Origin of the sequence: Lentimicrobium sp. S6 (assembly GCF_013166635.1) — a bacterium.
In the GTDB taxonomy this organism is placed as follows: Bacteria; Bacteroidota; Bacteroidia; order Bacteroidales; family UBA12170; genus UBA12170.
Genome location: NZ_JABKBZ010000046.1, coordinates 1 through 43,597, shown reverse-complemented (window position 1 = coordinate 43,597; position 43,597 = coordinate 1). Strand labels below are relative to the sequence as shown.

Below are 43,597 nucleotides of genomic sequence, written 5' to 3'. Positions count from 1 at the left end.
CTTCTTTTGTTGTAAATCTTTCTTTAAACGTCTGTCTATCAATGTTTTTTAGTATCCTCATCGTTCCTGAATTTGAATACAATTTACAAAATAATATACTCATATACAACTATTTGTGAACTAAATGGGTAACCCTATAAAATAATATAGAATTGTGTTAAGATAAAATACATAACCCTTACCAAATGGCAAGCCTGATTTTGCGATTGCCAAAATTATCTTTAGTAAATATTCTTGGTAGATTCAGAACGGAGTTAACAAAAAAAAGGCACTTTTGAAAAGTTGTTTAAACTAATAAATTCACAATTAGAGAAACACCATATAATTATTAAAAAAGGAGCCATTGTAGATACGAGTGTAACCGATACTCCTTTATGACTAAAAGGAAAAACAAGCCAAGAAGTAACAGAAGACCATTCAGATGAAGAAATCAAGACCAAGAAGAAATATGCATCAAGTGTAGATAGGGATGGTACGTGGTAAAAAAAACGAGGCAAGTTTCATTTTGGATATAAGAAACATGATGTTACAGATGAAGAAGGGCTTGTTCTGGGAGTTGTAACAACAACAGTAAGTACAAATGAAATAGCAAATTTAGAAGATGTTCTAGATTCAGCAGTTTTACCAAGTGACATCCCTTTAAAAGCAGACAAAGGCTACCAATCTAAGAAAAATGAAGCTCTGTAAAAAAAAGCGAGGTTTGAAAAATCACATATTGAAAAAGGCAAAAAAGATAAGCCACTTACAAAATGGGAGAAGAGATTTAATAAACTAATAGGTAAAACAAGATTTAAAGTTGAACGCACTTTCTGAGGAATAAAAAGATGGTTCTTAGGAGGCACTACTAAATATAGGGGGATGGAGAAAATGCATACTCATAACCTAATGGAGGCTCTTTGCTACAATTTATATCGGAGTCCTGGGATAGTTGCGTCCAATAGTAAAAATTAAAGAGGAAATGTTTGGAAAACGTGGGTAATAAACACTTTGAAATGCAAATGATAGAAAAAAAATAAAAATTTCCCTCATTTAAAGTATCCATGTGTTATGCAATGGTCTTGAATCTATTATCTTTTGTAATTCCCAAAGAGTCACTCCGTCAATTAGTGATGGTTGATTTCATTATGAATAGCAACAAATATTTCTTTTATTAATTCGTTTTTGTCTTTTGTAAGGGAAGTGTTTATTAAATCGGCATATTCAGAGGCTGCTATTATTTTAGATCTAAGCAATAAATAAATGATTCTTTTGTCAGCATATCTAATTCCTAGCTAAGAAGGTGATAAGATAAATAGTATTTTAATTCTTATTTCATATTTGTTTTTTAGATTTGTTAATGCTTTCTATTCCATCATTTTATTAACTCTAGGTTGAATAACCCATATGCCAATAGGGAAGAACCACATAAGGAAAAATTCTTCTGAAAAATCACTAAAAGTAACAGGTCTCTGAAGTTCTATTGATTTTATAGTTTTGGCATTATTCCAAAAGGTATAAAATAGGCAAAACATGGAGAGCATATGCAGTGGAAATACTTCTCTGATGATATCATTCATTATAAATAAGGATGGACTGTCGCTAGGAACTGAACCCATTATAACCATACTCAGGTATATTGAAATCCCAAGTATGTATATTATTGGAACTAGAAGAATGACTTTAAATAGCATTAAATTAGGTCTTCTTTTTGCAGGTAATTTATGATGAAGTTTTGTTCCAACTGCCCAAAGCCAACCAAAGAAAATTACAATATATAGAATTACAAAAGCAGGTGATATGACTAATAAAAGATCTAAATCATCAATTGCTAATAAAAATATTTGCAAACTCACAGGAATTATAATAAGAAGAGTAAATATCTGCCAATGCTTGGCTCTTAAGAAGAAATCCATATTTATAGATGTTTAATAAATTTTTCTTTATCAGCAGTAAATATACATATATTACTCTTAAATAGGAGTTTGTATAATACTTGAAAATTAAAAAGAGTAAAAATATAAAATGTGGCTTTACTAATCTACTTGTCGAACCTAATGGAAAGATGATTGAATAAGAAGGAAGAAAACAAAATTTTAATATTGAATATTTATGCAAGTTTAACCTTCTTATATTTCCTGATTGAGGATTCTTTTTTCAATCCAATATGAAATGTATTTGGCATTCAAAAATACTATTAAGACTGAGAAATATCTCAGAATCGCTATCAATAGACCTTAATTAGTTTCTTTGAACATACCAAAATCCTTAAAAAAGTTTATTATTAAAATAAGAATATTGCAATTATAAGGAATAGGCCAGAAATTAGAAAATACATAATTATTATCATTGCAATAGTGAGAGCGCCTTTAGGTGTTAAAGAAGGATGTTTCGTATTTACATCCTCATTAATTATCATTTTTTGCGAAAAATACTTCGACTTCCAAATGATAAACAAACAAATAGACACATGACTATACTCATTGATGAGCCTGTATATTTCACGAATGCTAAGTCTTATCCCGACAATTAAGCTATTGGTCCTTTAATTCCTTTCGGACTTAAAGTCATATTGAATATCTATCGGCATTGACCTTAGAAAGGTTAAGTCAGAGAATTTTGATTTGTTTTTGGTCTTACAAGAAACCCAAATCTAATTTGGCTTCATCACTCATTAGGTCTTTATCCCATGGTGGTTCAAAGGTGAGTTCTATGGAAGCGTCTTTAACGCCTTCGGTGGCTGCTACCTTCTCTTTAATCTCGTTTGGTAGCGATTCAGCTACTGGGCAATTGGGTGCCGTTAGCGTCATTACAATGTTTACGTGCATGTCTTCTTGTACATCTACCTCGTAGATTAATCCCAAGTCAAATACATTAACAGGGATTTCCGGATCGAAAATCTCTTTTAAGGCGGAAATGACATTCTTTTCCACTTTCATTTTATCTGTGATTTCTGGTGTTGCCATTTCTTGCTTTTCTTGTTTCTTGTCGTTTTTATCTTTTTTCTTGCCAAATCCAAACATAGTAGAAGGTTTAAAGTTTAATGTTCGAAGTTTAAAGTTTAATGTTCAAAATTCGATTTCAAAGTTTCAAAGTCTTATGATTCGTGTTTAGCTTTAAAGGCGAAAGCATAAAGCTTCATCTGTTTCACCATACTGGTTAATCCATTTGCTCTAGTAGGAGAGAGGTGTTCTTTTAATCCTATCTCTGCTAGGAAGTCTAGAGGATCGTTAATGATTTCTCCTGGACTTTGACCCGACATGGCTCTAATTAATAAATTTACAATACCTTTGGTAATCACAGCGTCACTATCGGCTTTAAAATAGATCAAACCATCTTTATAATCGGCAGAAAGCCATACTCTGCTTTGGCAACCAGAAATCAAATGCTGTGGATCGCGATGCGAATCCTCAATGATTTCCAAATCACGACCCAGTTCTATTAGATAATTATATTTATCCATCCAGTCGTCGAACATGGCAAACTCCTCAATAATCTCTATTCCTCTTTCTTTAATAGTCATTGTTCCGTATTTTTATGCAAACATTTCTTGTGTTTTTTCAATAGCCTCCACCAGGCGATTGATGTCTTCTTTAGTATTATAAATAGAGATAGATGCTCGAATGGTTCCTGGAATTCCAATTTTGTCCATAATAGGTTGGGCACAATGGTTTCCAGTTCTAACAGCTACACCCATATGGTCGATAATGGTTCCAGCATCAAAAGGATGAATATCATCTAAAAGAAATGAAATTACAGATGCTTTTTTATCTGCAGTTCCAATTATCTTTAAACCCTTAATAGCGGATAATTTCTCAGTACCATAAGCCAATAATTCATCCTCTGCCTTTTTAATATTCTCAATGCCCAAAGATTGCAAAAAATGAATGGAGGATTCTAAGCCTATCATTCCATCTACATTGGGAGTTCCGGGTTCAAATTTATATGGCAATTCGTTGAAGGTAGTTTTTTCAAAAGTGACCTTGTCAATCATCTCTCCACCACTTTGCCAGGGTGGCATTTGATCGAGAAGCTCCTCCTTCCCAAAAAAGATGCCGATTCCCATGGGGCCGTACATCTTATGAGCTGAGAAACTATAAAAGTCCACATCCAATTCTTTAAGATTAAGAGGAGTGTGGGCCACTGCTTGCGCCCCATCAATATGAACTTTAGCACCTGCTTGATGGGCTTTCTCAATAATAGTTGCTATTGGATTAATCGTACCTAATGCATTTGAAACATGAGCCACCGAAACCAATTTGGTTTTCTCAGAGAGGAGGCTTTCAAAAACATCCATCTCCAAGTCCCCTTTCTCGTTAACAGGTATTACTTTTAATACGGCCTTTTTTCTTTGGCACAAAAGCTGCCAAGGGACAATATTTGCATGATGCTCTAACTCACTAACAATAATTTCGTCGCCTTCATGAATAAAAGCATCCCCAAAAGAATAAGCCAAAAGATTAATGCTTTCGGTAGTTCCTTTGGTAATAATGACTTCTTTTATGCTATTGGCTCCAATAAATTCCTGTACGGTAATCCTTGATTTTTCAAAAGCATCCGTTGCCAATTGCGATAAATGATGAACTCCACGATGCACATTACTATTGATGGTTTCATAATAATTTGAAATGGCATCAATAACCATCTGCGGCTTTTGTGTGGTGGCTCCATTATCTAAATAAACCAAAGGCTTTTTATGAACCTCACGGCTTAGAATCGGAAATTGTGAACGAATACTATTTATATCCATGATTAGTTGATTTTATCCAAGTCTATTTCGAAACTATATTCTGGACTACTACATTGTAGTACACATTGATCGCAAATGGATAATTCGCCTCTGAGGCGTTTTTTTACCATATCGTCAATACGATTGAGTAAGGTTTCAATTTTAATTGCATTGATGACTTCAGCAGCAAAAGCATACATCAATAAAAGTCTGGCATTATCAATTCCAATACCTCTTTGTCTGATATAGAATAATGAAGTTTCGTCAAGCTGTCCCATAGTGGAACCATGACTGCATTTCACATCATCAGCATAAATTTCGAGGAAGGGTTTCGAGTTGATCTTAGCCTTATCAGAAAGGATAATGTTGTTATTATTCTGGTATGCATTGGTTTGCTGTGCATCGGGTCTAACGAGTATGTGACCGTTAAATACCGCATGTGCATAATCATCTACTATTCCTTTGAATAATTCTGTACTTACACAATTTGGAAAGGCATGGTCTACAAATACTTGATTGTCCACATGCTGACTTTTATCAGATAAATATAAACCTAATATATTTGATTCGCATCCTTCACCATTCAACTTATTATAAACTTCATTTCTGATGATTCCACCATTCAGCATCATCTTATTGGTAGAAACAAAAGCGTATCTTTCTTGATGAAAATAATCGGAGTTCACGATATAAGAATTATCGTTCAGGTTTTGAATTTTATAATGGTCTAAACGAGCATTCTCACCTACATAATACTCACTTACTGTATTCGTAAAGCTTCTTTTATAGTCATAAGAATCGTCACAGTGGATTAGTGTTAATTCAGCACCATCCTCCAAAATGATTAAATTTCTATTTTGAACAAAAGCATTTTCCTCTCTACCTACTGCATTAATCAATTGTATGGCTTGTTCTATTTTTACATTCTTAGGAACATAAACAAACAATCCATCCAAGAAAAGGGCAGTGTTTAATAGGTCGAAAGCTTTCACTTCGCCTTCTTTATGATATTTCCCGAAATGCTTAGCTACCAATTCTGGATATTTCTCAAAAGCTGCAGCAATGGAACCAACAATGGCACCATTGGACATCTCAAAAATGGGCTCGTCCTTATAAACATATCTTCCTCTATACAAATTTACAGTGAAAGCATCGAGTTCGTGAACATCACATTTAAATATTTCTTCTTCTTTAATAGAAGTATTGAATTCTTTGGTCCATAGAGCATAATCAAAGCTTAAGGCTTCGGTTAAATTAGTATCTCTCCATTTCTCCATTTTATGGTGTGGAAATCCAATCTCCTTAAAGCTCTCTAGAGCTTCTTGTCTGACTTTCTGCATCTCAGGACTAAAAGTCTGGTTCGCTTCTGCCAACCAAGTATCTAGTTTATCTAAAATCACAGGCTTTTTTTGCTGTCTCATAAAATTAGATTATCCGTTAACTTTTTGCTTAATCCACTCGTAGCCTTTTTCTTCCAATTCCATGGCTAGTTCTTTTCCACCACTCATCACGATTTTACCATCGAAAAGAATGTGAACCACATCAGGAACAATATAGTCTAAAAGCCTCTGGTAGTGAGTAATAACTACTGTTGCATTGTCAGGAGTTTTTAGTTTATTCACGCCATTAGCCACAATTCTTAAAGCATCAATATCCAATCCAGAATCTGTTTCATCTAGAATTGCCAATTGAGGCTCTAGCATAGCCATTTGGAAGATTTCGTTTTTCTTTTTTTCTCCACCAGAGAATCCTTCGTTTACCGAACGATTTTTAAGTTTTGAATGAATCTCCACAAGTTTTTGCTTCTCAGCCATCTTCTTTAAAAACTCACCTGCTGCCATGGGTTCTTGACCGTGGTATTTGCGAATTTCATTTAAAGAAGTACGCATAAAGTTGGTGATACTTACTCCAGGGATTTCCACAGGATATTGAAAACCCAAGAAAATACCTTCTTGTGCTCTCACCTCTGGTGCCATATCTGAAATGTCTTTGCCATTAAAAAGAATTTCGCCTTGAGTAACTTCATATCCGTCTTTCCCAGCTACTACAGCTGCTAAAGTACTTTTACCAGTTCCGTTCGGACCCATAATGGCATGAACTTCGCCTTTGTTTATTTCGAGGTTAACTCCCTTTAAAATCTCTTTTCCATTTATCTCGACATGGAGGTCTTTTATATTTAGTAACATGATGTTTATGTTTTTAAATTCTATATTTTTTTGAGGAGGGTTTAACCTACACTACCTTCTAAACTAATACTTAATAATTTCTGTGCTTCCACTGCAAATTCCATAGGAAGCTGATTCAATACTTCTTTAGCATAACCATTAACGATAAGTCCAACAGCGCTATCCTGACTAATACCTCTTTGTTGGCAGTAGAACAGCTGGTCTTCCGAAATTTTAGAAGTCGTGGCTTCATGTTCCACCACACTGCTCGAATTCTGTCCTTCGATATATGGAAAGGTATGAGCTCCACATTTATCGCCAAGTAGGAGAGAGTCACATTGAGAGAAGTTTCTGCTGTTTGTAGCGTTTTTAGCCACTTTTACCAATCCTCTATAACTATTATGACTTCTTCCAGCAGAAATACCTTTGGATATAATGGTGCTCTTGGTATTTTTACCCAAGTGAATCATCTTACTCCCAGTATCGGCTTGTTGGTAATTATTAGTCACTGCCACAGAATAAAACTCACCAATAGAGTTGTCACCCTGAAGTACACAACTTGGATATTTCCATGTGATGGCTGAACCAGTTTCTACTTGAGTCCATGAAATCTTAGAATGGTCGCCTTTACAAATTCCTCTTTTGGTAACGAAATTATAAATACCACCTTTACCTTCTTTATTGCCTGGATACCAGTTTTGTACGGTAGAGTACTTTACTTCTGCATCTTTCATGGCGATAATCTCTACCACAGCAGCATGCAATTGGTTTTCGTCTCTTTGTGGAGCAGTACAACCTTCCAAATAACTCACATAAGAACCTTCGTCAGCCACAATAAGGGTACGTTCAAACTGCCCAGTATTCTGAGCATTGATACGGAAATAGGTAGACAATTCCACGGGGCATCTTACACCTTTCGGAATATAGCAGAAGCTACCATCACTAAAAACAGCATCGTTTAAGGTAGAGAAATAATTATCTCCTTGCGGAACTGCTTTTCCAACGTATTTTCTGACCAATTCAGGATGTTTGTGAACCGCCTCACTAAAGGACATAAATACAATTCCCAATTCCCCTAAGGTTTCGGAGAAAGTAGTTTTTACGGAAACACTATCAATAACTGCATCTACAGCTACACCAGAAAGACGTTTTTGTTCTTCTAATGAAATTCCCAATTTATTGAAGGTATCCACCAATTCAGGATCCACTTCATCCATGCTTGCTAATTCCTTTTTCTCCTTAGGAGCAGCATAGAAATAAATTTTTTGCAAATCGATTTCTGGAATTTTGAGGTGAGCCCAGTCTGGGTTTTCCATCGTTAACCATTTCTTATAAGCCTTCAAACGGTATGCTAAAAGCCATTCTGGTTCATCTTTTTTTGCTGAAATATAACGGACAGTATCTTCGCTCAATCCTATGGGAGCAAACTCTGTTTCTATCTCTGTTACAAATCCATATTTATAGTCACTCGACGTTACATCATCAAGTATTTTTTGTTCATCTTTTGCCATAATTATTCTTATTTAGAATAAATTAAAATAGAGCCGCAAAGATACGAAAAATAAGGGATATAAATAGGTGGGGGAAATACTTAAATTCATGTTAAGTTAAATTTTTCTGATGTCAATTTGTTAGAATGATAATCTCTTAATACGAGACTGAATTGCTTTTGAAATTTGAGGCTAAAAGTAAGGGGTATCAATTGTTTCAAAATAAGCAAAATATTGTTGTTAAAAAGAAGAAAGACCATCAATTATTTGATGGTCTTTCTGTAATATCTTAATTGAATTTTCTTATAATTTACGAGCTAAAATCTCTTCCATTTCACGTTGTAATTTCTTGGCTTCTGTTCTAGCTTTATTAGCAAAATCTTTTCCATGGCCAGCATAAATAATTCCTCGAGAGGAGTTAACCAATAAGCCTACATGACTATTAAATCCATGCTCAGCAACTTCATGCAAACTTCCGCCTTGTGCGCCAACCCCAGGCACTAATAGAAAGTGATGCGGAACAATATCCCTAATTTGCTTCAGCATTTCAGCTTTAGTAGCGCCAACCACAAACATCAAATTATCTTCTGTTCCCCATTTTCTCACTGCTTTTAATACACCTTCGAAAAGTCTGTTCTTTTCATAAACGGATTCTGTGAATTGAAAGTCAAAAGCACCCTGATTAGAAGTTAAGGCCAAGACAATGGCCCACTTGTCAGGATAGTTCAAGAAGGGGGAGATGCTGTCTTCGCCCATATAGGGAGCTACAGTTATAGAATCGAAACCCAATTCTACAAAAAAGGCCTCTGCATATTTTTTGCTGGTATTTCCAATGTCGCCTCTTTTTGCATCAGCAATAGTGAATAATTGATCACCAAAAGTATTTAAGTATTTAATGGTCTTTTCTAAGCTGATCCAACCTTTAGATCCCATGGCTTCGTAGAAAGCAATATTGGGCTTGTAGGCCACTGCTAAATCATGAGTAGCATCAATGATTTGTTTATTGAATTCGAAAATAGGATCTGCTGTTTTGAGCAGATGCTCTGGAATTCGGCTCATATCGGTATCCAAACCAATACATAAAAATGATTTCTTCTTGAGTATGAGTTGATATAATTCTTTTCGATTCATGATTAGGGCTTATAAAGAGTTTTCTTGTTCTTTTAGTCTTTCAGCATTTTCAGCCATTTGTAATTTGTCAATGATTTCTTGAATGTCACCATCAACAATATTACTCAAGTTATATAAAGTAAGGCCAATTCTATGGTCCGTTACTCTACCTTGCGGATAATTATATGTTCTAATTTTAGCAGAACGGTCACCAGTACTTACCATGGTTTTTCGTTGAGCAGAAATCTCATCCATATATTTTTGGTGTTCACGCTCATAAATTCTAGAACGAAGCACGGCCATGGCTTTGTCAAGGTTTTTCAGTTTTGATTTCTGATCCTGACAAGTCACCACGATTCCGGTAGGGATGTGAGTTAATCGGATAGCAGAGTATGTGGTATTTACCGATTGGCCACCAGGACCAGAAGAACAATACTCGTCTCTCTTAATATCTTCTTTTTTCAAATCAATATCAAACTCTTCAGCCTCTGGTAAAATAGCAACAGTAGCAGCAGAAGTATGAACGCGACCTTGAGTTTCGGTTTGAGGTATTCGTTGAACTCGATGTACTCCTGATTCATATTTTAAGGTACCATAAACATCTTTCCCACTCACATTGATGATGATTTCCTTGAATCCTCCAACAGTACCTTCCGTAACATCTACAGTCTCGAATTTCCATCCTTTGGTATCACAGTATTTCTGATACATACGGAATAAATCGCCTGCAAATATACTAGCTTCATCTCCACCAGCTCCAGCACGAATTTCAAGAATGGCATTCTTTTCATCGGTTGGATCTTTAGGGATGAGAAGAACTCTAATTTCTTCTTCTAATTCTTCTTTTCTGCTATTGAGTTCAGATAATTCTTCTTTGGCCATGGCCAAAAAATCCTCATCAGACTCCGTTTTTATTATCTCTTTTGAAGACTCTATATTCTCGACTATATTTTTATATTCTTCGTAAGCCACAACAATGGGCTGTAATTCTTTATAATCTTTATTGAGCTGAACAAAACGCTTCATGTCTGATATCACATCAGGGTCGGTCATTTGTTCACCTATTTCATCGTATCTGGTCCTTAAGGCACCTAATTTATCTAACATCTTGGAAAATTTGTGCAAAAGTACAAAAATATCTGCTATCTAATTATATCAGTAGCTTTTGTGTAATTTATTGTGCTGTAGTTTGTTAGTGCGTGTAAGGTCTTGGTGTTGAATATTTAACAGCCATATTCTTGGTCTTTTTGATTTTTGAATAGAATGTTAGATGATAGAAATGCCACAGAACTTTTTGTTTTTAAGTCTCAAGTTTAATGAGATCTCTTAATATATGGATGCTGAACAAGAGTAGTATAGAATCTCCCGAACTGTGAACAAAGAACCGCTAGCCATCTTCCAATAATAATTCTTCATGGTCAATACCCAATTTTTTCATTAAACCTATAATGCCTTCCTTTACTCGTTCGGCAGTTTTGAAATTTCCAGTTTTTAAAAGATGTTGATATCGGTCTAGAGCACTTTTGATCAGTTTTTGAAGTTCATTTTCGACTTGTAAATCATTGATGATTTCTATGGGATATTGTTTTTGAATGTCGCTGGCTTTATTGAGGTAACCTATGGCCATATCAATTCTTTGATGTTCTATGGCCTGCTTAGAGACTTGTATATACGAAAGGTAGATGTCATAAACAGCCTTGGCTTTAAAATGATTAAAAGTGCTGGAAGAACCAAGGTAGTCCGCATTTTTATAAAAATAATTAAAGCGGTCAATTTGAAACAAAGCTTCATTGGCTCTTTTATCGGCCATTAATTCTTTGATGAGTGCTAAGCTGTTTTTTTGAATGCCATATTCAAAATTTTCCCATTCATTTTGAATATTTAATTGAAAAAGCAATTCCTTCATCTCCTTTTTACAAAAATGACTTGTGTTTTTGATTTCAAACTCAAAATATAAATCGCCATATAAATTGGTAGATTCAGATGAAAATCTCAATAAATCTCTTTCCACTTGAATATATGCCTGACTAAGTGATTCCAAATCGGAGTCCGAAAATTCTTGAGGAAGTTTTAATTTCAAATCTTCAAGTTCCCTTTCGAGAATAAACTGTCGGATACTTATTTTCTCTTGTAAATTTTGTGGATCGCTATGGTGAGTGATAATGAGCTCTTGATAGAACTCTAATTGCTTCATCTCTTTTAATACTTGTAGCCAACGGGTTTTTTCAATATACTGCTGTGTTTCATCATTAGCCTCCTCTAGATTTTCTATTTTTGAAACCCACTCACAAGCCATTTGATAATCGTTGACTAAACTCCACCGATGTACAAACTCTTTTTCATTATAAAGGAACTTCCAATGAACTTGTTCTAAGCTCAGTTCCCAATCGTCAGAATACCGCTGATGTTTGAAATGAAAATAGAGGGAAGAACTAATGGTGTCGATATCTGAAATTGGTTTTACATAAATTAATTCGGAACCATTGGAGTAGAAAATTTTAAGACTTGAAAGCAGTGGTAATATTTCCTTTCTAAAATCAAAGTCATATAGTTTAGTATGACCTTGAATAATGGGAGGCCTAAAGCTAATAATGGTCTCAAAGCCTTTGCCTTGGTTTTTTAATACTTTATAGTTGACCTGATAGGTTATACTCGATTTAATATCGGAAATATCTTTAGAATAAGCATAAGAGAGGGCATGGGTAAGTCTGGTCTTTTCTTTATTATGCTCAGGTGCATTAAATTGATAGCTTATTTCTGCTAGTCTTCCATTCTTTAATAACTCTTGGTTATACGAATTCTCACTTATCATCAGAAATATGATGAGAAGGCAAGTGTGGCAGTTTTTATTTAAAGAAAAATTCAAGGTTTTGTATCAGTCAGTTGGCTGCAAAGATATCATTGTGTAGGGTTTGTATTTGATTGTATTTTCTTTTTTATCCACAGGTGATTCTTGATAGACTAAAAGCACAGGTGCCCAAAAAAAAATGGTTGTTATGGTAATTCCTCGCCATAAGCAGCAATATAAATACGATACCATTGTTCCATATTCATTTCTATGCTTTGAGCTTCAACAGCGGTTTTTATTCTTCTCAGCTTTCCTGAACCTACTATAGGAATCACCTGAGCAGGATGCTTCATTAACCACGCATAGGCTATCACATCAATGGAGGCAATTTGCAATTCCATGGCCACTTGTATTAAAGCCTGTCTTACATTAACGCTTTTGGGATTACTAGGGTTGAATAGCATTCCTCCAGCTAGGGGTGACCATGCCATAGGCTGAATTTTTTCTTTCACAAAGAAGTCCATATTCCCATTCTCAAAATGCTCTAAACAATAGGGAGAGATTTCAACTTGATTGCTTACTAAATCCATATCACAATACTTTTGCAACATTTCGAATTGGAGGATGCTAAAATTACTTACTCCAAATTGTCTCACTTTTCCTTGTGCTTTAAGTTCAGAAAAGGCTTTCGCAGCTTCTTCAGGTTGGAAAAAGGGAGCCGGACGATGTAAAAGGAGTAAATCGAGATGTTTAGTATTTAAGTTCTTTAGTGATTGATGAACTGAATCCATGATATAGTCATAGGAATAATCATAGACTTTCAGTTTTCTTTCGGGGAATTTATCAGAATTCAGTTTAATACCGCATTTACTGATGATTTGTATATTCTCTCTTAATTCTGGTTTTAATTTAAGCGCATCACCAAAAAGGGCTTCACAACTATAATTACCATAGATATCAGCATGGTCAAAGCTGGTGATGCCTAATTCTATGCATTGCTCGGTGAGTGTTAAGAGTTCTTGCGGACTGAGTTTCCAGTCGGCTAATCTCCAATGTCCATGAACAATAGGAGAGAGTTTGAGTTGTTCTTTAGTCATACTAATATTTTAGATGGTCAAAATTAAATATTTTGAACGATTTATAAGCAGCAATTTTTGATATTAAATTATCTTTACCACATGAAAGTGAAAATTGAGAAATATCCATTGATATTTAAAAATCCTGCGGGGACATCCAGAGGAGTTTTAAGAACTAAAAATACCTGGTTTGTGAAAGTTTTTGAGGAGGCTAATCCAAATCATTATGGTTTGGGTGAAATCAATATGTTCGAAGGCTTGAGCTCCGATGACTATTCTGGGTTTCATGATATAATCACTGATAATCAGGGTAATACTTCATGTTATTTAAATGATATTCATGGCTCTTTATTGGATTTTCCTTCTATTAGATTTGGATTAGAGATGGCTTTGAAGGATTTTTCTCAATCTCAAGACCGAATTCTTTTTCCTTCAGATTTCACACAAGGAAAAATGGGAATCCCTATTAATGGATTAATATGGATGGGGACTGAGGAGGCCATGAAAAGCCAAATCAGAACCAAATTAGATAGTGGATTCCGGTGTTTGAAGTTGAAAATTGGAGCCATCGATTTTCAGCAGGAGTTGGAGATTTTAAAGTCTATTAGAAAAGAGTTTAACGAGAAAGATTTAGAATTACGAGTTGATGCCAATGGAGCTTTCTCAGCAGACAATGCGCTCAAAAAACTCCATTTGCTATCTCAACTCAAGCTTCACAGTATAGAGCAGCCTATAAAGCAAGGTCAGTTAAAAGAAATGAAGAGTTTATGTGAAAAGACTCCTCTAGCCATTGCCCTCGATGAAGAACTGATTGGTGTAAATCATCTGGCTCAGAAAAAAGAATTAATTGAGTTTATTCAACCTCAATATATTATTCTAAAGCCAGCCTTAATTGGAGGTTTTAAATCCTCGAAAGAATGGATTAATGAAGCAGAACACCATAATATTGGTTGGTGGATTACCTCTGCCTTGGAAAGCAATGTGGGCTTAAATGCCATTGCACAATGGACTTATTCTTTGAAAACTAATAACTATCAAGGTTTAGGAACAGGCCAGTTGTTTACCAATAATATATCTTCTCCTCTTGAGATAGATGGTGAAAGGTTGTTTTATCGTGATAATGAAAATTGGGAAGAGCCTAATTTTTCTTCATTCCGACAGAAAGGTCTTAAGAAATAGTTTTTGGTTCAGCGGCATTGTGAAGTCTAAGGCGTAAATAGTTCAGCATTATCTATGAAGATTTCATAAGTGGTTTTGTTAGGTCAAACTAAAATACATTATAGTAATCTCATTTTGTTTCCTTTAAGATGTCAATATATAAATTTCAATGAATACCCTTTTTCAAAAAAGGGTAACAAAAATAGCCGCTGCATCAAAAAGTTTACTCCATAAATTGCTTTCCGGAAAAACAATAAACTCCTCCTTATAGTGAGATTCTACGAATACTCACTAACGAGCTCAAACAGTATTGTTTTTTTATCCTTCAATCCATTTACTCCGCTAAACAGCTTTTTGATAAGGCAGATGGAAACTTCCTTTGGAAGTTTTTATAAACTTTGCTTGGGTCTATACTTGATTCCTAAATTGATTTGAATCTCTCATCTATATTAATAGTATAATGATATTTGAGAGCTAAAGCTGCGGCGCTGTACAATATTTATAGCCGATGCAAGCGTCCGGTTAAATAATAACACCTTATCTTCTTGCTGCCAGCTAGGTGTAGAGCGGTAGTTTCTGGTTCAGCAGCATTGTGAATTCTAGGGAATGTATGGTTCTGCTATTTCATAAAAGAATTAATATGTGGCTTCCTTATTATACAATATTTTGATTTGCTACATCTTATTTTAATACTTGTTTCACTCCATTAACTCTATCGTTCAAGAGAAAAACCTTGTAATATCACAAATATATAAATATCGAAAATCAAATATAATACATCGAATAACAATAAATAATACTTGATTATTGATAATAAATGTGTTTTCTTTGCATAGAAATTAAAACTAAGAAATATGAAAGCAAAACCAACAAGTGTGAAAATTATATATTGGATGACCAATATTTTATTTTGGATATATGCCGCAGCTTCTCTATTTGCCATCTTTTTTGCTGGCGGTATTATTTTAGGATTATTAAACAAAACCCAACTTCACGTGGGAATGCCCATAGCAATGGATTTAAATGAGATGGGTCTGATGCATTATAATGGAGAAAGTGTAAATGTGGAATTGGTGGAAATGTATGGAAAGCTACACTTTGTGGATGCCACAAGTAAAGTAACCAGAGTATTTGGGTATTTTATGTTGGTAGCATTAAGTCTTGGCCTATATATTTTCATGACTTTTAAAACCTTCATTACCAATGTTTATCATGGAGATTATTTCGACCGTGGAAATATATTATTGTTAAAACGAATTTCTTATGCATTAATAGCCATGTGGTTATTTGCCATCTTTTATGCAGCCTTTCAGAAATTCTATATGTTAAAGCATATCACTTTTGAAACAGTGAGTGTTTCTGGAGATTATCAAACCTTCAATGGAGTATTGGTGGTGGCACTAATCCTTTGGGTTTTGTCGCATATCTTTCAAAAAGGAGTAGAGTTAGAAAGAGAAAATGAACTAACCATATAAAAATCATGGCCATAATAGTAAATTTAGATGTGATGTTGGCAAAACGAAAGATGAGCCTCACCGAACTTTCACAAAGAGTAGGAATAACCATGGCCAATTTGTCCATATTGAAAACCGCAAAAGCTAAGGCCATTAGATTTTCAACCTTAGATACCATATGTGAAGTATTAGATTGTCAACCCGGTGATATATTAGAATATCAACCAGAAAACCAATAATGATGAGTTTGAGGTGTTTAATTATTTCGTAGTTTAATAGTCTCTATTTCAGGATTATAAAAGCTTATTTCTAATACGCTGAGAACTAATTATTTTAGAGCGTACTTTTTTCGCTCCCCTTGGGGTTGGGGAAAACGAAAAAAAGTTTCATATCATATTGTTTGGTATATATCTTTTAATAAGTACTAACCAGAAAAATAAAAAACCATGAGTAAAGAGAAAGTAGTAAAAGAGTATTTTATAAAAACAGGATTAAAACTAGAATGTGTGATTTGTAAAGAAACATTGTTCTGGACTAGAGAAACACTAATGAACACAAAAGGCATGACCTTTTTTAACTTAGAATGGGCCAATAAAAGTGCAACTAACTTTGTTTGTAATAATTGTGGCTATGTTCATTGGTTTTTAGCAGATTAGTTTTGTATTTTTACCGCAAATAAAACCTAAACCTATGAAAAAGTTATTTATTGCTTTTTGCCTATTTTTAAGTATTGGTATTTTTGCTCAAAGTGTTGAGAAGGAACAAGAAGCTATTAAAGATATTATTCAAACCGCTTATGTAGAAGGCTTACAGAACGAGGGAAACATCAGAAAAATAGACGCCGGCATTCATCCAGAATTTAACCTGCTCGGTATTGATAAAGGCGATGAAATGTGGAAGCTCTCCATTAGTGAGTGGAAAGATAAAACGGTGAAACGATTAGATGCAGGTGAATTACCTCGAAAAGAAAACTTAATTTCAATTAAGTTCCTTGATATTGATGTTACAGGTACTGCTGCTGTTGTGAAAATTGAATTCTATGTAGGTGAAAAACTAACTTATGTCGATTATATTTCACTCTATAAGTTTGAAAGTGGATGGAAGATGGTAAATAAGATTTACTACAAATTTAAATAGTCCAATTACTCAAAACCTATTTTGTATTCACACGTATTAATTAGGAATCTAAAAATCAACAATTTTTAGACTTTCTTTTGTAGAATCAAAACAAAATACTTATTAAATATGACAGGTAAAACTTTAAATCCTTCAGTAGCAGAAATATTATTAAGAAATTGTTTTTGAATGGGAAATAAGAAATACTCTTGCATCCTTGTATTTTTTGTTCTCCTTCAATCTGTTATAAGTCCTCGAGTATTTTCACAAGATGAAAATATGAAAATCGTCAAACAATCGGATGGCATTTCTGTGTATAAAGTTAAAAATGCACATGAAACTCTAAACCGTATTATTGCCAGAACTCAAGTTTCCTCAAATTATATGGATGTCCTTTGTTTAATTAAGGACTTTGGTCATCAGAAAGATTGGATTTATTCTAATCATGATGCATTTGTACTAGACAGCATTGGCCCATATAGGTGGATTTATTATGGCGTATCAGAAACTCCTTGGCCTATATTGGATAGAGATGTGGTAGCTGAAGTGGAATTGATGATAGATGAAACCCAAAAAAGAATTACTGTTCATTCCGTAGCCAAACCAGACCTTATTCCTCCTTCTGACGAATTGGTGCGGATACAAATGATGGATTCAAAGTGGAAAATCACTAAGATAGGTGAAAATAGTACTGTGGTTGTGATGGATATATTAATAGATGTAGGAGGTGCCGTTCCACATTGGTTGGTGAATCTTTTTAGTTCTAATGGTCCCATGGGCACTTTTAAAAATTTAAAGAAAGAGCTTAAGAAGCCAAATAGGCAAGATTGTGATTGTGGATATAAAGAATTATTGAACTAGTATGAATCAAAAAAGCACATATGAAATTAAGTGGTTCGGGGATATTTATTCTAAATCCGAGTTTTTATCATATTTTAAAAAAGAAAAATTGAGGAAGTTAGAGGAGTGGGAACTGGATATCTTAAAATTCGTGGAAGAATGGTTGGATGAGAGAAACGAGTTTTTTTTAGTTTCTAGTTCAGGTTCCACAGGTAAACCCAAAATTATTTCCATCTCTAGAAGTCAAATGATAGAGAGTGCTTTAGCCACAGCGGACTACCTTAACCTTAAAGAAGGACAATCTTCTTTATTAATATTACCAGCTCAGTTTATTGCAGGAAAAATGATGATAGTCAGAGCTTTGGTTTTAGGATTAGATTTCTATTATTTGGAACCAAAGGTTGATATTCTAATGCACATAGATAGAGGATATGATTTCTGTGCAGCTATTCCACTTCAAGTCCAAAAAGTATTAAACTCAAATGTTCCGGAAAAACTTGACTTATTATCTGAAGTGATTATTGGAGGAGCTGCATTAGCAAATAAGGATATAGCTAAATTAAAAGACTTTAAAACTCATTTTCACGCTACTTATGGAATGACTGAAACCATCACTCATATCGCCATGAAACCTCTTAATGATTCTCGTACTTCTCAATCATACCATTGCCTACCCGGAATATCGATAGACCAAGATAGCAGAGGTTGCTTGAGAATATATTCACAGCGACTTCCTCAAGATTTTACTGTTACCAACGATAGAGTAGAGCTCATTAATGAAAAGGAATTTATACTATTAGGAAGGGCCGATGCTGTAATAAATTCCGGTGGATTAAAGATTCAAACAGAAGAATTAGAGGAGCTTATCAAAGAAAATCTAGGGCTAGAAATCATGATTGGTTATAAAGAGGATGACGTTCTAGGGCAAAAAGTGGTTTTATTAATTGAAGGACAAGCAGAAAAGTTTGACAAGCAAAAAATACTCGCTCAGCTCCAACTTTTTTTAAGCAAAAATAAGTTACCTAAAGAAATACTATTCATTACTCTGCTTTTTAAAACACCTAACCAAAAAATTAATAGGGCGCAAAATCAAGAGTGGATTTCCAAGAATTGCTAATTGGAGGATGTTCGCAAGAATAAGAGAATAGGATTATTGTATTTAAATCCAGACTCTTTGTGCCATTTTTTAGTGCTCTGATATCTCTTTGTAAATGAGTGTTTTGAAAAAAATAAAAAAAGATATGGAGCAAAAAAATAATTCCATAATAATGCTATATTGGAATTCTATAACTCAATTTAACTAAGAACACATCATGCGGGAAAACCCTAAACATATGATTCATATCTTCATCAAACTCAAAGGGGAGTTGGTCTCGGTCAAAATTGCTATCATCTCTGGATTGGCTCCAAACTAAGTATACCGTACTTCCGGGCATGTATTCCCAGCGCAATACCATATTCGATTGAAAGTATATAAATTTGAAATCACTGTCTTCCAAATATACATCTGCTTCTTGGTTTCCATTCAAATCAATTCCACCATCCTCATCTCTCAATATAGGTTCAAATCTATTGTAAAAATTTGAAGCTTTAGAATCTGTCACTCTTTTATAATTATCGTAAGTCCCATTTGAAACAAAGGGTTGACCATAATATTGAAGGCTTAGATCAGGAGTAAAACTAAAATCTATTCTGAATTCAATCATTAAAGTCTTCTGGTTGATTTCTGCTAAGAAGTACTCGTCTTTCCCTTCAAATTCTTCAGTACTTACATATTGCAACCTGTTCTGGTTGACTCCGTACCAAGGTTCTAAAGATAGTTTTAGCCTATCTGTAGGTCGGTAAGTCATGTCCACAGAAAAGTTATTTCTAGTTCTATGATTATATGCTCCGCTATATTGAGAATAGCGGAAACTAAAACTCAATTTTTTTCTGTTATCTGTACCCAATCTAGTCCAAAAGTTTACACCATTTGGAAGTATGAAAATTGGCCCTCCTCTAAGGTGAGTAGGAGAGTTGGATTGACCACTAAAATTACCTCCTAAGGAATAGGACCAATAATTGGTAAAGCTAAAGCTAGTATTGGTATTAATACCATAATATTTATGCACTCCATCAAAGTTCCATCCATTCCAAAAAGCCATATTTACATTAACTCTTCTGAATATTCCTTTTGGTTGTGGGCTACTATATCCTACCCAAAAACCTTGGTTGATATTATCTGTATTTCTCAAATATCCCATATCGTTAAAATCTAAACCAGGAGAACTCCAGCTTAACCACATATAATAATTCCATCCACTATTGATGTTTGTTCCAAATCCTAAGTTACCAGCGTGTCCACTTAATGATTTTGCTGTGGAATCAAGTCTTTTTTTCTTGGTATCTGGTCTTTGATAATATCTTCTCGAAGAGGTCTGCATGTTCATCATGGCTGTTGAATCCCCACTTACTCTACTGCCGAGTAATCTAGCGGAGAAAGAGTACTTTTTGTCTTTCCAGCTGTGTTTAAAGTTTAATCCACCAGTTTGAGCACTATTGGGAAGCTCTTTTAAATGATTATCTTTTATAAATCTATTGGTTGAAGTAAACATTCCGCCAATGATTGTATTTCCTTTATTGAGTTCTTGTTCCAAGCGTCCAGCGAAATAATTGGTCATGGGTTCCACATTTATCTTTTCGATGCTTCCGCCTTCGTTCATTACTTCAGCAGTTTCGGTGTTGGTTATGCTTTCCAGTATTCCAATGCTCAGACCTTTACTTGTTTTTCCAGTGATCTTTGCTGCACCAAGAATGGTGGTATTGTCTGGTATTTTAACATGGTCATAATCTGGAAAATATTGAGGAGTTCGCCCTATTCTACGACTATAAAATAAACCATTATAGGAATCATCACCATCACCTTCTTCAATGGGATATTGATATATATTTCTTCCTTCAATAAAAAAAGGACGCTTTTCTTCGAAATAGGATTCAAATGCAGAAAGATTTACTTCAGATGGATCTGCTTCTACCTGACCAAAATCAGGGTTGATGGTAAGGTCCATGGTTAGGTTATTGGTCAAACCAATTTTAGCATCTATACCAGCTCTGGCTTTCCAATCGTCACCATCATAAAAAGGAGAACCTTCTTCTTCTTTATAATGCTCATAACTACCCACCAAATATGGTGTAACGTCAATTTGTCTCTTGGGCTGTAAATTGGTTAACCCATGTAATTCCCCAAATCTACTTACATATCCACTTTGCTCATTGGGTATGGCTTGCCAAACACTTCTTTCATCTTTTCTGTAAAGCCTTCTTTTTACTTCTAAGCCCCATACTTGCACACTATCAGAAGAAAAGCGCAATTGAGTTAAAGGAATTTTGAATTCAGCTATCCAGCCCTCATCATTAGTGGAAGTTTTTAAATACCAAATAGGATCCCAAGTATCATCCCAATTCTCACCATCCTGTGTGATTTTTTCATCTCCTTTAACTCCAGCAGCAGTGGCGCTAAAAGAATAGGCTGTTAAATAATCATGATAGGAATCTATATTGATTTCCACAAAATCACCTTGAAATCCATCTCTGCGAGACATTCTTTTAACGATTTCCTCAGGTACACTATCCAAAGCTTTTATCGCCACATATAGATAATTATCATCGTAAATAATCTTGAATTCGGTAGCTTGGCTTGGTGAAGCTCCATTGGAAGGCATCCACTGAGTAAAGTCGCCAGCCCAATTAGCAGATTGCCAAGCTTCTTCCGTTAAGTATCCGTCAATTTTGGGAGCTTCCCCCGCGAATCTATTAGTTTGATAGGTTCTTTTCTGCCCAAAAACAAAAATGGTTGATAGTAGTAATAGCAGTAATATTGGTTTTCTCATATGAATTGCAATTTTCGCCTATTTTGCAGCATCCTATTATCAATTAATATGCCAATAAATAGGAAGCTTTGTAAATGAAAATGTTACATTTAAAGCTCTATTTTCTATTAAAAATAAGTGTTCACATGGTGACTGTCTTGTACGAAATCGGACATTTTTATTTTATCATGTACCATCTAATTAACGCAGAAATGTTTTTAATGATAGTCTTCTTTGCCTAGTTGGTTTAACAACTTTTAACCTGTCATAAGCTATAAATGCATTATTTTTGTAAGAGTCTGATTTAAATTTAATACATAAGATTATGCAAAAAAATAGCTTTTTATTCGTGACATTAGGAGTGATTATTGGTGTTTTAGCATTTCTAGCATTCGATAAATCAGAGACTCCTAAAGATTTCAAATCAAATATAGTTCTGGAACCTGCAAGTTATGCTGTGCCGAAAAATGTTCCTAATTTTGTAGATGCAGCAGAAAGTACGGTAAATGGGGTGGTTCATATTAAAACAAAAATGCTGAAGAAAAGCAGTGTTTATGACTTTTTCTACGATTTCTTTGGTCATCAGCAACCTCATAGTTATCAACAACCTATGTATATGGCTACAGGAAGTGGAGTCATTATTAGTAAAGATGGATATATTGTAACTAATAATCATGTGGTGGAAGGTGCACATGAAATTGAAGTCATCCTAAATGACAAAAGGTCTTATCAAGCTTCATTAATAGGTACCGATCCGTCTTCAGATTTGGCTGTGATTAAAATTGAAGAAGATGATTTACCCTATCTTCAGTTTGGTAATTCTGAAGAAGTAAAAGTAGGAGAATGGGTTTTGGCAGTGGGAAATCCCTTTAATTTAACCTCAACAGTAACTGCTGGAATTGTTAGTGCCAAAGCCAGAAATATAAATATTTTAGGACGTGGAAATAGTTCTGCTATTGAAAGTTTTATTCAAACCGATGCTGCTGTGAATAAAGGAAATAGCGGTGGTGCTCTTGTAGATACAGAAGGGAAATTAATAGGGATTAATGCTGCTATTGCAAGTAATACCGGTTCTTATACTGGATATGCTTTTGCTATTCCAAGTAATTTGGCACAAAAAGTAGTGGGTGATTTAATTCAGTTTGGAGAACCCCAAAGAGGATATTTAGGAGTGAGTATTGCTGAAATGGATAGTGAATTAGCAGAGGAAGTTGGACTTGACCAAATCAAAGGTGTTTACCTTGCTAGAGTAATGGAGGATGGTGCTGCTGGAAAAGCAGGAATAGAAGATGGAGCCGTAGTCTTGCAGGTGGAAGGACAAGAAGTAAATAGTGCTGCCGAGTTGATGAGTAAGATAGCTCAGCACCGTCCTGGTGAAATTGTTCAATTATCAGTATTTGAGAATGGAAGAAAGAAGGATTATAATTTAACACTTCGTAATGTCTACGGAAATACTAAGATTGTTTCAGAAAGCGATGATTTCTATGTGAAAAGGCTAGGCGCTGCTTTTGATAAGCCCGATACTGATTTAATGAAGGATCTAAATATTAATCATGGAATGCAAATCACAGCCATTCGTTCAGGGATATTAAGCTCAAAGGGAATCAAGAAAGGATTTATTATTAAGCAAATGAATAAACAAGAAATTAATAGCATTTCAGATATAAGAGATGTGATTTCCAATGTAAAAGGAGGATTGCTTATTGAAGGTATCTATCCAAATGGGCAGCAGGTATATTATGGAATAGGATTATAGTATATTTCCAAATAAAATTAAAAAAAACCAGAAGACATATGTCTTCTGGTTTTTTTAATGGCATTGAATTTATAACCTACTCTTCTAAGAATGGATATTTATAGCTTTCAGCTGGAACAAAGCATTCTTTAATAGTTCGTGGACTCACCCATCTTAATAGGTTTAGTTTAGAACCTGCTTTATCATTGGTTCCCGATCCTCTAGCTCCTCCAAATGGTTGTTGGTTGACCACAGCACCGGTTGGTTTATCATTGATATAGAAATTACCAGCAGCATGATTAAGTTTCTTCATCACATCCTCAATTACAAATCTATCTTTAGAGAAAATAGATCCTGTAAGCGCATAAATGGATGTATTATCTACCAATTCGATAGTCTCTTCAAACTTGTCTTCTTCATAAATATAAATGGTTAAAATAGGTCCGAAAAGCTCTTCTTCCATGGTAACATAATGTGGATTAGTAGTCAGAATGATGGTGGGTTCTATAAAGTAACCTATCGATTTATCATAATTACCTCCATAGATGATTTCAGCATCATCAGCATTTTTGGCTCCATCAATAAAAGAAGAAAGCTTGTCAAAAGACCCTTCATCGATTACAGCATTTACAAAGTTTGAAAAGTCTTCAACGGGCCCCATTTTCATGGATACCATATCGCATTTAATTTCATGTAAAATATCTTCCCAAAGACTTTGTGGAAGATAGGCACGAGAGGCAGCAGAACACTTTTGGCCTTGATATTCGAATGCACCACGAGTTAAGGCTGTAGCTACTTGCCTAGCATTTGCCGATTTATGAGCTAATACAAAGTTTTTACCACCAGTTTCTCCAACTATTCTAGGATAGGATCTGAAGTTTTGAATATTCTTACCAATTTCTTTCCAAATATTTTGAAATACTGAAGTAGAACCTGTAAAGTGGATTCCAGCAAAATCTCTATGTGAGAAAATGACTTTCCCGGCAACAGGACCTGAAACATATACCAAATTAATGACACCATCAGGTAAGCCAGCTTCCATGAAAATCTCCATGATAATAGTAGCTGAATATATTTGAGTATTTGATGGTTTCCAAACAACTGTATTTCCCATGAGGGCAGGAGCAGAAGGTAAATTACCAGCAATGGCAGTAAAGTTGAAAGGAGTGAGAGCAAAAACGAAACCTTCTAAACCTCTTTGCTCAATTCTGTTCCAGATCGATTCGTCAGATTCAGGTTGTTCATTATAGATTTCGGTCATGTACTGTACATTAAATCTTAAGAAATCTGCTAATTCACAAGCGGCATCAATCTCTGCTTGGTGCACAGATTTAGATTGAGCCAGCATAGTTGCTGCATTAATTCTGGCTCTATATGGACCAGAAATCATACCTGCAGCTTTAAGGAAAATAGAGGCTCTTTGTTTCCATGACATGGAAGCCCAACCTTTTCTTGCTGCTAAAGCGGCATTGATAGCATCCTTAACATGACCTTCGTTTCCACGGCTATAGTGCCCTAAAACTTTTTGATGATCATGAGGAGGACTCATTTTTATTTTATTGTCTGTAAATACTTCTTTTCCATTGATGATCATTGGAATATCAACTTCGTATGATCTAGCGCATTCAAGAGCTTTAAGGATTTTTTCTCTCTCAGGGGAACCACTTTTGTAGGACAAAACGGGCTCGTTTTTAGCTGGAGGAACAAAATATAAACTGTTTTGCATATGACTGAAATATTAATGTTAAATGTTCATTTTATCGATATGCATTGGGTTTGCATAACGATTGCAAAAGTAATATTTCCTCTTAAAATTCGAAGGGAAAGAAAAGTTTTTAATTTGTTAAATATTGGGAATAAAAAATGCCTGAAAATATCTGCTTTAGGGCGTTTTTTTATGATTTGGAAGTTTTGAAGAGTTTTAATACTTAAGATATGTAATTATTATGAATTATAATATTTTATCCTTAAAGTCTTCATAAGCATCTTCAATGGCATTATCCATTTTCTTATGTAAGGTGTCGTAGGCTTCCAATAGGTTTTTAGCTTTAGGGGTGAGGGTGGAGGCTCCTCCACCAACTCCTCCTCTGTACTTTTCTGTGAGATTGTAGCCCAATAATTCTTCTGAATTTTTTATATCACCCCAAGCTTTTCTATAGCTCACTCCTAAATGCTCTGCTGCAGATTTTAGCGAACCCATTTCATCAATTGCTTTTAAAATAGCATATGTGTTTTCTTCAATAATACCTTCGCCAGATACAGCTGATAACCATAATTTGTATCTTAGGAATACATCATTTCTTGAGCTTCTTGGTGGTTTCATATATTAGTTTTTTTTTGGACCGCATGCTTTTATTTACCAATGGCAAATATAAAACGAAATTTACCGCTGGGAAATATAAATTGTTAAATAAATAGCTAAAAAAATGAACTTCCTAGCTATAAACGCATTTATATGAAGTTTGATCTTCTAAGATGACTTTAAAACTAGAATCTTTTTCTACTCTAAAAGTTTCGTATTCTCCATAAACTTTCCATTCTGTTTCACCATCAATTAAAACTTTCATTTCTCCTGATGTTACGGTCATGTGCTCAACCATAGAAGTACCAAATTCATATTCACCTTTAGCCATTACGCCAATGGTTACTTTGCCTGCTTTATTATCAAAACCTAATGATTTTACCGTTCCGTCGAAATATTCGTTTACATTAAACATTGCGTATTGTTTTTATAATTTATTATTTGATTTGTAATCTCTCTATATCCTACTGAAGGAGCAGCTAAAATAAAACTATTTTTTATGCAGTGCTCTTTGATGTAGTTATTTCTGCTATTAATAATTAGTCAGAATAAAGTTTGATTTGAGAAAAAAAGCATTAAAAAAAGCCCTCATTTTATAGAGGACTTTTTATCTATATTATCATCAGAATCATTAGTTTTGATGAGGAGTTATTGTTTCAAGAATTTCTGGTAAATCCATTCCTAAATCTTTCATGTGAGAGATTTTAGGGACACCATTCTTGGTCCATCCTCTTCTTAAATATACAGCATCTAATAATTTTTCATATTGAGACTCACGGAATTCTCTAAGAATATCACGTTTTTCTTCAGTAGTTTTACCTTCTGGTTCAATATTTAAAATTTCTTTTAGTTGCTTATCGTAACGTTCTGCTCTAGATTCGTATTCCTCAATAGTAACAGGGCCAGCAGCTCTGTATGGTTGAGCATCAAATTCTCTAGTGCCGTAACCTCTTCTTAGGTTAAAGGCTCTTTGGTAATTATAAACTCTTTCAGATTGACGGATGATATCGTGTTTGTCAATATTCTGACCAGTTACAGCATTGAATATAGTTACATAATTGTCAACGTGTTCTGGAACTTTTGCAGGCTCGTCAGAATCTGCATTAGTAATAGGCTCTACATCATTCCACGGAAGTTTACATAATCCCATTAATCCGAACCAAGTTCTAAACATTGGGAAATAATGTAAGGCTTCTGCTTTGTCTTCGAAAGAAGGAATTTGGTTGTTTACTGCGTCCATAAAGATTAACCAAGCTTCATCGTGCTGAGGTCCTTTATTTGTCATGGCAAAACCACCTTGTTGAGCTAGAGATTCTTTAGAGATATACTCAGAATATTCTAATCCTTTATTTTCCATTCCGATATCTTGTAAGAAATCAGCATCACCCCAACCATTCTTAATGAAAAGCTCTTTCATCTTACGAACGCCCATTCCGGCAATAAGACCAAATCCTTCTCCACGAGCCAATTGGTGCATGGCTTCCATAGCAGAATCAGAATTACCGAAGTTAAGTTTTAAGCCACCAGTTCTTTCTTCGTTTAGAATGCCATTCTCATAACACTCCATAGCAAAGGCCATTAAAGTACCCCAAGAAATAGTGCAAATACCATAAGTATCGCAATAGAAGTTCGCTTCAATAATATAATCAGGGTTAAAAATACCACAGTTAGAACCAAGTCCACCAGCATTTTCATATTCAGGACCATCAACTATTACTTTTTGTCCAGCGTAAGGACCTGTTCTTAATTCATAATTATCAATACCTTTAGCACAAGACATATTACAACCTAACCAACATCCATCAGGTACACCTTGAGTAAATCTTCTTTTCCACTCTTCAGAGTCAATGTTTTTGATATCATGATGACTACCATACTTATAATTGTTTGTAGGAAGTAAATCATAATCATTCATGATTTCCATAAGGTGAGCAGTACCTTTAGTTTTCATTTCACATTGGTCATCATCTAAATCGCGCATCTCTTTGTTGAAAGTCCTACCGCGTTCCATGATGGCTTTAAGATCAACCACATTGTTTAGGTTTCCTGTTACACCAGGAACTTTACAAACAAGAGCTTTAATCTTTTTATCTCTAAAAACAGTACCGATACCTCCACGGCCTGCTTGTTTCAATCTTACTACTTTACGTTTAGCATCGAAGAAACTAAAGTTGAGCATTCCTATTAATGAATGATCGGCAGCTTCACCAGCAGATACGACCGCTACATTTTTTCTGTCTTTATCATTGTCAGCATACATTTCTGTAAGCTGCTCAGCCAATACATGACTGTCAATAGCTTCAGCAGGAGCTTCAATAATCTCAATTTTACCAGTTGTTCCATCAATGAAGATAATCACTTCTTTGTCAGATTTTCCTTGAAGTTCTAGTGAATCAAATCCAGAAAATTTTAAAAATGGTCCAAAGTATCCACCTACATTACTATCCATCACTGAATTAGTTTGTGGAGATATACTAACAACTAATGATTTACCAGTACCAGAATACTGTGTAATACCACAAATAGGGCCTCCAGAAATCACGATTTCATTCTCAGGATCATTCCATTTTGTGTCAGGCTTTGTTGCATCCCAAAGGTATTTTAAACCATATCCTTTTCCACCGATGAATTTCTCTTTCATTTCAGCAGGAACGTCCTTTGATTTTATCGTAAGATCAGAAACATTGATATAGAGAGTTTTATCTGTATATCCCTTGTCAACTGGAGTGATGTCGTATTTCCAATCGGCTAATAATTTGTGTTGTTTTTTTATTTCTTCAATATTCATATCCTAAGGATTTATTATATGTATAATTCCATTTTAATTGCGTTGGACAAATTTATAAAAATTAATCTACTAAAATCACCAAAGAGCCTAATAATCAGATATGCAAACTAACGCATATCGATATTTATATTCAGTCTTAATTATGAAGATTAGAAAAATATCTTGGGTTTAATATATGCAAGTATTTAAAAATTCTGAATATGAGATATGTTGGAATATATTTAACTTTGTAAAATAATTATATAGGCTGAAAAAAAAATAAGGAATTCAGGATGTTCAACGGTATTTAGAATCTTATAAATATAAAGTTTTTGGAGTCAGGATGCTTCATTTCAGGCTAAATGATAAGTGAAATTCTTAGTATTTATGATGTAATTTTTTGTTTTTTGTCGTGTTTTAAATTAATGACTGAATTTTATGAAATTTGAAAAGATAAAGGAGATACTTTTAAATAAAACCGTAGGAATTGCCGGATGTGGTGGATTGGGTTCCAATTGTGCTGTAGCATTGGCGAGAGTGGGGGTTGGAAAGCTCATTATTGCTGATTTTGATGTTATTGAAGAGAGTAATTTGAATAGACAGTATTATTTTCATCATCAAATAGGAAAACAGAAAGTTTATAGTTTAAAGGAGAATATCCATCTTATTAATCCAGATGTTCAAATCTCAGCTCATCAGATTAAGCTTGAAGCTCAAGATATTTACGACCTATATAAGAATTGTGATGTTATAGTGGAAGCTTTCGATAATGCTGAAATGAAACAAATAATTATTGAAACCATTTGTGAAAAACTATCTGCGACTCCTTTAGTTATTGGACTAGGAATGGCGGGTTGGGGAGATATTGAATCGATTCATTTGCGTAATTCTGACAATCTGTATATTTGTGGCGATGAAAAAAGTGAAGTCTCGGAGGAATTCCCTCCATTAGCTCCGCGAGTTGGCATAGTTGCGAATATGCAAGCCGACACAGTATTAGAATTACTTTTAAAAGAGAAATAAATGAATATAACACTAAATAATAAGCCAGAATCCTTCGAACAAGATAGTTTAAGTGTTTCGGAAGTGCTGAAAGTCAAGCGTTTTACTTTTAAACTCTTGGTGATTAAAATCAATGGAAAATTGATTAGAAAACCTGAATATGAGTCTAGTTTTGTAAAGGATGGGGATGATTTGCAAATTATACATATGATTAGTGGAGGATAATTGTTCTTTGCGAGAATACGCTAAATATGAATAAGCTGTTAAATTTGTGATGATTTATCTATATGTATTATATTTGCCACTAGAAACTAAATATAAAGTAAACATAAAAACACATTATAATGAGCGCAAAAACAACTGTAAAATGGACTAAAGGAATGTCTTTCGAAGCGGATTTAGATGGACATAAGATCATAATAGATGCCGACCCATCAGTGGGAGGAGAGAATAAAGGCCCTAAGCCAAAACCATTGATGCTAGTTGCACTAGCAGGTTGTACCGGTATGGATGTAGTTTCCATGCTAACAAAAATGAGAGTAGAATTAGAGGACTTTAGCATTGATGTGGAAGCAAATTTAACCACAGAACATCCTAAATATTTTGACGCGTTTACTATCGTTTATACCTTCAAAGGAAAAGACCTACCTATGGCAAAATTGGAAAAAGCAGTTAATCTTTCACAAGAAAGATATTGTGGTGTAAGTGATATGTATCGTAAGTTTGCTTCTATTGATCACAAGATTGTGGTAGTGGAGTAATAGAACATAAAACAAAAAATGAAGAGATAACATTAATAAATGTTGTCTCTTTTTTTGTTTTTAGGAAATAGTTAAGTCAATGTTACCTTCCTCAAAAATCATTTGAAGTTCACTAATCATCATGGCAGTGGCTCCCCAAATTTTGAGTCCATTAATCATATAACATGGGGCTTTTATGCTCATGTTTTTTTTCTCTCTATTACGAATTAGGATTTCCTCGGTGGTGAATTTTTCTTTTTTAAATAAATCCTCCAATGCCACTAGATGTAAAGACTCTACTTCGGTCTTATCAGGAAATAACTCATCCAGCTCGTTTACAAAAGCAACAAAAGGCTGAACCAAAAAGTTGGAAGGAGGAATATAGAGTTCGGAGAGGGGAGCCATATAATTGCTCTCCTCTAAAATGACTCCAGTTTCTTCGCCATATTCTCTGAGGGCTGTTTCTAGTAGGTTTTTGTCGGTTTTTTCTTTTTGACCACCAGGTAAGGATACTTGTCCGCTGTGAACACCAGGATACTCGGGTCTCTTCATGAATAATGTATGAATCTTTCCGTCCTTTGGAAATAATAGAAAAGTAACGGCGCTGCGCTTGGCATCTAAGGGCCAATCTCTATTTTCCAAACCTTCGATTCTGTCGATAGGAGCCACACGTGTATGTGCCTTGGATCCAGGAAGTGGATTTTCAAGTAGCTTCTTTAATTCTAGAGTCCAGCTATCTGCATTTCTATTCATTTGGCAAAAATAGAAAAAGAGGAAACTCATAAGATTATTATTTCGTAAAAAATTTAAAATAGTTTAGACAGAAACATCTTATGCTTATCTTTGCGCCATTATAATATGAGAAATAATAATTGTATTTTTATGAGTCAAGAACAACATCAATTTGATTATGAATCCAGTGAGTTATTAGAAGAGAATAAATCCTTAATTCTTTTTAATGACGATCATAATACCTTCGATTTTGTAATAGAAACATTAATAGATGTTTGTGAACATGATCCTTTGCAAGCTGAGCAATGTGCCTTAATCGTTCATCATAAAGGTAAATGCCAAGTGAAATCGGGTAGCTATAATGAGTTAAAGCCTTCGTTTAGAGAAATGTCAGATCGTGATTTAACTGTGGCTATTGATTAGTTTTTCTGAACAAACATAGTGTATCTTCTTATTCATACTCTCTTTTTATCTATTAATTTGTATCTGTGGCTTTTGACCATATTATGGTATATAAGGTCATATAAGTCTTTGTTTTTTCTTATATATTCTTAAATGTCTTTTATGGGTCCCATCCATTCTTAGATGCTACACTTTTTTTAATTTTAAAGGTTTAGAAAGTCTCCTAAGTTTTTATCTTTGCTCTTTCCACTAAAAAGGTAGAATGAATAGATTTTTCTTTGGTTTTCAAAAAGCTTTTCGCCGTCGCCCAGTATTATATGGTTTGATAACTATTTTGTTTTTTCTAGCTCTTGGTTTTGGGGCATTTCAATTGAAATTATCAGAAGATGCACGGGCTATTTTACCCAAGTCAGAAAATGCTGATCAACTGAATGATATCTTAGCGCATATTAACCTCAGCGATAGACTGTTTTTCAATATTTATTTAAGTGATACTTCAGAAATTCAACAAAACGAGCTGATTAAGTTTGCCAAGCAATTATCCGATTCATTAGCCTCCTCAGCGCGTATTAAAGAAATCAGACTGAATATTGAGAATCAGTCTATAGACCAAGTGAGTAGCTATGTATTAAGAAATTTACCTTTTCTTTTAGAGGATTCTGATTATGCTTATTTTGACACTTTGATAACGCAAGGTCGCTTTCAATCCTCATTCAAAAAAAAGTATAAGAGTTTATTGAGCCCTGCTTCCGTATTTCTTAAAAAGTTGGTTATTGAAGATCCAGCAGGTTTGAGTTTAAAAGCGCTAGAGCGTTTAAAAGGTTTTCAAATAGATCAAGAAATTAGTATTGATAAAGGATATCTGTTCACTCAGGACAAAAAGCATTTATTATTCTTTCTTACTCCAATAGCTAGTTCTTCAGAAACAGCACAGAATGCAAAAATGGTTCTAGAAATAGAAAGCTATATTCAAGAGCTTGAAGAGCAGTTTGAGGGGAGGATAATAGCTGAGTATTTTGGTGCACCTGTGGTAGCAGCTGGAAATGCAGAGCAAATTAAAAAAGACATCATTTTAACCGTGAGTATGGCTTTGGTGATGGTGGTTTTGTTGATTGCCTTTTTCTATAAAAGCAAACGACTGTATCTCATTATCTTTTTACCAGCTGCTTTAGCAGTCATTACAAGTATGGCGGTATTGTATTTACTAAAAGGGGAAATATCAGCCATTGCATTAGGTCTGGGTTCTGTATTGGTGGGGATTAGTATCGACTATGTTTTACATATTTTTACTCACTTTCAGAAAACCAATTCCATTAAGAAAGTATTGGAAGATGTAAGTGAACCCATTTTGATAAGTGCAGCTACTACAGCAACAGCATTTCTTGGATTACTAGTAGTCTCCGCTCCAGCATTGCAAGATATGGGTTGGTTTGCAGGGCTTAGTATAATTTTTTCAGCTTTGTTTTCCCTCGTTTTTATTCCTTTAATTTTGAAAGAGAAGAAGAAGGGAGAAGAGAAAAAAGAAGTGAAGCTCAACCTTGTTCAAAGACTCGTCAACTATATTTCTATTTACCCTTTTCACCAGAAGACTTTTTTGATCCTAGCCATCCTCATTTTATCTCCTGTTTTTTACTATTTCTCTAAAGAAGTTAAATTTCAGGGCGATATGAATGAAATCAATTTCATGGAGGCCAAGACCAGAAATGCCGAGCGACATCTGAATGAGATCACAAAACTGAGTCAGAGGAATATATATGTGGTGGCCTTAGGAGATGATTTAGAATCCGTTCTTCAGAAAAACGAAGCTTTCGAAAATCGTTTGTCGAATATAGATAAAGACTTGGTGATGAACTTTACTTCGGTTTCATCCATATTACCTTCTAAAAAGCTGCAGAATGAGAAAATAGAAAAATGGAAAGCTTATTGGACATTTGATAAACAGAAGATTCTGCTCAGCCAATTAGAGGATATAGAAAACAACTATGGCTTTAGGGCTGGAAGTTTTGATCGATTTAAGAATTGGTTTCATTCTGATTTTGTCAGTATTTCAGAGTCAGATACCCATTTGATTAAAGAAGCATTTTTAAGTGAGTTTCTTCAGGGGACAGCCGAAATGCCTATGGCCATCACTCAAATAAAAACAAGTTCAGAGAATAAACATAAATTGCATGACGTTTTAGATCAGCAATCTCACGAAGGCATTTATATTATTGATAAAGAATATCTTACTACTCAATTCGTCAAGCAATTACAAGATGATTTTCAGTGGTTGGTCAATTTAACTTTATTACTGGTTTTCTTAATTATCTGGATGAGTTTTGGGAGAATTGAATTAGCAGTCATTACCTATTTACCTTTGGCTTTGAGTTGGATTTGGACTACTGGACTCATGGCTCTTTTAGGGTTAGAATTCAATATCGTAAATATTATTATCAGCACCTTCGTTTTTGGTTTAGGGATAGATTATTGCATTTTTATCACACGTGGTTTAATGCAGGAATATAAATATGGAGAAGAGAAATTAGACTCTTTTAAAACCAGTATTCTATTTTCGACAGTGACTAGTATGGTTGGAATTGGAGTTCTGCTTTTTGCTAAGCATCCTGCGTTACAATCCATGGCTTTTGTGACTGTCATCGGTTTGTCGAGTGTATTTATATTGAGTTTCAGTTTGCAGCCTTTGCTATTCTATTGGCTGATCAATGTGAAAAAAGGACAGCGAAGATTGGTTCCGGTTACTGCATTGAATCTATTGGGCTCTATTATTGCTCTTTTGGTTTTTACCATAGGGAGTTTGTTTAATACCATTGCTGGTTTCTTTTTGATCATTCTAACAGGAGGCAAGAGTAAGCGTACAAGGTTGTGGTTTCATAAGCTATTGGTCATTACGAGTAGAATCATGATTTATATCATGTTTAATGTGAAGAAAAATGTGATGGGCTTCGATAAGAAAAAGTTTGAGGAGCCTGCAGTTATTATAAGCAACCATCAAAGCCATATCGATATCATGTTGATGCTCATGTTGCATCCTAAAATGATATTGCTGACCAATGACTGGGTACAAAGGAATTTCTTCTATGGATTCATTGTGAAAATGGCTGATTTTTATCCCATTCTCGACCATCTCCATGCCCATGTAGATTTATTGAAGAAAAAGACAGACGAAGGTTATTCTATCATGATTTTCCCAGAAGGAACTCGCTCTGCTACAGGAAAAATAGGCCGTTTTCATAAAGGAGCTTTTTACCTAGCTGAGCAATTAAATTTGGATGTATTACCTATTATTCTGCACGGGCCTGGGCATTGTATCACCAAAGGAGAACCTTTTCTGAAGAGTGGTAGAATAGATGTGAAAGTGGGAGATAGGATAGCTCTTGATGATAAGCGATTTGGAGAAGGGTATGTGCAGCGTTCTAAGAAATTCAGGTCTTGGTATCAAGATCAATTAGAGGAGATTGCAAATGAAGTAATCACACCAAATTATATGCGCAAACGTGTGGATATGAATTATATCTATAAAGGACCGGTTCTAGAATGGTATGTGAAGATTAAGATGAATTTTGAAAAGAATTACGAGTTCTTTAATGAAGTGATTCCTCAAGAGGCACATATCATCGATTTGGGTTGTGGTAACGGCATGTTGGATTATATGCTCATGATGCTTTCCAATAAGAGGAGTGTGCTGGGAGTAGATTATGATGAAGATAAAATTCAAGTGGCTCAAAATAATAGTGCGAGAAAGCAATTTTTAGATGGACAAGTGGAGTTTGAGTCAGCAGATTTAAACCATTGGAAATTCCAGAATGCTGATGTCTATGTTTTAGCCGATGTGCTTCATTATATTCCTGAAGATGAGCAAGAATATGTGATTAAGGAATCTGTTGCCCATTTAAATCAAGGAGGAATGATTATCATTCGTGATGCAGATACCAGTCTTGAGAAGAAACACAGAGGAACCAAGTTCAGTGAATGGCAATCTACCAAATTCTTTGGCTTTAATAAAACCAAAGACGATAACAAACAATTATACTTTGGTACTGCTAGCGATAGGATTTCCTTACTCGAATCACTTGGTCTACAAGTTGAACTCATCGACCATACCAAAATGAATTCTAATGTGGTGATTATTGGGCGAAAGGTCTAATGCCATTTTCTTAGCCATTCTTTCTACCATATAAAAAATACTTTGCTATTTCCTTAATTATGAGGGATTGCTTCAAATCTTAGGATAAATAGGAAATACTAATATTCATTAGGTTGGTTTTAATATGCATTAAATCAGTCGGATAGAAAAATATTCAATAAAAACTTGACTTCCTAATATCAATTTGCATATATTTGCCAACTAGTTTAACCAAATGGTTAAATCAAATGGTAAAATATAATTTGAATCAAGATGGTGAGCAAAAAAGACATCAATACAGAATGCAAAATAGTGGAGGCTGCAGAAAAAGTTTTCATAGAAAATGGAATGGCAGGAGCAAGAATGCAACAAATTGCCGATGAGGCTGGAATTAATAAAGCCTTACTTCATTATTATTATCGCAGCAAAGAGAAACTGTTTTCCATTGTATTTAGAACTGCAATTAAAGCCCTACTACCTAATCTCATTAAGTCATTTAAAACTGAAGGCGATTTTTTCGATAGGCTTCGCGTTTTTGTGGAAAGTTATTTAAATATTATTGAAAAGAATCCTCATCTCCCTGGTTTTGTCATCCATGAACTCAATCATCGTCCTGAGCAATTAATACAAACCATTGCAGATTTGGATATTGATATTCAATTTATACTGGATGATATTGATGCCGAAATTGAAAAAGGGAGGATAATCAATATTTCACCAAAGCATTTAATAGTCAATGTGATTTCTTTATGTATTTTTCCTGTGGTGGCTAGACCTATGGTGACAGGAGTATTGTTTAAGGGAAATAAGGAAGAGTATAAAACTTTCCTTAAGGAAAGGAGAACAAATGTTGCTGATTTTGTCATTAATAGTATAAAAACCAAATAAATATGAAACGAATTTTAAGTCTAATTATAGCTTTCATGGTGGTTTCTAACTTGTCTGCCCAAAAACAGATAAGTTTACAAGAATGTTTTGACTTTGCGGTGATTCATCATCCTGTATATGCTCAGAAAGCTTTGAAAGCTGAAAATTCTCAAATTGAAGTCGAGAATTATAAAAAGGATTTGCTTCCTCAGATCATACTCAATGGAAGAGCGACTTATCAGAATGAGGTCATTAGTCTTCCATTCGATATTCCTAATATGGATGTTCCCGAATTGAGTAAAGACCAATATAAAATGACTTTAGACGTAAATCAAGTTATTTATAGAGGCGGAATTTATCAGAAGCAAAAGAATCTAGAAGAATTGCAACAGATTCTAGAACAATTAGAGGTGGACCAGAATCTATATCACATTAAAAATGAGGTAAAAAACCTCTTCGTTACCGTTGTTCTTTTGGATGAGCAGAATAAAATCATCGACTCCTATGAGAAAAGGCTTAAGGCAAAACAGAAGGAAATGCAAGCCTTAATAGAGGAGGGTGCTATTTTAGAAACTTCTGCTGATAGAATACTAGTCGAACTCATTAAAGCCAAGCAACAGAAGGACGAGATTGCCATTAAAAGAGCAGCTTTAATCGAGAATTTAGAAACCTTGACGGGGCAAGAGCTCAATGGTGTGATAGAGTTAAGCTTGAGTCAGCCTCAAATTGAAGATCAGCAACAAAGTCGATTGGAATTCCAATATATGCTAGAAACTCAAAATAAATTAGAGTATTCTAAAAATTTGATTGATGCTCAAAAACTACCCAAAATTTCAGCATTTGCTCAAGGTGGTTATGGTCGCCCTGGATTCAATTATCTTTCTGATAATTTCTCTGAGTTTTGGATGGTGGGATTAAATTTCCAGTGGAAGATACTCAACTGGAATAAGCATAATAATCAGAAACATATAATGGATTTAAATATTCAAGTGATTGAAAGTCAGAAGCAAGATTTTGAGAGAAATATAGAGATGGCGCTAAATCAGATGAGAGCTGAAATTGAGAAATGGGAAGTGGTTTTACAATCCGATCCAGAAGTGATTCGCTTAAGAACCAATGTGGCAGAAAATGCCAGCCATCAGATGAATCAAGGGGTGATTACTACCTCAGCATATATTGAAGAATTACAAACCTTAAGTCAGGCGGAAATCGACAGGAAGATACATGAAATACAATTGATTAATAGTAAATTAGATTATTTGAACATCCTCGGAAAATTATAAGATATGAAAAAGATAAATTACGAATTTGACAGTGCTTTTATGATGATTTTGATGCTTTCTTTGGCATTACTTTCCTCTTGCCAAAACAATAATAAGAAGTCCGATGCTTATGGCAACTTCGAACTCGATAAAACCTTTGTATCTGCTGAAAGTCAAGGGCGAATATTATGGTTAGATATTGAGGAGGGTAAAACCTTAAAAGCGGAGCAAATTATTGGACAAATCGATAGCATGAATTTGCATTGTCAAAAAGAGCAGTTAAAAGCGCAACAGACTATGATATTGGCCAATCTACCTGATATTGATGCGCAAATAAAAGTGCAAAAACAGCAAAAAGAAAATATTCTAGTCAACAAGAAAAGGCTAGACCAATTGTTCGCTAAAAAAGCAGCAACCCAAAAACAAGTAGACGATGTTCAGGGAAGTCTAGATTTGATAAATGCTCAACTATCAGCTACGGAAGTCAAAAAATCCAATGTGTTTGCACAAGTAAAAGCTATTGATAGTCAGATTGCCACTATTGAATACCAGATTTCTAAATGTATCATCACCTGCCCTGTGGATGGAAAAGTATTGACTCAATTGAGTAGGACTGGAGAAACCACCGCTCCCGGAAAACCCTTATTTACCATTGCTGCACTAAACGATATTCGCTTAAAGGTTTATGTCAGTGGTGATCAGTTACCACATTTAAAGATAGGTCAGAAAGTAGAGGTGCTCATTGATAATGATCAAACTACAAATACTAGTCTCGTTGGTGAAATAACATGGATTGCAGAGCAAGCGGAGTTTACGCCAAAAACCGTTCAAACCAAGAAAGAAAGAGTGAATCTGGTTTATGCCTTGAAGATAAAATGTAAGAACGATGGGAGCTTAAAAGCGGGGATGCCTGCGGAAGTTAATTTCTAGGTACTGGGTACTGGGTGCTGGGTGCTGGGTGCTTCGAACTTCGTGCTTATAACAATTGAAATAATTTAAATAGGCTATTTGAACACAAATAAAATCTAAACTATTGAAACCAATCATAAGCATACAACAAATCAATAAGTCCTATGAGAATATAGCGGCTTTGAAGGATATCAATTTGGAAATTGGAGAAGCTGAGTTATTTGGTTTTATCGGACCAGATGGGGCAGGGAAGAGTACATTATTTCGGATTTTGGCGAGTTTGTTATTGGCAGATTCGGGTCAGATTGAATTGGCAGGCTTAGATGTGGAGAAGGACTATAAAGAGCTCAGAACTATATTAGGATATATGCCAGGTAAATTTTCTTTGTATCAGGATTTAAGTGTGGAAGAGAACCTGAATTTCTTTGCTGGAATTTTCAATACCACCATTAAAGAGAATTATCATTTAATAAAAGATATCTACGAGCAAATTGAGCCATTTAAGAAAAGAAAAGCTGGTGATTTATCCGGAGGAATGAAACAGAAACTAGCCCTTTCTTGTGCACTCATTCATAAACCCACTGTATTATTATTAGATGAGCCCACTACTGGTGTTGATGCGGTTTCGAGGATTGAGTTTTGGGATATGTTAGACAAGCTAAAAGCCCAAGGAATCACTATTTTGGTGAGTACACCCTATATGGATGAGGCTGCTCGCTGCGATAGAATAGCATTGATACAAAAAGGGGAGATTATGCAAATTGATAAGCCGGAAAATGTGGTAGATACCTTTAGGCATCATTTGTATGGTGTGAAAGCAAAAGACATGTACGCACTCGTAAAACTCCTTAGAACTCATCCTGCTTGTCATTCCGCCTATCTTTTTGGGGAATGTATTCACTTGTCCTCCTCTAATAAAATAAATGAAAAGGAATTAATAGCATTCTTGGAGAAGCATCAGATGGAAGAGATAGAAATTTCCACTTTGAAAGCCGAGATTGAGGATAGTTTTATGGATTTAATGAGTGATAGAGAAAAAACAGAAGCATCATGAAAGACACTCAAAAACAAGTCATAGTAAAAGATTTAGTGAAGAAATTTGGCAACTTCGTGGCCAACGATCATCTTTCTTTTGAAGTAAATAGTGGTGAAATATTCGGTTTCTTAGGTGCAAATGGAGCTGGTAAAACCACTGCAATTAAAATCCTTTGTGGACTTTCGGCTCCTACTTCTGGGGAGGTCTCTGTAGCTGGATTCGATATCTATAAGCAGAGAGAGCAGATAAAGAAAAGTATTGGTTATATGAGCCAGAAATTCTCTTTATATGATGATTTGACCATTGCTGAAAACATTCGTTTTTACGGAGGAATCTATGGATTGAGCCGTAAGCAAATAAAATCGAAAACTGCTGATTATATGGATTCCTTGAGTTTGCATGAGTATGCGAGTTCACGAGTGGTGGAACTACCTTTGGGAATAAAGCAAAAGCTTTCTTTTATGGTGGCCATTTTGCACGAACCGCCTATTGTATTTTTAGATGAACCCACAGGAGGAGTAGACCCTCTAACCCGTCGTCAATTTTGGGAAATGATTTATCAGGAAGCCAAAAACGGAAAAACCATCTTTGTAACAACCCACTATATGGATGAAGCTGAATATTGCCATCGAGTTAGTATTATGGTGGATGGAAAGATAGAAGCATTAGATACTCCAGCTGGATTAAAGAAAGAATTTGGTGTGGATAGCGTGGAAAAAGTATTTGTTAAACTAGCCAGAGGATAGCCATGAAAATATTCATTATAAAAGAGTTTTTGCAGATTTTTCGTGATACCAGAACCATGGTTATTCTATTTGGTATTCCCATTGTTCAAATTTTACTTTTCGGTTTTGCCCTAAAAAATGATATCAAAAATGTACAAATCTCTATTTTAGATCAGAGTAAAGACTTGTATACTCAAGAGTTAACTAACAAACTAGTCTCCTCAGGTTATTTTATCCTCAATAGTAATTTAAAAGATGCAGATGAAATAGAAGGCGTTTTTAAAAAGGGGAAAGTAAGGGAAGTCATTGTCTTTGAGCCTCAATTTGGTGAGAACCTGATTAAAGAAGGTAGAGCCACTGTTCAAATTATTACAGATGCATCCGACCCCAATACAGCCAATATGGTGTATAGTTATACCCAAGCCATCATAAGCGATTATGTTGCAGAAATAAATACCCGAAACGAACAGCCTGTCATGATTATTCCAGAAACCGAGATGCGTTATAACCCTGAATTAGAGTCCGTCTTTTTGTTTGTTCCCGGTCTGATAACCATCGTTTTAATGTTGGTTTCTGCTATGATGACTTCTATTTCCATTACAAGAGAAAAGGAATTGGGAACCATGGAGGTATTATTGGTTTCGCCGGTCAAGCCCTGGCAAATCATCTTAGGAAAAGTCTTACCGTATGTTTTCTTATCCTTTATTAGTGCCATCCTCATTCTTTTGATGAGCTATTTTGTATTCCACATGCCTTTCAGTGGTAGTTTGACGCTATTATTATCCTCTTCATTACTATTTATCATACTGGCTTTAGCATTGGGTTTATTTATTTCTACAGTGTCGAAAACTCAACAAGTAGCCATGTTGTTGAGTATGTTTGCTCTATTGCTTCCTACGATTTTGCTGAGTGGTTTTATTTTTCCCATTAAAAATATGCCTTTGGCACTTCAATATTTTAGTCATTTAATGCCGCCGAAATGGTTTGTTATCGTCATTAAAAATATAATGATTAAGGGAAATGGGATAGAAATGATATGGAAAGAATTACTCATTCTACTTGGTATGACCATATTCTTCATAGTCCTAAGTATCAAGAAATTTAAGATCCGACTGGAGTAATATTTAGTTTCATTTCTTTGTAATTATATAGTGTAATTAAATTGATATAGAGATGTTTATAAAGATTAATTAAAGTTTTAATACAAGAATATAAATCATGGGTGTTTTTAAAATTATAAAATCAACCAATAGAACTCGAAGGCACAAAGCTAAAGCCGGTTGATTATTTAAATTCAATTAAAATAGAGCATTTGTGGCCATACAATTTTTAACCTTAGATTTAAATTAATAATGAATATTGACAGATGAAAACAATATTATACTTTATACAAAAAGAATTTCTGCAGATTTTTCGTGATAAAATGATGCTTCCCATCATCTTTGCCATTCCAGTGATTCAGCTATTGGTGCTTTCTTATACTGCGACCTACGAGATCAAGAAAATTGATTTGGGGATTGTAGATTTAGATCGTTCTGTTACTTCTGCTAATTTCATTTCTAAATTTGAGGCCAGTCCTTTTTATGTTCTGAAACTAGTAGAACCAAGCTATCAAGATTTGGATGAGATGATGCAAAAAGGAGACTTGGAACAGATTATTTATATCCCCCAGCATTTTGAGGAGGATTTATTGAATAAAAACAATACCACCGTACAAATCATCACTGATGCGATTAATGGCAGTGCTGCTAGTTTGATGAGTGCTTATAGTGCTCAGATTCTTGGAGGCTTTAATATGGAGTTTTTAATCGAAGAAATGATGATTCCGGTGGCTTATCGTCAAATCAATAATGAGGTGGCTTATTGGTATAATCCTGAACTGGATTATAAAACCTTTATGGTTCCGGGTATTTTGGTTTTATTGGTTACTATTATTGGCCTTTTTCTATCTGCCATGAATATCGTTAAAGAAAAAGAAATTGGAACCATAGAACAGCTGAATGTCACGCCAATTAAAAAGTATCAATTCATCATTGGGAAATTGATGCCCTTCTGGTTTATCGCAATGTTTGATTTAGGATTAGGCTTATTGATTGCAAAATTTGTATTTGCAGTCCCTATGCTAGGTAGTGTTCCATTGGTGATAGGAGTGGCAGGAGTCTATTTAATTCTGGTTTTGGGTATAGGGTTGCTTATCAGTACCTTATCTGATACACAACAACAATCCATGTTTATCTCTTGGTTTTTTGTTATGATATTTATTTTGCTAAGCGGATTGTTCACACCCGTTGAAAACATGCCTATTTGGGCTCAAAAACTAAATATCATTAATCCAATTGCCTACTTTATTGAGTTTATGCGTCTTGTGCTTCTCAAAGGCTCTAGCTTTATGGATGTTTGGAAAAATATTGTCTCAATTTCTGTTTATGCCGTGGTGATGATTGCTTTGGCTACGTTGCGCTATCGTAAACACAGTTAGTATTTGCAGGAAAACATCAATCTCTTCACTTTTTTGATTTGGAATCCAGTCATTTACCAAAGTAAATTCCTGAATTTCAAATCTGCAAAAAACTTCGACCTTGACGTTTTTTTGCGAAATACTAGAGATTTCTTACAGTTGCTTTAGGGAAGATAAAGAAGTGAACAAGTAAAAACTAATAGTTAACAGTTTGGCTTGGCTTCAAGAATGTTAATCAATTTTGACAGCTCTAATTGGCGTTTGGTTTTGTGAAATGGAAGAAGGAAGAAGGAAGAAGGAAGAAGGAAGAAGGAAGAATGAAGAAGGAAGAAGGGATCAAAGCCTTGAGGGACGAAAGGATTGGAGCCCTGTGATGATTAAAGGAAGTTCAGATATTCTAGAGATAGTTAAAGGATTTTGTCTCAGAAAACTAGCTTGCCTTAAACCCTAAAGAGAGATTGGTGAATTGGCGAAGGACTATTTTTCAAATATTCTATCCGCGAAAATTCATTCTTATTCGTGTAAATTCGCGTTCCATCTTAAAGCGAGCTAGAGAGCAGCATTAGTACACCTGTCTAGTTGCTTAACCAGATAGATTAGTGGCAGCTAATAACCCGAGTTCGATTATAAAAACAGAGCTAATTGATCGTCTTTCTCCATATCATATTTTATAGAAGGTTTTTTAGCAAAGAATGAATATGCGATAAGAGCGGCGATAATATTGGAGATAAAATTTTCAAAACTTCTGTGCCTAGAATGTTCAATTTGGCACATGTTTTTTAGTTCA

Annotated in this window: 38 protein-coding genes and 2 pseudogenes; 22 read left to right on the top strand and 18 right to left on the bottom strand. The window is 34.7% G+C overall.

Features of this window, described 5'->3' with window-relative positions; genetic code table 11:
* Positions 1-498: 498 nt before the first annotated feature.
* A pseudogene (locus HNS40_RS23745) lies at positions 499-687 on the top strand (transposase); the annotation flags it as partial.
* 656 nt (positions 688-1,343) lie between these two features.
* On the opposite strand, the gene HNS40_RS14665 reads toward HNS40_RS23745, so the two are convergent.
* From HNS40_RS14665 to HNS40_RS14615, 11 genes are all read right to left on the bottom strand, one after another.
* Positions 1,344-1,892, bottom strand: coding sequence for a hypothetical protein (locus HNS40_RS14665; protein WP_172282144.1), 549 nt, complete (start codon positions 1,890-1,892; stop codon positions 1,344-1,346).
* Between the two features lie 720 nt (positions 1,893-2,612).
* Entirely contained in the window at positions 2,613-2,942 is a 330-nt protein-coding gene (locus HNS40_RS14660; protein WP_216663713.1) for an SUF system Fe-S cluster assembly protein, read from the bottom strand.
* A gap of 131 nt (positions 2,943-3,073) precedes the next feature.
* On the bottom strand, positions 3,074-3,499 hold the full coding sequence (locus tag HNS40_RS14655; RefSeq protein WP_172282140.1) for a SufE family protein: 426 nt from the start codon (positions 3,497-3,499) through the stop codon (positions 3,074-3,076).
* Positions 3,500-3,511: 12 nt separating this feature from the next.
* A complete protein-coding gene (locus HNS40_RS14650) occupies positions 3,512-4,726 on the bottom strand; it encodes a cysteine desulfurase (protein WP_172282138.1) in 1,215 nt (404 codons plus the stop codon).
* 2 nt (positions 4,727-4,728) lie between these two features.
* On the bottom strand, positions 4,729-6,126 hold the full coding sequence (gene sufD, locus HNS40_RS14645; protein ID WP_172282136.1) for a Fe-S cluster assembly protein SufD: 1,398 nt from the start codon (positions 6,124-6,126) through the stop codon (positions 4,729-4,731).
* A gap of 9 nt (positions 6,127-6,135) precedes the next feature.
* Positions 6,136-6,891, bottom strand: coding sequence for a Fe-S cluster assembly ATPase SufC (gene sufC / locus HNS40_RS14640; RefSeq protein WP_172282134.1), 756 nt, complete (start codon positions 6,889-6,891; stop codon positions 6,136-6,138).
* Between the two features lie 41 nt (positions 6,892-6,932).
* Positions 6,933-8,381: a Fe-S cluster assembly protein SufB gene (gene sufB / locus HNS40_RS14635; protein WP_172282132.1), complete on the bottom strand. Its 1,449-nt coding sequence runs from the start codon at positions 8,379-8,381 to the stop codon at positions 6,933-6,935.
* A gap of 282 nt (positions 8,382-8,663) precedes the next feature.
* Positions 8,664-9,491, bottom strand: coding sequence for an orotidine-5'-phosphate decarboxylase (pyrF, locus tag HNS40_RS14630; RefSeq protein WP_172282130.1), 828 nt, complete (start codon positions 9,489-9,491; stop codon positions 8,664-8,666).
* Between the two features lie 9 nt (positions 9,492-9,500).
* The gene (gene prfA / locus HNS40_RS14625; protein ID WP_172282128.1) at positions 9,501-10,577 is read right to left on the bottom strand and encodes a peptide chain release factor 1; all 1,077 of its coding nucleotides are present in this window, start codon (positions 10,575-10,577) and stop codon (positions 9,501-9,503) included.
* A 280-nt stretch (positions 10,578-10,857) separates the two neighbouring features.
* A complete protein-coding gene (locus HNS40_RS14620) occupies positions 10,858-12,336 on the bottom strand; it encodes a hypothetical protein (protein WP_172282126.1) in 1,479 nt (492 codons plus the stop codon).
* Positions 12,337-12,464: 128 nt separating this feature from the next.
* A complete protein-coding gene (locus HNS40_RS14615; RefSeq protein ID WP_172282124.1) occupies positions 12,465-13,355 on the bottom strand; it encodes an aldo/keto reductase family oxidoreductase in 891 nt (296 codons plus the stop codon).
* 81 nt (positions 13,356-13,436) lie between these two features.
* Here HNS40_RS14615 and HNS40_RS14610 point away from each other — a divergent pair, with 81 nt between their 5' ends.
* The 7 genes from HNS40_RS14610 (at position 13,437) to HNS40_RS14580 (ending at position 19,019) form a co-directional block, all read left to right on the top strand.
* Positions 13,437-14,513 (top strand): o-succinylbenzoate synthase, encoded by a 1,077-nt coding sequence (locus HNS40_RS14610; RefSeq protein WP_172282122.1) that lies wholly within the window; start codon positions 13,437-13,439, stop codon positions 14,511-14,513.
* A gap of 833 nt (positions 14,514-15,346) precedes the next feature.
* Entirely contained in the window at positions 15,347-15,967 is a 621-nt protein-coding gene (locus HNS40_RS14605) for a DUF2975 domain-containing protein (RefSeq protein ID WP_172282120.1), read from the top strand.
* 5 nt (positions 15,968-15,972) lie between these two features.
* Positions 15,973-16,185, top strand: coding sequence for a helix-turn-helix transcriptional regulator (locus tag HNS40_RS14600; RefSeq protein ID WP_172282118.1), 213 nt, complete (start codon positions 15,973-15,975; stop codon positions 16,183-16,185).
* Between the two features lie 207 nt (positions 16,186-16,392).
* On the top strand, positions 16,393-16,602 hold the full coding sequence (locus HNS40_RS14595) for a hypothetical protein (RefSeq protein WP_172282039.1): 210 nt from the start codon (positions 16,393-16,395) through the stop codon (positions 16,600-16,602).
* Positions 16,603-16,636: 34 nt separating this feature from the next.
* Positions 16,637-17,083, top strand: a complete 447-nt coding sequence (locus tag HNS40_RS14590) for a nuclear transport factor 2 family protein (protein WP_172282116.1) — start codon at positions 16,637-16,639, stop codon at positions 17,081-17,083.
* A gap of 258 nt (positions 17,084-17,341) precedes the next feature.
* Entirely contained in the window at positions 17,342-17,923 is a 582-nt protein-coding gene (locus tag HNS40_RS14585) for an START domain-containing protein (RefSeq protein WP_172282114.1), read from the top strand.
* A gap of 88 nt (positions 17,924-18,011) precedes the next feature.
* Positions 18,012-19,019 (top strand): AMP-binding protein, encoded by a 1,008-nt coding sequence (locus HNS40_RS14580; protein WP_172282111.1) that lies wholly within the window; start codon positions 18,012-18,014, stop codon positions 19,017-19,019.
* A gap of 154 nt (positions 19,020-19,173) precedes the next feature.
* On the opposite strand, the gene HNS40_RS14575 is transcribed toward HNS40_RS14580, so the two are convergent.
* Entirely contained in the window at positions 19,174-21,771 is a 2,598-nt protein-coding gene (locus tag HNS40_RS14575; RefSeq protein WP_172282108.1) for a DUF5916 domain-containing protein, read from the bottom strand.
* Between the two features lie 304 nt (positions 21,772-22,075).
* Between HNS40_RS14575 and HNS40_RS14570 the strand changes: the two genes are divergently transcribed.
* Positions 22,076-23,506 carry a Do family serine endopeptidase gene (locus HNS40_RS14570; protein ID WP_172282106.1) on the top strand — a complete coding sequence of 477 codons (1,431 nt, stop codon included), beginning with the start codon at positions 22,076-22,078 and terminating at the stop codon, positions 23,504-23,506.
* A gap of 76 nt (positions 23,507-23,582) precedes the next feature.
* On the opposite strand, the gene pruA is transcribed toward HNS40_RS14570, so the two are convergent.
* From pruA to HNS40_RS14550, 4 genes are all read right to left on the bottom strand, one after another.
* Positions 23,583-25,211: an L-glutamate gamma-semialdehyde dehydrogenase gene (gene pruA, locus HNS40_RS14565; protein ID WP_172282104.1), complete on the bottom strand. Its 1,629-nt coding sequence runs from the start codon at positions 25,209-25,211 to the stop codon at positions 23,583-23,585.
* 225 nt (positions 25,212-25,436) lie between these two features.
* The gene (locus HNS40_RS14560; RefSeq protein WP_172282102.1) at positions 25,437-25,808 is read right to left on the bottom strand and encodes a winged helix-turn-helix domain-containing protein; all 372 of its coding nucleotides are present in this window, start codon (positions 25,806-25,808) and stop codon (positions 25,437-25,439) included.
* Positions 25,809-25,920: 112 nt separating this feature from the next.
* The gene (locus tag HNS40_RS14555; protein ID WP_172282100.1) at positions 25,921-26,202 is read right to left on the bottom strand and encodes a pyrimidine/purine nucleoside phosphorylase; all 282 of its coding nucleotides are present in this window, start codon (positions 26,200-26,202) and stop codon (positions 25,921-25,923) included.
* Positions 26,203-26,418: 216 nt separating this feature from the next.
* Positions 26,419-28,575 carry an aldehyde ferredoxin oxidoreductase family protein gene (locus tag HNS40_RS14550; protein ID WP_172282098.1) on the bottom strand — a complete coding sequence of 719 codons (2,157 nt, stop codon included), beginning with the start codon at positions 28,573-28,575 and terminating at the stop codon, positions 26,419-26,421.
* 417 nt (positions 28,576-28,992) lie between these two features.
* Here HNS40_RS14550 and thiF point away from each other — a divergent pair, with 417 nt between their 5' ends.
* The 3 genes from thiF to HNS40_RS14535 all read left to right on the top strand — a co-directional run bounded on the left by thiF (position 28,993) and on the right by HNS40_RS14535 (position 30,317).
* The gene (thiF, locus tag HNS40_RS14545; RefSeq protein WP_172282096.1) at positions 28,993-29,577 is read left to right on the top strand and encodes a sulfur carrier protein ThiS adenylyltransferase ThiF; all 585 of its coding nucleotides are present in this window, start codon (positions 28,993-28,995) and stop codon (positions 29,575-29,577) included.
* Entirely contained in the window at positions 29,578-29,781 is a 204-nt protein-coding gene (gene thiS, locus HNS40_RS14540; RefSeq protein ID WP_172282093.1) for a sulfur carrier protein ThiS, read from the top strand.
* Between the two features lie 119 nt (positions 29,782-29,900).
* On the top strand, positions 29,901-30,317 hold the full coding sequence (locus tag HNS40_RS14535) for an OsmC family protein (RefSeq protein WP_172282091.1): 417 nt from the start codon (positions 29,901-29,903) through the stop codon (positions 30,315-30,317).
* Positions 30,318-30,377: 60 nt separating this feature from the next.
* Here the strand turns inward: HNS40_RS14535 and HNS40_RS14530 are convergent, their stop codons facing one another.
* On the bottom strand, positions 30,378-31,049 hold the full coding sequence (locus HNS40_RS14530; RefSeq protein WP_172282089.1) for a CoA pyrophosphatase: 672 nt from the start codon (positions 31,047-31,049) through the stop codon (positions 30,378-30,380).
* Positions 31,050-31,178: 129 nt separating this feature from the next.
* Between HNS40_RS14530 and HNS40_RS14525 the strand changes: the two genes are divergently transcribed.
* From HNS40_RS14525 to HNS40_RS14480, 10 genes are all read left to right on the top strand, one after another.
* A complete protein-coding gene (locus HNS40_RS14525; protein ID WP_172282086.1) occupies positions 31,179-31,451 on the top strand; it encodes an ATP-dependent Clp protease adaptor ClpS in 273 nt (90 codons plus the stop codon).
* Between the two features lie 241 nt (positions 31,452-31,692).
* Entirely contained in the window at positions 31,693-35,574 is a 3,882-nt protein-coding gene (locus tag HNS40_RS14520) for a trifunctional MMPL family transporter/lysophospholipid acyltransferase/class I SAM-dependent methyltransferase (protein ID WP_172282083.1), read from the top strand.
* A gap of 252 nt (positions 35,575-35,826) precedes the next feature.
* Complete coding sequence (locus HNS40_RS14515) at positions 35,827-36,441, top strand: TetR/AcrR family transcriptional regulator (RefSeq protein ID WP_172282056.1); 615 nt, start codon at positions 35,827-35,829, stop codon at positions 36,439-36,441.
* 2 nt (positions 36,442-36,443) lie between these two features.
* Positions 36,444-37,703, top strand: a complete 1,260-nt coding sequence (locus tag HNS40_RS14510; RefSeq protein WP_172282053.1) for a TolC family protein — start codon at positions 36,444-36,446, stop codon at positions 37,701-37,703.
* Positions 37,704-37,706: 3 nt separating this feature from the next.
* Positions 37,707-38,612, top strand: a complete 906-nt coding sequence (locus tag HNS40_RS14505; RefSeq protein WP_172282051.1) for an HlyD family secretion protein — start codon at positions 37,707-37,709, stop codon at positions 38,610-38,612.
* Positions 38,613-38,715: 103 nt separating this feature from the next.
* Positions 38,716-39,645 (top strand): ABC transporter ATP-binding protein, encoded by a 930-nt coding sequence (locus HNS40_RS14500; protein WP_172282049.1) that lies wholly within the window; start codon positions 38,716-38,718, stop codon positions 39,643-39,645.
* Positions 39,642-40,373 carry an ABC transporter ATP-binding protein gene (locus tag HNS40_RS14495; protein WP_172282047.1) on the top strand — a complete coding sequence of 244 codons (732 nt, stop codon included), beginning with the start codon at positions 39,642-39,644 and terminating at the stop codon, positions 40,371-40,373. Before HNS40_RS14500 ends, HNS40_RS14495 begins: the two co-directional genes overlap by 4 nt.
* A 2-nt stretch (positions 40,374-40,375) precedes the next feature.
* A complete protein-coding gene (locus HNS40_RS14490) occupies positions 40,376-41,473 on the top strand; it encodes an ABC transporter permease (protein WP_172282045.1) in 1,098 nt (365 codons plus the stop codon).
* Positions 41,474-41,718: 245 nt separating this feature from the next.
* On the top strand, positions 41,719-42,831 hold the full coding sequence (locus tag HNS40_RS14485) for an ABC transporter permease (protein ID WP_172282043.1): 1,113 nt from the start codon (positions 41,719-41,721) through the stop codon (positions 42,829-42,831).
* Between the two features lie 220 nt (positions 42,832-43,051).
* On the top strand, positions 43,052-43,261 hold the full coding sequence (locus HNS40_RS14480; RefSeq protein ID WP_172282041.1) for a hypothetical protein: 210 nt from the start codon (positions 43,052-43,054) through the stop codon (positions 43,259-43,261).
* Between the two features lie 173 nt (positions 43,262-43,434).
* Here HNS40_RS14480 and HNS40_RS23195 read toward each other — a convergent pair.
* Positions 43,435-43,597 (bottom strand): annotated as a pseudogene (locus HNS40_RS23195) (IS982 family transposase); the annotation flags it as partial.

Bases quoted from the DNA above. Each gene is read 5' to 3' on its own strand.
- HNS40_RS14665 (WP_172282144.1), bottom strand. From the start codon at position 1,892: ATGGATTTCTTCTTAAGAGCCAAGCATTGGCAGATATTTACTCTTCTT.
- HNS40_RS14660 (WP_216663713.1), bottom strand. From the start codon at position 2,942: ATGGCAACACCAGAAATCACAGATAAAATGAAAGTGGAAAAGAATGTC.
- HNS40_RS14655 (WP_172282140.1), bottom strand. From the start codon at position 3,499: ATGACTATTAAAGAAAGAGGAATAGAGATTATTGAGGAGTTTGCCATG.
- HNS40_RS14650 (WP_172282138.1), bottom strand. From the start codon at position 4,726: ATGGATATAAATAGTATTCGTTCACAATTTCCGATTCTAAGCCGTGAG.
- sufD (WP_172282136.1), bottom strand. From the start codon at position 6,126: ATGAGACAGCAAAAAAAGCCTGTGATTTTAGATAAACTAGATACTTGG.
- sufC (WP_172282134.1), bottom strand. From the start codon at position 6,891: ATGTTACTAAATATAAAAGACCTCCATGTCGAGATAAATGGAAAAGAG.
- sufB (WP_172282132.1), bottom strand. From the start codon at position 8,381: ATGGCAAAAGATGAACAAAAAATACTTGATGATGTAACGTCGAGTGAC.
- pyrF (WP_172282130.1), bottom strand. From the start codon at position 9,491: ATGAATCGAAAAGAATTATATCAACTCATACTCAAGAAGAAATCATTT.
- prfA (WP_172282128.1), bottom strand. From the start codon at position 10,577: ATGTTAGATAAATTAGGTGCCTTAAGGACCAGATACGATGAAATAGGT.
- HNS40_RS14615 (WP_172282124.1), bottom strand. From the start codon at position 13,355: ATGACTAAAGAACAACTCAAACTCTCTCCTATTGTTCATGGACATTGG.
- HNS40_RS14610 (WP_172282122.1), top strand. From the start codon at position 13,437: ATGAAAGTGAAAATTGAGAAATATCCATTGATATTTAAAAATCCTGCG.
- HNS40_RS14605 (WP_172282120.1), top strand. From the start codon at position 15,347: ATGAAAGCAAAACCAACAAGTGTGAAAATTATATATTGGATGACCAAT.
- HNS40_RS14600 (WP_172282118.1), top strand. From the start codon at position 15,973: ATGGCCATAATAGTAAATTTAGATGTGATGTTGGCAAAACGAAAGATG.
- HNS40_RS14595 (WP_172282039.1), top strand. From the start codon at position 16,393: ATGAGTAAAGAGAAAGTAGTAAAAGAGTATTTTATAAAAACAGGATTA.
- HNS40_RS14590 (WP_172282116.1), top strand. From the start codon at position 16,637: ATGAAAAAGTTATTTATTGCTTTTTGCCTATTTTTAAGTATTGGTATT.
- HNS40_RS14585 (WP_172282114.1), top strand. From the start codon at position 17,342: ATGAAAATCGTCAAACAATCGGATGGCATTTCTGTGTATAAAGTTAAA.
- HNS40_RS14575 (WP_172282108.1), bottom strand. From the start codon at position 21,771: ATGAGAAAACCAATATTACTGCTATTACTACTATCAACCATTTTTGTT.
- HNS40_RS14570 (WP_172282106.1), top strand. From the start codon at position 22,076: ATGCAAAAAAATAGCTTTTTATTCGTGACATTAGGAGTGATTATTGGT.
- pruA (WP_172282104.1), bottom strand. From the start codon at position 25,211: ATGCAAAACAGTTTATATTTTGTTCCTCCAGCTAAAAACGAGCCCGTT.
- HNS40_RS14560 (WP_172282102.1), bottom strand. From the start codon at position 25,808: ATGAAACCACCAAGAAGCTCAAGAAATGATGTATTCCTAAGATACAAA.
- HNS40_RS14555 (WP_172282100.1), bottom strand. From the start codon at position 26,202: ATGTTTAATGTAAACGAATATTTCGACGGAACGGTAAAATCATTAGGT.
- HNS40_RS14550 (WP_172282098.1), bottom strand. From the start codon at position 28,575: ATGAATATTGAAGAAATAAAAAAACAACACAAATTATTAGCCGATTGG.
- thiF (WP_172282096.1), top strand. From the start codon at position 28,993: ATGAAATTTGAAAAGATAAAGGAGATACTTTTAAATAAAACCGTAGGA.
- thiS (WP_172282093.1), top strand. From the start codon at position 29,578: ATGAATATAACACTAAATAATAAGCCAGAATCCTTCGAACAAGATAGT.
- HNS40_RS14535 (WP_172282091.1), top strand. From the start codon at position 29,901: ATGAGCGCAAAAACAACTGTAAAATGGACTAAAGGAATGTCTTTCGAA.
- HNS40_RS14530 (WP_172282089.1), bottom strand. From the start codon at position 31,049: ATGAATAGAAATGCAGATAGCTGGACTCTAGAATTAAAGAAGCTACTT.
- HNS40_RS14525 (WP_172282086.1), top strand. From the start codon at position 31,179: ATGAGTCAAGAACAACATCAATTTGATTATGAATCCAGTGAGTTATTA.
- HNS40_RS14520 (WP_172282083.1), top strand. From the start codon at position 31,693: ATGAATAGATTTTTCTTTGGTTTTCAAAAAGCTTTTCGCCGTCGCCCA.
- HNS40_RS14515 (WP_172282056.1), top strand. From the start codon at position 35,827: ATGGTGAGCAAAAAAGACATCAATACAGAATGCAAAATAGTGGAGGCT.
- HNS40_RS14510 (WP_172282053.1), top strand. From the start codon at position 36,444: ATGAAACGAATTTTAAGTCTAATTATAGCTTTCATGGTGGTTTCTAAC.
- HNS40_RS14505 (WP_172282051.1), top strand. From the start codon at position 37,707: ATGAAAAAGATAAATTACGAATTTGACAGTGCTTTTATGATGATTTTG.
- HNS40_RS14495 (WP_172282047.1), top strand. From the start codon at position 39,642: ATGAAAGACACTCAAAAACAAGTCATAGTAAAAGATTTAGTGAAGAAA.
- HNS40_RS14490 (WP_172282045.1), top strand. From the start codon at position 40,376: ATGAAAATATTCATTATAAAAGAGTTTTTGCAGATTTTTCGTGATACC.
- HNS40_RS14485 (WP_172282043.1), top strand. From the start codon at position 41,719: ATGAAAACAATATTATACTTTATACAAAAAGAATTTCTGCAGATTTTT.